General features: G+C 44.8%; 51 protein-coding genes and 1 riboswitch (2 of these 52 cut by a window edge). Of the genes, 30 read left to right on the forward strand and 21 right to left on the reverse strand.

Annotated features, from left to right (window positions below; translation table 11 throughout):
• Positions 1-180 carry the 5' portion of an NAD(P)/FAD-dependent oxidoreductase gene (locus ADF75_RS09715; protein ID WP_048690830.1) on the reverse strand. 993 nt of this gene lie to the left of the window's left edge, so the window shows 180 of its 1,173 coding nt (coding positions 1-180); it begins with the start codon at positions 178-180; the stop codon falls past the left edge of the window.
• A gap of 87 nt (positions 181-267) precedes the next feature.
• A complete protein-coding gene (locus tag ADF75_RS09720) occupies positions 268-798 on the reverse strand; it encodes a hypothetical protein (protein WP_006595548.1) in 531 nt (176 codons plus the stop codon).
• Between the two features lie 287 nt (positions 799-1,085).
• On the opposite strand from ADF75_RS09720, the gene ADF75_RS09725 reads away from it, so the two are divergent.
• Both ADF75_RS09725 and ADF75_RS09730 read left to right on the forward strand, forming a co-directional pair.
• The gene (locus ADF75_RS09725) at positions 1,086-2,432 is read left to right on the forward strand and encodes an Nramp family divalent metal transporter (protein WP_048789980.1); all 1,347 of its coding nucleotides are present in this window, start codon (positions 1,086-1,088) and stop codon (positions 2,430-2,432) included.
• A gap of 140 nt (positions 2,433-2,572) precedes the next feature.
• On the forward strand, positions 2,573-2,872 hold the full coding sequence (locus tag ADF75_RS09730) for a YbaB/EbfC family nucleoid-associated protein (protein WP_048690824.1): 300 nt from the start codon (positions 2,573-2,575) through the stop codon (positions 2,870-2,872).
• Positions 2,873-2,911: 39 nt separating this feature from the next.
• On the opposite strand, the gene ADF75_RS09735 is transcribed toward ADF75_RS09730, so the two are convergent.
• From ADF75_RS09735 to ADF75_RS09745, 3 genes are all read right to left on the reverse strand, one after another.
• Positions 2,912-3,505 carry a 3'-5' exonuclease gene (locus ADF75_RS09735; RefSeq protein WP_048789981.1) on the reverse strand — a complete coding sequence of 198 codons (594 nt, stop codon included), beginning with the start codon at positions 3,503-3,505 and terminating at the stop codon, positions 2,912-2,914.
• Between the two features lie 88 nt (positions 3,506-3,593).
• Entirely contained in the window at positions 3,594-4,109 is a 516-nt protein-coding gene (locus tag ADF75_RS09740; protein ID WP_048690819.1) for a DUF536 domain-containing protein, read from the reverse strand.
• Between the two features lie 112 nt (positions 4,110-4,221).
• Entirely contained in the window at positions 4,222-6,501 is a 2,280-nt protein-coding gene (locus tag ADF75_RS09745) for a Xaa-Pro dipeptidyl-peptidase (protein ID WP_048789982.1), read from the reverse strand.
• 101 nt (positions 6,502-6,602) lie between these two features.
• Here ADF75_RS09745 and ADF75_RS09750 point away from each other — a divergent pair, with 101 nt between their 5' ends.
• From ADF75_RS09750 to fni, 7 genes are all read left to right on the forward strand, one after another.
• On the forward strand, positions 6,603-7,883 hold the full coding sequence (locus ADF75_RS09750; protein WP_048789983.1) for a DUF308 domain-containing protein: 1,281 nt from the start codon (positions 6,603-6,605) through the stop codon (positions 7,881-7,883).
• A gap of 105 nt (positions 7,884-7,988) precedes the next feature.
• Positions 7,989-8,723: a CppA N-terminal domain-containing protein gene (locus ADF75_RS09755; RefSeq protein WP_048789984.1), complete on the forward strand. Its 735-nt coding sequence runs from the start codon at positions 7,989-7,991 to the stop codon at positions 8,721-8,723.
• A gap of 35 nt (positions 8,724-8,758) precedes the next feature.
• The gene (locus tag ADF75_RS09760; protein ID WP_048789985.1) at positions 8,759-9,712 is read left to right on the forward strand and encodes a serine hydrolase domain-containing protein; all 954 of its coding nucleotides are present in this window, start codon (positions 8,759-8,761) and stop codon (positions 9,710-9,712) included.
• 120 nt (positions 9,713-9,832) lie between these two features.
• Positions 9,833-10,711 carry a mevalonate kinase gene (mvk, locus tag ADF75_RS09765; protein WP_048789986.1) on the forward strand — a complete coding sequence of 293 codons (879 nt, stop codon included), beginning with the start codon at positions 9,833-9,835 and terminating at the stop codon, positions 10,709-10,711.
• Positions 10,693-11,643 carry a diphosphomevalonate decarboxylase gene (mvaD, locus tag ADF75_RS09770; RefSeq protein WP_048789987.1) on the forward strand — a complete coding sequence of 317 codons (951 nt, stop codon included), beginning with the start codon at positions 10,693-10,695 and terminating at the stop codon, positions 11,641-11,643. The genes mvk and mvaD overlap by 19 nt, the downstream gene beginning before the upstream one ends.
• Complete coding sequence (locus ADF75_RS09775) at positions 11,633-12,658, forward strand: phosphomevalonate kinase (RefSeq protein ID WP_048789988.1); 1,026 nt, start codon at positions 11,633-11,635, stop codon at positions 12,656-12,658. Before mvaD ends, ADF75_RS09775 begins: the two co-directional genes overlap by 11 nt.
• Entirely contained in the window at positions 12,636-13,652 is a 1,017-nt protein-coding gene (fni, locus tag ADF75_RS09780; protein ID WP_048789989.1) for a type 2 isopentenyl-diphosphate Delta-isomerase, read from the forward strand. The genes ADF75_RS09775 and fni overlap by 23 nt, the downstream gene beginning before the upstream one ends.
• Before the next feature lie 46 nt (positions 13,653-13,698).
• On the opposite strand, the gene ADF75_RS09785 is transcribed toward fni, so the two are convergent.
• The 6 genes from ADF75_RS09785 to pflB all read right to left on the reverse strand — a co-directional run bounded on the left by ADF75_RS09785 (position 13,699) and on the right by pflB (position 20,351).
• Positions 13,699-14,967: a hydroxymethylglutaryl-CoA reductase, degradative gene (locus ADF75_RS09785; protein WP_048789990.1), complete on the reverse strand. Its 1,269-nt coding sequence runs from the start codon at positions 14,965-14,967 to the stop codon at positions 13,699-13,701.
• Positions 14,960-16,138 (reverse strand): hydroxymethylglutaryl-CoA synthase, encoded by a 1,179-nt coding sequence (locus ADF75_RS09790; protein WP_048789991.1) that lies wholly within the window; start codon positions 16,136-16,138, stop codon positions 14,960-14,962. Before ADF75_RS09790 ends, ADF75_RS09785 begins: the two co-directional genes overlap by 8 nt.
• Before the next feature lie 189 nt (positions 16,139-16,327).
• A complete protein-coding gene (locus ADF75_RS09795) occupies positions 16,328-16,558 on the reverse strand; it encodes a hypothetical protein (RefSeq protein ID WP_042759938.1) in 231 nt (76 codons plus the stop codon).
• A gap of 106 nt (positions 16,559-16,664) precedes the next feature.
• A complete protein-coding gene (locus ADF75_RS09800; protein ID WP_048688397.1) occupies positions 16,665-17,132 on the reverse strand; it encodes a threonine/serine exporter family protein in 468 nt (155 codons plus the stop codon).
• 4 nt (positions 17,133-17,136) lie between these two features.
• Positions 17,137-17,895: a threonine/serine exporter family protein gene (locus ADF75_RS09805; RefSeq protein WP_048688400.1), complete on the reverse strand. Its 759-nt coding sequence runs from the start codon at positions 17,893-17,895 to the stop codon at positions 17,137-17,139.
• Between the two features lie 140 nt (positions 17,896-18,035).
• A complete protein-coding gene (pflB, locus tag ADF75_RS09810; RefSeq protein ID WP_048688403.1) occupies positions 18,036-20,351 on the reverse strand; it encodes a formate C-acetyltransferase in 2,316 nt (771 codons plus the stop codon).
• Between the two features lie 225 nt (positions 20,352-20,576).
• On the opposite strand from pflB, the gene dinB reads away from it, so the two are divergent.
• Entirely contained in the window at positions 20,577-21,689 is a 1,113-nt protein-coding gene (dinB, locus tag ADF75_RS09815; RefSeq protein ID WP_048789992.1) for a DNA polymerase IV, read from the forward strand.
• A 28-nt stretch (positions 21,690-21,717) separates the two neighbouring features.
• Here the strand turns inward: dinB and ADF75_RS09820 are convergent, their stop codons facing one another.
• From ADF75_RS09820 to ADF75_RS09835, 4 genes are all read right to left on the reverse strand, one after another.
• Positions 21,718-24,153: an ATP-dependent RecD-like DNA helicase gene (locus ADF75_RS09820; protein WP_048789993.1), complete on the reverse strand. Its 2,436-nt coding sequence runs from the start codon at positions 24,151-24,153 to the stop codon at positions 21,718-21,720.
• 93 nt (positions 24,154-24,246) lie between these two features.
• Positions 24,247-24,885, reverse strand: a complete 639-nt coding sequence (gene lepB, locus ADF75_RS09825) for a signal peptidase I (protein ID WP_048688413.1) — start codon at positions 24,883-24,885, stop codon at positions 24,247-24,249.
• 3 nt (positions 24,886-24,888) lie between these two features.
• Positions 24,889-25,779 (reverse strand): ribonuclease HIII, encoded by an 891-nt coding sequence (gene rnhC, locus ADF75_RS09830; protein ID WP_048789994.1) that lies wholly within the window; start codon positions 25,777-25,779, stop codon positions 24,889-24,891.
• Between the two features lie 55 nt (positions 25,780-25,834).
• Entirely contained in the window at positions 25,835-26,314 is a 480-nt protein-coding gene (locus ADF75_RS09835) for a glutathione peroxidase (RefSeq protein ID WP_048688419.1), read from the reverse strand.
• 152 nt (positions 26,315-26,466) lie between these two features.
• On the opposite strand from ADF75_RS09835, the gene zapA reads away from it, so the two are divergent.
• The 5 genes from zapA (at position 26,467) to ADF75_RS09860 (ending at position 32,979) form a co-directional block, all read left to right on the forward strand.
• On the forward strand, positions 26,467-26,757 hold the full coding sequence (gene zapA, locus ADF75_RS09840) for a cell division protein ZapA (RefSeq protein WP_023024429.1): 291 nt from the start codon (positions 26,467-26,469) through the stop codon (positions 26,755-26,757).
• 10 nt (positions 26,758-26,767) lie between these two features.
• Positions 26,768-27,322: a CvpA family protein gene (locus ADF75_RS09845; protein ID WP_048715181.1), complete on the forward strand. Its 555-nt coding sequence runs from the start codon at positions 26,768-26,770 to the stop codon at positions 27,320-27,322.
• Positions 27,323-27,418: 96 nt separating this feature from the next.
• The gene (locus ADF75_RS09850) at positions 27,419-29,755 is read left to right on the forward strand and encodes an endonuclease MutS2 (RefSeq protein ID WP_048789995.1); all 2,337 of its coding nucleotides are present in this window, start codon (positions 27,419-27,421) and stop codon (positions 29,753-29,755) included.
• Between the two features lie 80 nt (positions 29,756-29,835).
• Entirely contained in the window at positions 29,836-31,254 is a 1,419-nt protein-coding gene (locus ADF75_RS09855; protein WP_048789996.1) for a C69 family dipeptidase, read from the forward strand.
• A 137-nt stretch (positions 31,255-31,391) separates the two neighbouring features.
• Positions 31,392-31,482, forward strand: a riboswitch (glycine riboswitch).
• Positions 31,483-31,638: 156 nt separating this feature from the next.
• Positions 31,639-32,979, forward strand: a complete 1,341-nt coding sequence (locus tag ADF75_RS09860; protein ID WP_048789997.1) for an alanine/glycine:cation symporter family protein — start codon at positions 31,639-31,641, stop codon at positions 32,977-32,979.
• Between the two features lie 29 nt (positions 32,980-33,008).
• Here the strand turns inward: ADF75_RS09860 and sstT are convergent, their stop codons facing one another.
• The gene (sstT, locus tag ADF75_RS09865; protein WP_048789998.1) at positions 33,009-34,226 is read right to left on the reverse strand and encodes a serine/threonine transporter SstT; all 1,218 of its coding nucleotides are present in this window, start codon (positions 34,224-34,226) and stop codon (positions 33,009-33,011) included.
• Positions 34,227-34,374: 148 nt separating this feature from the next.
• Between sstT and ADF75_RS09870 the strand changes: the two genes are divergently transcribed.
• The gene (locus ADF75_RS09870) at positions 34,375-35,226 is read left to right on the forward strand and encodes a mechanosensitive ion channel family protein (protein WP_048789999.1); all 852 of its coding nucleotides are present in this window, start codon (positions 34,375-34,377) and stop codon (positions 35,224-35,226) included.
• 292 nt (positions 35,227-35,518) lie between these two features.
• Here the strand turns inward: ADF75_RS09870 and def are convergent, their stop codons facing one another.
• The gene (def, locus tag ADF75_RS09875) at positions 35,519-36,133 is read right to left on the reverse strand and encodes a peptide deformylase (RefSeq protein WP_048688441.1); all 615 of its coding nucleotides are present in this window, start codon (positions 36,131-36,133) and stop codon (positions 35,519-35,521) included.
• Positions 36,134-36,302: 169 nt separating this feature from the next.
• On the opposite strand from def, the gene ADF75_RS09880 reads away from it, so the two are divergent.
• The 4 genes from ADF75_RS09880 to trxA all read left to right on the forward strand — a co-directional run bounded on the left by ADF75_RS09880 (position 36,303) and on the right by trxA (position 38,271).
• Positions 36,303-37,034, forward strand: coding sequence for a pseudouridine synthase (locus tag ADF75_RS09880; protein ID WP_048790000.1), 732 nt, complete (start codon positions 36,303-36,305; stop codon positions 37,032-37,034).
• A gap of 172 nt (positions 37,035-37,206) precedes the next feature.
• Positions 37,207-37,476 carry a 30S ribosomal protein S15 gene (gene rpsO / locus ADF75_RS09885; RefSeq protein WP_004193424.1) on the forward strand — a complete coding sequence of 90 codons (270 nt, stop codon included), beginning with the start codon at positions 37,207-37,209 and terminating at the stop codon, positions 37,474-37,476.
• A 243-nt stretch (positions 37,477-37,719) separates the two neighbouring features.
• Positions 37,720-37,944 carry a DUF4649 family protein gene (locus tag ADF75_RS09890; protein WP_003010037.1) on the forward strand — a complete coding sequence of 75 codons (225 nt, stop codon included), beginning with the start codon at positions 37,720-37,722 and terminating at the stop codon, positions 37,942-37,944.
• Positions 37,945-37,956: 12 nt separating this feature from the next.
• Complete coding sequence (gene trxA, locus ADF75_RS09895) at positions 37,957-38,271, forward strand: thioredoxin (protein WP_048790001.1); 315 nt, start codon at positions 37,957-37,959, stop codon at positions 38,269-38,271.
• Positions 38,272-38,343: 72 nt separating this feature from the next.
• Here trxA and ADF75_RS09900 read toward each other — a convergent pair whose 3' ends face one another.
• Both ADF75_RS09900 and pepF read right to left on the reverse strand, forming a co-directional pair.
• A complete protein-coding gene (locus ADF75_RS09900; protein ID WP_048790002.1) occupies positions 38,344-39,135 on the reverse strand; it encodes a DUF2785 domain-containing protein in 792 nt (263 codons plus the stop codon).
• 54 nt (positions 39,136-39,189) lie between these two features.
• Positions 39,190-40,986, reverse strand: coding sequence for an oligoendopeptidase F (pepF, locus tag ADF75_RS09905; protein ID WP_048790003.1), 1,797 nt, complete (start codon positions 40,984-40,986; stop codon positions 39,190-39,192).
• 174 nt (positions 40,987-41,160) lie between these two features.
• On the opposite strand from pepF, the gene ADF75_RS09910 reads away from it, so the two are divergent.
• From ADF75_RS09910 to ADF75_RS09950, 9 genes are all read left to right on the forward strand, one after another.
• Positions 41,161-42,657, forward strand: a complete 1,497-nt coding sequence (locus ADF75_RS09910) for a hypothetical protein (protein WP_048790004.1) — start codon at positions 41,161-41,163, stop codon at positions 42,655-42,657.
• Positions 42,658-43,020: 363 nt separating this feature from the next.
• Positions 43,021-45,249 (forward strand): polyribonucleotide nucleotidyltransferase, encoded by a 2,229-nt coding sequence (gene pnp, locus ADF75_RS09915; protein ID WP_048790005.1) that lies wholly within the window; start codon positions 43,021-43,023, stop codon positions 45,247-45,249.
• A gap of 24 nt (positions 45,250-45,273) precedes the next feature.
• Positions 45,274-45,891: a serine O-acetyltransferase gene (gene cysE, locus ADF75_RS09920; protein WP_048790006.1), complete on the forward strand. Its 618-nt coding sequence runs from the start codon at positions 45,274-45,276 to the stop codon at positions 45,889-45,891.
• 274 nt (positions 45,892-46,165) lie between these two features.
• A complete protein-coding gene (locus ADF75_RS09925) occupies positions 46,166-46,687 on the forward strand; it encodes a dihydrofolate reductase family protein (RefSeq protein WP_000301981.1) in 522 nt (173 codons plus the stop codon).
• Positions 46,688-46,704: 17 nt separating this feature from the next.
• Positions 46,705-48,048: a cysteine--tRNA ligase gene (gene cysS, locus ADF75_RS09930; RefSeq protein ID WP_048790007.1), complete on the forward strand. Its 1,344-nt coding sequence runs from the start codon at positions 46,705-46,707 to the stop codon at positions 48,046-48,048.
• Entirely contained in the window at positions 48,041-48,436 is a 396-nt protein-coding gene (locus ADF75_RS09935; protein ID WP_048790008.1) for a Mini-ribonuclease 3, read from the forward strand. The genes cysS and ADF75_RS09935 overlap by 8 nt, the downstream gene beginning before the upstream one ends.
• The gene (locus ADF75_RS09940) at positions 48,436-49,296 is read left to right on the forward strand and encodes a helix-turn-helix domain-containing protein (RefSeq protein ID WP_048790009.1); all 861 of its coding nucleotides are present in this window, start codon (positions 48,436-48,438) and stop codon (positions 49,294-49,296) included. Before ADF75_RS09935 ends, ADF75_RS09940 begins: the two co-directional genes overlap by 1 nt.
• A 125-nt stretch (positions 49,297-49,421) precedes the next feature.
• Positions 49,422-50,552: an ABC transporter ATP-binding protein gene (locus ADF75_RS09945; RefSeq protein ID WP_048790010.1), complete on the forward strand. Its 1,131-nt coding sequence runs from the start codon at positions 49,422-49,424 to the stop codon at positions 50,550-50,552.
• A gap of 66 nt (positions 50,553-50,618) precedes the next feature.
• Entirely contained in the window at positions 50,619-52,286 is a 1,668-nt protein-coding gene (locus ADF75_RS09950) for an alpha-glucosidase (protein WP_048790011.1), read from the forward strand.
• A 327-nt stretch (positions 52,287-52,613) separates the two neighbouring features.
• On the opposite strand, the gene ADF75_RS09955 is transcribed toward ADF75_RS09950, so the two are convergent.
• Entirely contained in the window at positions 52,614-55,868 is a 3,255-nt protein-coding gene (locus ADF75_RS09955; protein WP_048790012.1) for an LPXTG-anchored zinc carboxypeptidase, read from the reverse strand.
• Between the two features lie 156 nt (positions 55,869-56,024).
• Positions 56,025-56,990, reverse strand: a complete 966-nt coding sequence (locus tag ADF75_RS09960; RefSeq protein WP_048790013.1) for an aromatic acid exporter family protein — start codon at positions 56,988-56,990, stop codon at positions 56,025-56,027.
• A gap of 104 nt (positions 56,991-57,094) precedes the next feature.
• On the opposite strand from ADF75_RS09960, the gene rlmB reads away from it, so the two are divergent.
• Positions 57,095-57,671: the 5' portion of a 23S rRNA (guanosine(2251)-2'-O)-methyltransferase RlmB gene (gene rlmB / locus ADF75_RS09965; protein WP_048688495.1), read on the forward strand. Its footprint extends 152 nt past the window's final position; only the first 577 of its 729 coding nucleotides appear in the window; the start codon lies at positions 57,095-57,097; its stop codon lies beyond the right edge, outside the window.

A 57,671-nucleotide genomic window follows, 5' to 3' on the forward strand; every position in this document is an offset into this window, starting at 1 on the left:
ATCGTCCAGGCTCCCATTGTTGGTCACATTGCACCGGCCTCCACCAGTCCCAGCTAGTTTTTTCCCTAGTTTGCGGTTTTTTTCCAAGAGGAGGGTTGCTTGCCCGTAGAAGGCACTAGAGATGGTGGCCATCATACCAGCAGGGCCTCCTCCGATGACAATGGTATCGTAGTGGTTCATAAGGTCTCCTTTTTCTCGTCTCGTTTTATTTCCAGTTCATTGTAACATAAAAAATGGACCCTGTCCCCAGGCTCCACTTTTTATGAGTTAATTGTCTTCGTCTGGATTTTGACGGAGGTGGATGGAATAACGCTTAGGAGGGTAAATGCCGATTTCAGGACCCCAGCGTGGGAAGAGCTGATTGGTTTTCTTCCCAGCGGCGTACTTGGCTTCTGCCGCCATTTCCCAGAGCTCTTCGTAGAGATCACCGAGCAAGAAGTCGAGCTCTTGATAATAGAGGTCTGGCTTTCCGTAGTCACTAAGGCTTAGTTCCATCAAACCATAGACTTGTAGCTTATGGTCCATAAGTCTACGTCCGTCTACCTTGTTAGAGTGAACGATAATGCGTCCGAAGGGATCATTTCTCCGGATGCGTTCGAGCTCTTTGTAGGCGTTGATTCCAGAATTTCCTTGACAGGAGAAGAAGTAAATGTTTTTCAAGTCATAGTCGATATAAGAGATATTTCCATTATAGACCAGCTTGACTGGTAGATTACGAACCCGTTTTTTCTCTAGATAGTTGTTAATATGTTCGACCAACATCTTAGAGGGATAATTGTATTCAATGACATAGATCATAGTTTCTTTCCTTTGCTATTGAGTAAATAACTGAGCTATCTTTCAGTTACGAATAGTATACAAGCTTTTGGAGTCAGATAGGGGGAAAAATCTATTTGGTTCATTTTTGAAGCTATTCGGTTCATTTTGGAGGAGCAAAGGAGAAAAAATCGCTAAAGGAATACGAAGAAAATGGGGAAGTGGGGGGCGAAGAAGGGCATATTTTTTGAAAATGCAAAGAAAATTTACCGAAGTCTTTCATTTGTGCTATAATCAAGGGGAAGTGACGTCATGGAAAGAAGGGTATCATGAGTTTAGAACAGTTAGAGCGGAAATCACTCCAAGAAATCAATCAATCCGTCAAGGTTCCCAAGGGAACTTCTTTTTGGAAGACCTTGTTATTGTTTTCAGGTCCGGGGAGCCTAGTAGCAGTGGGCTACATGGATCCTGGGAACTGGATCACCAGCGTTGTTGGAGGGGCTCACTATCGTTACTTGCTCTTGTCGGTGGTTCTCTTGTCTTCCTTGATTGCCATGCAATTGCAACAGATGGCTGGGAAACTAGGGATTGTCCATCGGAAAGATTTGGCCCAAACAACAGCGACGCATTTGCCCAAGTGGCTCCGCTATATTCTTTGGATAGTGATTGAATTAGCCTTGATGGCGACAGATTTAGCAGAAGTCATTGGTTCCGGGATTGCACTCCATTTGCTGTTCGGATGGCCCTTGCTCTTTTCTATTTTGGTCACCATCCTGGATGTCTTCCTCCTCCTCGGACTTATGCACTTAGGTTTTCGTAAGATTGAGGCTATTGTCTCCACCTTGATTTTGACCATTCTGGGGATTTTTATCTACCTTGTGGTCCTATCAAAACCAGATATAGGTGGCATTTTTGCTGGCTTTCTTCCTCAGAAGGAAATCGTAGGTATCGGTCTTCCTAAGGGATCACAAGCCTTGACACTGGCCTTGGGGATAATTGGTGCAACCGTCATGCCCCATAATCTCTATTTGCATTCCTCCATTTCACAGACACGCAAGGTCGATTATGAGGATCCTGCAGATGTTCGTCGGGCTGTGCGTTTCATGACCTGGGACTCCAATATTGAATTAACCCTGGCTTTTGTTGTCAACTCTCTCTTGCTGATTCTCGGAGCGGCCCTCTTTTTTGGACATGCAGAAGAAATTGGAGCCTTCTCTAGTATGTATGATGCCTTGCAAAACAATGCCATTGCAGGAGCTATTGCAAGTCCTTTTCTGTCCACTTTGTTTGCTGTTGCTTTGTTAGCAAGTGGTCAGAATTCAACAATTACAGGCACTCTGACGGGTCAAATTGCCATGGAAGGTTTCCTTAGATTCCGCCTTCCTCAATGGCTTGTCCGCCTCTTTACACGGATGTTGGCCCTCACTCCTGTCCTGATTGTCGCCTTTCTCTTTGGAGACCAGGAAAGTGTTCTAGATGATTTGTTGGTCTATTCTCAAGTCTTCTTGTCTCTGGCTCTACCATTTTCAATTTTTCCCTTGGTTTACTTTACCTCCAATAAAAAAATCATGGGAGAATTTGTCAATGCAAAATGGAATACCTACTTAGCTTACGGAGTAGCGACTCTTCTGACTCTTTTAAACGTCCAACTCATTGTGACGACGCTCTTTAAATAAAAAATCAGCTTTGTCGGACGGGGAAAACATGCTATAATAGGAGGGAAGTTCCCATCTAGCTAGAAAATGGGCAGAAGTGGGCAGTAAAAACTAAACAAGAGGGCCTAAACCCTTGATACGAAAGGAATCTAGAAAATCTTATGATGAATATGCAAAATATGATGAAGCAAGCACAAAAGCTTCAGAAACAAATGGAACAAAGTCAGGCAGAATTGGCGGCTTCTCAATTTGTTGGCAAATCCGCTCAGGACTTGGTCGTTGCTACCTTGACAGGTGATAAAAAGGTGGTATCCATCGAATTTAACCCGGCAGTCGTGGACCCAGAAGATACAGAAACTCTTTCTGATATGACTGTTCAAGCTATCAATGCGGCCATCGAAGAAATTGATGCAGCAACCAAGAAAAAATTGGGAGCTTTTGCTGGTAAATTACCATTCTAAGCATACAGAGAAAACCTCTATCAGATGATAGAGGTTTTTTTAGTCGTTAAAAAAATTGGAGAGGTCCAATCCACCAAAAGGAGAGGTAGAAAAGGATTCTTGTTCGGTTAGGAGTTGCCGGGCTCGGTCTGATTCGAGAAAGGATTCATAAACAAGGGCAGTCATTCGGGCATCTTCTAGACTATCATGCGATTTTCCAGCCACTCCTAAAAACTGAGCAACTGTATGGAGCTGCAAGTTTTTGATCCCATGGAGGTCAGAAGGCCGGCGTTTAGAAGCTTCCTCAAAGACATCAACAGCATATTGGTCTGTGAACTCTAGCCCATTTTCCGCTAGGATAGGGAGGTCACTCTTGATGGCATTGTATCCAATGAGGGGACTATCTGCAACAAAATCTCGAAACTCCTCTAGAACTTGCTCGAGTGGGGGAGCTTGGAGGATTTTATCAGATGTGATCCCGGTGAGGCCATTGATAAAGCTCTTTAGTGGTTTATCCGTATAGGCATAGGAATCATAGTGGGCAACTTCTTGGCCATCTGCAAAGCGGACAGCAGAAATTTGGATAATGTGGTACTTTCCTTCAAATTGATTAAATTCTAAATCAAAGGAGACATAGTGGCTTAATTCTTTCAAGGGAACTCCTTCATCTAATGGGTGTTTTTGGATTTTCTAATTGTTGAGGGGAGTCAAAGGCATAGAAAAAACTGACCGAAGTCAGTTTTTAGCGACCAAAGACGCGTCTCCAGAAGCCTTTACTCTCTTGTTCTTGAACCTTTTCATTGGCTTGATCTAATTCTAATTTCAATGTTTCACGGTCATTCATAGCCTGAAGGGTTAGCTGTTGTTGTTGGTCGAGCTGTTTGTCTTTTTCAGCAATCTGAACATCTTTGACACGCAACTGCTCATCCTTTTTAGCTAATTGCTCATCTTTGGATTTTAGCTGGTCGTCTTTTGCTTTTAGTTGTTCGTAGAGACGGACGATTTCGGCATTTTTTTCATCTACCAAAATTTCCATCAATTCACGCTGTTTCACATCATCGCTGACGGGCTCGTCTTCAAAGATGGTCTTTTTGTAGATTTCTTCTAGCTTAATCAAGCCACTACGGGTTACGACGGTAACTCCCTTATCATTTTTTTCTGTATCTTCAGGATCTAGGGCCTTGACACGGTTATTGACCGCTTGGCGACTAACTCCTAGAATTTCAGCAATTTCGCTGACTGTTTTTTCGATAGCCATAATATCCTCTAAACTCTTTTTCTATGAAATACTCTCTTAGATATTATCATAAGTAGGCAAGGCTGTCAAATCAAGCAAGGGAAGGGACGACAAGGAAAAAGCATGAAATTCCTTAATCCATCTCAGGAAGGGTTAAGCTGGAGTTGGCCAGATCAATAGTGAGTTGGTAGTCTGTTTGGTCGCGGACAGTGATCTCGAAGTCGGTTGTATAAAGGACGAGACGAAGAGTGGTCCCTTTCTCCAGTTTGTAGATGGTTGGTTGGAGTTCAAAGTCGAATTCCATCCATTCTCCAGGGGTTACAGGTTCGACTTGTAAGAGATCATGACGGTTTTGAAGGTTGAGATAGCCCTTTGTAATCACCCGTTGGCCGGCTTCCTTGAAGGGCAACTCAGTCAAGTTGTCTAACATATGGTAACGACCGTTATCAAGGGTGCGGACGGATAGGACAGCTGGATAGGGTTGGAGATATTTCTTGCTTCCTAGCTCCATGAGTTGGGCTGAGAGCAAGCCTTTGTTTGTGCTAGATTGGAGCCGCAGGTGAAGGCGAGCTTTTCCGTTGAGGTGTAGGTCTTCTGCGATCGGAAGGTCGATGGTCACTTGTTGCGCCTTATCTTGGTAGAGGTCGGTTAAGAAGGTCGGATAAGCTTTGCCATAGCGCTCATAGTCTTCCGTCTCATAACGGTTTTGGATGACTTTCTCACCATCTCCCAGTGGGAAGGTCCGCAGTGCAACTTGATTGCCAAAGTCTTCCAAGGAAGTCCAACTTTGCTCTCCTGTATTGTCCTGCCAGATGACGGTTGGCAATTCATAGCTTGAATCATAGCCCAGTAATTTTTTAGAGAGGAGGGCATTCATACTCTCACGGAAGTCAATGGACTGCCAGTTGTTGAGATAGACATGGGCTCCATTGTGGTAGAAGAGGTGTTTCTTGATGTTGGCTGGAAGGGCTTGGAACATTTGGTAAACATGGAGAGGCTTCACGTTCCAGTCTTGGGAACCATGGGTAAAGACAACCTCTGCCCTGACTTTGTCTGCCTGAAGGAGGTAGTTGCGGTCGTGCCAGAATTGGTTGTAGTCACCTGTTTTGCGATCTATTTGCTCTTTAAGCCGTTCCAAATCCGCTAGATGGGCTGCATGGTGGCGGAGATAGTCTCCAGCCCGAAGGGCGCGTGAATAGGTCAACTCAGCGAGTGAATCAAAATCCTCTCCAGGATAGCCACCAGGACTCGTCACGAGTCCGTTTTCGCGATAGTAGTTGTACCAAGAAGAGATACCGGCTTCTGCGATGATAACTTCTAGGCCATCGACACCTGTGGTAGCCAGTCCATTGGACATGGTCCCTAGGTAGGACAAGCCTGTCGTAGCAACTTTGCCGTTGGACCAATCGGCTTTGATTTGGCGTTGGCGACTGTGGTCTGTGAAGGCACGACAGCGTCCGTTGAGCCAGTCGATGACATTTTTATAGGCCTCGATTTGACGGTAATCCCCGTTGGTCATCAAGCCTTGGGAATCCTTGGTTCCAAGACCGGAGACGTAGATATTGGCAAAACCACGAGCGAGCAGGTAGTCATTGAGGGTATAACTGGAGTTGATATGAGTGAGGGTTTCTTCAGCCTCAGAGACCAGTTGAGCTGAACCGACAGGATCCACCAATTCTAATTGAGGTTCTTCTACTTGGATGGTATGAGGTTCTTTGACCTCGAGGTCCACATTCATATTATAGAGCGCCTTGTCGCTAGCCTTGTCATTGGTTCCTTGGTGATAAGGGCTGGCAGTCATGACGGCTGGAATTTTTCCTTCATAGCGAGGGCGAATAATATTGACCTTGACCAAATCCGGAAGACCATCCTGATCGCTATCAATCCGACTTTCCACATAGACCACCTCACGAATCACATCATGGCAGTTAAAGGTAGCTAGACTTTTTCCGTTGAAAAAGTGGTAACGATTGTCTTCAGGAATCAAGCCATCGCTGACCAACTGCTCAATTAGTAAATTCCCTTTGACTGTTCGAGTATTGAGGAGGTGATAGAGGTTTTCAACCAAGTTTCCATACTCAATCGGAATTTGGACTTCTTTTAAGAAGCTGTCCGTATTTTCAAAGTCAATAAAATAGCGGAAACCGAGCAATTGGAGGGCCACTGTGTAGAAAATATTTGGAGACCATTCGCGGTCAGATTGGAAATAGCTCAGGAGATCTGTTTCAGCATCCGCCACTAGGTTAGAGAGAGGATAATCTGTATTTTTGTAGGTGAAATAAACCTTGCGAACAAACCATTCAAACAGTTCTTTCTCTGTAAGATGAAGGGGAAGGTCAAACCCGATTTCTTTCAGTTCCTTTAGAATGTCTGCTTGGTCGACTGGTAGATAGCTATATTGATTGAATTTCATAGGATGCTCCTTTTATCAGCTTCACTGTTTCTTTACTTCTTATATTATACGTGATAAAATAGTATTTGTCTAAAGACCTTTGATCTCTGAAGGAGGGTGTCATGGTGAGAAAATTATCTGTTGAAGAAGTTGCAAGAAGACGGACTTTATTGTTTGGGGTTCTTGCCGTCATTTTTGGGATCCTCATTTTTCGAAACGGTGTTGGTTTCACAAAATTTTCCTTGGATCTATTAGCTGTTTACTTTTTAGTTGATGGACTAGGAAGCTTTCTTCTTCGCTTTTTGTTACGTAGCAAGTCTATTTCCTATAGCCACTCTATTTGGTTTATTTTTCTTTCACTTGCGTTGATCTGGTTGAATCGACTGAGTAGTCTGCCCGTAAACTTAGTTGTGATTTGTTTAGGGGCATATCAGTTGGGGAGTGCCATTGTCTATGGGATCACATTTTGGCTTTATAAGGCCAATCGGGTAAAAGGAGGCTGGCTCTATTTATGGGATGCGCTTTTAAACGGTGGGATTGGTCTAGCAACTGTCTTGGAACCTGGTTCAGATGGGCACTTCCAATTTATCCTCTTGGGGGCTTATCTGGTCTTGTTGGGGATTTCTAATATTCGAGATGGTATTTTATTTGACAAAGACCAACAAGGCCAAGAGTTAAAACGTCGCTTTCGTATTAGCCTACCGGTTATCTTTGCAGCCTTTATCCCTGCTAAGGAGTTAAAACGGTTTAACCAGTTTCTTCAAAAAGGGAGCTCGGCGGGACACACAGGCCCTTATCGATTGGTGAAAAAAGAAGAAGAGGCAAGGGAATTAGAAATTTTGGTTCATACTTCTGACAGCAACTTATTTGGAGCGATTGGGCATGTAGATATTTGTTATCAGGGGAAGGTCATTTCTTACGGAAGTTACGATCCCTTTTCAGAGCGTCTATTTGGGACGATTGGGGATGGCGTACTGTTTAAAGTGGATAAGGAACCATACATCGAACTATGTAAAAAAGAGAGTCAAAAGACGCTGTTTGGCTACAGCCTATCCCTTACCGAAGAAGAGAATCAGGCAGTAGAGAAGCGTCTAGCTGAAATTGATCAGTTGTTAGAACCTTGGGATCCACCTAGGAGGTTACAGGAAGACGGTCAGCCGCCCTACGCTTACAAATTGAAATATGATTTAGGGGCTGAGCTATATAAATTTACTTCTTCGCGTTTTAAATCTTACTTTGTTCTGTCTACTAATTGCTGCCTGTTAGCAGATTCCATTGTGGGACAGGCGGGAACGGCTGTATTAGATGTGCGTGGAGTGATTGCACCAGGGACCTATCAGGATTACTTAGAATACGAATTTGAAGCTCCAAACGGGCGAGTCCATACACGAACAGTATATTAAGTAAAGAAAGACAGATTCAAAATTTTGAGAAATCTGTCTTTTTTGCACAAGATTTCTTGTAAAAAAAAAGAAAATCTTTTAAAATATAAAAGACTTGGAGGAATTATGTGCATAAATAAGATTAGTAGTATTTCACCTGTATTAAAAACAAACAATCGAAATGTCAATCAAGAATTTTTTGAAAAGGTCTTAGGAATGAAAACCCTGTTGGAAGATGGGGCTTTATTATCCCTTGGAGATCAATCGAAGACAGACCGCCTCTATTTAGAGGAATCCCCTAGTATGAGAACCCGCAAGGTGGAGGGACCAAAACGCCTGGCTCGCTTAAAGATTCGCGTGACCAACCCTCAAGAAATTGAGTGGCTTCTGGCTCGTGGTCATCAAGTTGATCGCCTCTTCAAAGGAAAAAATGGCTATGCCTTTGAAGCCCTTTCGCCAGAAGGAGATCGTATCTTGCTCCATGCGGAAGAGCAAGTGGATAGTTTAACTGAAATTGAGGAAGTTCCAGATTTTCAAGCGAATGAAGAGTTTACAACCTTGACGGAGTTTTTCGTAGAAAAGATGGTGCTTCGAGTACCTAATGTAGAGACTTCTACACCTTTCTATCAACAACTACCTGGCTTAGTAGAGTATTTAGACTTAGAAGCATCAGATGGTCCGGACCTCACACTAGCAAATGGACAGACTTGGGACCTTTGTCAGGTCAAGGTCATTCTAGAGCCATTTGTAGCAAGTGAAGTAGCCTCCTGCTTTGGAGATCAGGTGACCTTTGTGCCAAAAAGGCAACAATTTGTCTTAGTTGAGGATCCAAGCAAGATTGAATGGTGGTTCGAAGCCTAAGCAAGTCTTTGGCTGATTGAAATGAGTGAAGAAAAATGGAAAAAATCATCCAAAAAATTCAAGAGCAAATAGGAGCAGGCATCTATCCAGGTGCCTCTCTTGCGCTCTATCAGAAGGGAAGCTGGCAGGAGTATTACTTGGGACTGGCTGATCCAGCCAAGCAAGAGCCAGTTGTTGCCGGCTTGACCTATGATTTGGCCAGTGTGAGTAAGGTCGTCGGAGTTGGAACGGTTCTTGCTTTTCTGGTCCAACAAGGGCAAATTGATATCGATCGTCCCTTAGCTTCTTACTATCCGGATATGGAGCAAGCAGAGGTGACCATCCGTCAGCTTTTGACCCATACTTCTGGGCTGGATCCTTTCATCTCTAGACGAGATGACTTGGATGCTGAGGGCTTAAAAGAAGCCCTGCACTGTTTGAAGCTCAAGGACAATCGCCAGTTCCACTATACAGATGTCAATTTTCTTTTGTTGGGCTTTCTTCTGGAGAAGTGGTTTGGTCAGGATTTAGACCAGATTTTTCAGGAGAAAGTCTTTGCACCTTGGCAAATGAAGGAGACTACTTTTGGCCCGGTTTCTCAAGCGGTGCCAACTCTTCGTGGCGTTCCAGCTGGCGTCGTCCATGATCCGAAAGCGCGTGTACTGGGAGTCCATGCCGGAAGTGCAGGTCTGTTTTCGACCATTAGAGATATGGAAATTTTCCTGGAGCATTATTTACAGGATCCTTTTGCAGAAATCCTTTCCCAGAACTATGCTTTAGAAGAAGGAAAGACGCGCTCTCTGGCCTGGAATCTGGAAGGAGACTGGTTGGACCATACAGGTTATACAGGGACCTTCCTTCTCTATAACCGCAAGCTCCAATGGGCAGCTGTTTTCCTATCCAATCGGACCTATGAAAAAGATGAGAGGGCCCAATGGATCCTGGATCGGAATCAACTCATGGAGCTCATCAAAAGAGAAATGGAAGGGACCGTCAAAAATCCTTCCTAAGACGGAGAAAGAAGCGTGGTTTAGCCATCGCTTTTTTTCTTTTTTTATATTAAAATGGAAAGAGAGAAGATTGTATCTAGCAATCTATAGCAGAAAAGAATGAAGATAACTGAGAGACGTATGACGAAATCGATAGGTGTCGGCAAGGCACATAGCAAGATTATTTTAATAGGAGAGCATGCGGTTGTTTATGGCTATCCAGCCATTGCCCTGCCCCTCCTTCACATTCAGGTCACTTGTCAGATTGTACCTGCGGAGCGTCCGTGGGTCCTTTTTGAGAATGACAGCTTATCGATGGCAGTCTACGCTTCCTTAGAGTATTTGGGGATCGAGAAGGCAGCCATCGCTTGCCGGATTGACTCCATGATTCCAGCTCAGCGGGGGATGGGATCCTCGGCTGCTGTCAGTATCGCAGCAATTCGAGCGGTCTTTGATTACTTCAAGCGAGATTTGAGCCAAGAAACCTTGGAAATCTTGGTTAATCGAGCAGAAATGATTGCCCATATGAATCCAAGTGGGCTAGATGCCAAGACTTGCCTAAGTGATCAGCCGATTAAATTCATTCGCAACGTCGGTTTTAGTGAGTTAGAAGTTGATTTGGGTGCCAAGCTGGTCATTGCAGATACAGGTATCCGTGGCCATACCAAAGAAGCCATTCAGAAAGTCAAAGATATGGGAACAGCGGCTCTTGCTAGTTTCCATGAAATCGGGCTCCTTACCGAGCAGGCGGAAAAAGCTCTTGCTCAAAAAGATGCTCTCACCTTGGGACGTATCTTAACAGACTGCCATCATCATTTGCAGGCAGTGGGAGTGAGTTGTCCAGAAGCGGATCAATTGGTGGAATTAGCCTTAGCGAGTGGAGCCTTGGGAGCCAAGATGAGCGGTGGTGGGCTCGGTGGTTGTATCATTGCCCTTGCTGCAGACCAAGAACAAGCAGAAATCATCGCAAAAGAACTAAGAAATAAAGGAGTGGAGGAGTTATGGATCGAAAGCCTGTAAGTGTAAAATCGTATGCCAATATCGCCATTATTAAGTATTGGGGCAAGGAAAACAGTGAATCCATGGTGCCATCAACTAGTTCCATTTCCTTGACCTTGGAAAATATGTATACGGAGACGCGACTCAGTCCTTTGGGTCCTGAGGCCAAGGCCCATGCTTTCTATATTGATGGGGTCTTCCAAAATGAAGCGGAGCAGGCCAAGATCGGAGCAGTCATCGACCGCTTTAAACCAGAAGGGGAAACAGGCTTTGTGAGGGTTGATACCAGCAACAACATGCCGACAGCTGCAGGGCTTTCTTCTAGTTCCAGTGGTCTATCTGCCTTGGTAAAAGCCTGCAATCGCTATTACCAACTGGGGATGACGCAGGCAGAACAAGCTCAAGCGGCTAAGTTTGCTTCCGGTTCGTCTTCCCGTTCTTTCTTTGGCCCTATAGCGGCTTGGGACAAGGATACTGGAGCAATCTACCAGGTGGAAACGGATCTCAAACTGGCGATGATTATGCTGGTGTTAAACGACCAACAAAAAATTCTTTCCAGTCGGGAAGGGATGAAGCGGTGCACGGAAACCTCTAGCAATTTCCAAGAATGGATCCGTCAGTCAGCTCAAGATTACCAAGATATGCTGGCTTACCTGAAGGACAATGACTTTGAAAAAGTAGGGGAATTGACCGAACGGAATGCTCTGCTCATGCATTCTACAACCAAGACTGCTAGTCCAGCCTTCTCCTATTTGACGGAGAAGAGCTATGAGGCCATGGATTTCGTGCGCTCTCTTCGTAATGAAGGGAAACGGTGCTACTTCACCATGGATGCAGGACCGAATGTAAAAGTCCTCTGTCTAGAGGAGGATCTGGACCAGTTGGTTCCACTTTTTGAACAAGATTATCGTATCATTGTTTCCAAGACCAAGGATCTATCCTATGAAGAATAAGAAAGCAGTTCGAGCAGGTGGGAAGCTGTATATCGCTGGGGAATATTCTATCTTAACCCCGGGACAAACAGCCATTATTCAGTTTATTCCCATTTACATGCAGGCAGAAATTCAACCGTCATCTACTTATCGGATTCAGTCGGACATGTTTTCCTTTGCGGTTGATTTGGCTCCGCAGGCAGACTATGCCCTGATCCAAGAAACCGTGCATTTAATGAACGCCTACCTCCAGTCACAAGGAGTGGCACTTGCTCCCTTTGATTTACGTATTGGGGGGAAATTTGAGCGAGAGGGTAAGAAATTCGGAATTGGCTCTAGTGGCAGTGTGGTCTTGTTGACCCTCAAAGCCATGGCAGCTCTTTATGATTTTCCCCTGTCAGCAGATTTGCTCTTTCGTTTGGCCTGTTTGGTCTTGATTCGACGTGGAGATAATGGGTCCATGGGAGACCTAGCTTGTATTGCCTATGAAGGCTTGGTTAGCTACCGCTCTTTTGACAGACGGGCACTGGCTGAGCAATTACAAGATCAGGATTTAAACCAGATCTTAGCCCTGGATTGGGGATATGAAATCCTGCCTCTTGCCCCTCAGTTGTCCTATACTTTTTTAGTAGGCTGGACCCAGGAACCTGCTATTTCAAGAGACTTGATTAACCAGGTTCGTTCAGCTATTGATCCTGTCTTCTTAGAGGGGACGGAGCAGGCTGTACAAGACCTCTTAGTGGCCTTTCAAGAGGCAGACCGAGACTTGGCCTGGTCTTCTATCAGTCGGGCTAGTGACTTACTTCGATCTCTCAATGAGGTGATTTATACCAAAAAACTGGCCCAATTAAAGAGGGCAGAAGAGGGACTAGCGGTCATTGCAAAATCCAGTGGCGCTGGAGGAGGAGATTGTGGGATCGCCCTCGCATTTGAGGAGGCTGCTGCCCAAACAATCGTCAGACGCTGGCAAGAAGCAGGGATTGATTTATTATATGCAGAAAGGATGGGAGAGTATGACGACCAACCGAAAGGATGAACATATTCGCTTGGCCTTGGAGCAAACTCCAGGTTACAATAGCTTTGATGAGGTTGAGTTGATTCATTCCTCTTTACCAACTATCGATTTAGATCAGGTGGATTTGACGACCCATTTTGCGGGTCGTGATTGGGACTACCCTTTTTATATTAATGCCATGACAGGTGGCAGTGCCAAGGGGGGAGACATCAATCGGAAGTTAGCCCAGGTGGCAGAAGCCTGTGGCATTCTCTTTGTGACGGGGTCCTATAGTGCAGCTTTAAAAGATCCCCAGGACAGCTCCTATCGAGTCAAGGACCTTTATCCGGACCTTCTCTTTGCGACCAATATCGGGATTGACAAACCGCTTGAACTGGGCTTACAGACGATTGAGGAGACCCAGCCTCTCTTTCTCCAACTCCATGTCAACCTCATGCAGGAACTTCTCATGCCTGAAGGGGAACGAAGCTTTAGAAACTGGCAAGACCATTTAGCAGACTATGCAAAGCAATTACCAGTACCGTTGGTGCTAAAAGAGGTCGGTTTTGGTATGGATGCCAGAACTATCCAAAGAGCCATCGAACTAGGTGTCAGGACCGTTGATATCTCTGGTAGAGGCGGGACCAGTTTTGCCTATATCGAAAACCGTCGGGGAGGCAATCGTTCCTATCTCAATGACTGGGGACAAACAACGGTTCAAGCCTTGCTTGGAGCTCAACCACTGATGGATCAGGTCGAGGTTCTCGCCTCTGGTGGCGTTCGTCATCCTTTGGATATGATTAAGGCACTGGTTCTAGGAGCCAAGGGGGTCGGTCTTTCTCGGACCATTTTAGAATTGGTAGAGACACAGCCGATTGAAGAGGCCATCGCCCAAGTCAATGCTTGGAAAGAGGATTTACGCCTGATCATGTGTGCTCTTTCTTGTCAGACACTTGCCGATTTGAGAAAGGTTCCTTATCTTCTTTATGGCCGTGTAAAAGAAGGATATGAACAAATCCCCTCCATCCATGATTAACTTGAAGAAACTAACAAAAATCCCTCCGTTTACACGGAGGGATTTTTTACTTGCTTTGACGAATGTTCTCTAAAATAGCTTGGGCTTTTTCCAGGTTAAAGGGCTTGTCCTCTAGCAGGGCTTGAACCACCGGAGCCACCTCCGACGGACTAGCGCCGGCAAGTAGGGCGAGTGACTTAGCCTGGAGTTTCATATGCCCATGCTGAATACCGGTGCTGACCAAGGCCTTAAGCGCTGCAAAGTTTTGAGCCAGGCCAACGGAAACAATAATCCGCGCAAGAGTTTGGGAATCGGGATTTCCAAGCAGGTCATGAGCCACTTGAACACTTGGATTGAGTCCGATGGAGCCTCCCTTGGTAGCAATAGGCAAAGGAAGGGTCAGCTGACCTTCTAGGACTTGCTGATCTGGATGAGCTATCCAACTAGATAGTCCTTGAGCTTGTCCAGATCGACTAGCATAGGTATGGCCGCCTGCTTCAATCGCCCGCCAGTCATTCCCAGTTGCCAAGACGACAGCATCGATACCATTGAAAATTCCCTTGTTGTGAGTCGCTGCTCGATAAGGATCAACAGCTGCCAATTGACTGGCCAGAGCTATTTTCTGAGCGATTTCGGCCGCTTCCTTGGGATCGCGACTGAGGAAGCGGTAGTCTATGTGACAACTTGCCGTGACAAGGGCATCTGTCGCTAGGTTGGACAGAATAGCCATTAAACCCTGTCCCTCGGATAAATCTTCTAAAGGGTTGACCAGGGCTTCTAGCATGGTGTTGAGCATATTAGCCCCCATTGCCTCTTTGGGATCGACAGATAGGTAACAAATGAGAAAGTCACTTTTCACCTCTGTCCAGAGATCTCGTGCCCCACCTCCTCGTTTAACGATGGAAGGATAGGCTTGATTGGCCAGTTGGAGCAATTCTTCTTTAGCTTCTGTAATCGCCTGACTGGCCTTTTCTTTATTGCTAACGTCATAGAGAGCCACTTGACCGATCATTTGACGCTTGTGAACCTGGGTCTGAAACCCACCTGAGCGCTTGATTAGTCCAGCAGCGTAAGAAGCAGCAGCGATGACAGAGGGTTCTTCCGTCACCATTGGGACTTGGATTTCCTGATCATCTATCTGGAAGCCAGGAGCTAGACCAAAGGGTAAAGCCAAGGTGCCAAGGACGTTTTCGACCATTTCATTGGCAAGAGAAAGGGGCAATGTTTCATTGTCCCTTACTGTCTGTAGACCTTCTTCTGAAAGGAGTCCGGCCTGAGCTAGTTTCTCGATGCGCTCTGCTGGACTTGCTTTTGAAAAACCAGTTAATTTAACCATGGTGTTCTACCTTTACATAGGTTCGTTGGTGATCGTTGATTTCTGATAAGGCATAGGTTTGATCTTGGTAACCTTGGAAGGTTTGATTGCCTTCAGCATCTAATTGTGCCTCTTCGAAGAAGATCTTCTCATATTCGTCAATCGTAAGAGCTTTTCGCTGATCCAATTCTGCCATACGGCTTGGATGGAGCATTTGCTCAAATCCTTCGACCAAGTGAGCACTAAAAATCTCAGCGACTGCGCCACTTCCATATCCATAGAGGGCGATCCGGTCGCCAGCCACTAGTTGAGGCTGATTCTCTAAGAGAGAAAGCAAACCTAGGAAGAGGGAACCCGTATAGATATTCCCAACCTTTTGGCTGTAGAGAATGGATTGTTCAAAATTGTATTGCAATTGGGCTTGTTTCTCAGGAGAAAGACTCTTGTCAAGAAGCTTTTTTAAGCCCTTGAGGGCGAGCTTAGGATAAGGCAGGTGGAAGCAGACCGCCGCAAAATCATCCAAGGTCAAACCAGTCCGTTTTTGATACTCTGTCCAAGTTGTTTTCAGGCAATCCAAGTACTGTTGGGTCGAATAAATCCCATTGACAAAGGGTGTACTGGAGTAGTTGGGACGCCAGAAATCCATGACGTCACGGGTCTGAGCTACATTATCATCATTAAAGGCTAGGATACGTGGGTTCTGCGTCACTAGCATAGCGACAGATCCAGCTCCTTGAGTCGGCTCTCCAGGGGTGTCGATCCCATATTTTGCAATATCGCTGGCAATGACCAAGACCTTGCTCTGTGGGAACTTTTCAACATGAAGCTTAGCATAGTCCAAAGCGGCCGTTGCAGCATAGCAGGCTTCCTTCATTTCAAAGCTCCGAGCAAAGGGTTGGATTCCTAGGAGACCGTGAACGAAAACAGCAGCAGCCTTACTCTGGTCAATTCCTGACTCGGTCGCCAGGATGACCATATCAATTTCTTCTTTTTCTTCTTCGGTTAAAATACTATGGCTGGCACTTGCTCCAAGTGTGACGATATCCTCTGTAATAGGGGCAATACTCAGTTCTTTCAATAAGAGCCCTTTACTGAGTTTTTCTGGATCTGTATTTCGAGCAGCCGCTAGCTCACTTAAGCGCAAGACATACTGGCTGGTCGCAAATCCAATCTTATCAATACCGATTGTCATAAATAACCTCTTTTAATTTGATATCTACTAGTATATTTCGTTACTATTTTACCATATTTGAGAGCAAAACTCCCTTGAAAAAGCCAGAACAGTTTGGAAATCATTCTTAGGACCGAGTTGGGCAAGGGGATTTTTTGAAAAAAAGAGGACGAAAAACAAAAAAGCCATCCCTAGATGGCTTTTCAACTCTTATGCTTGCTTATCTTTTTTAGGATTGCTCATGATTCGTATGAAGAGCTCTTTGCATTTGTCTCTTAGAACATTTTCGTAGAAGACGATTAAAGCGATGTATACAATCAGAAAGTTCAAGGTCAGATAGAACAAGTCAAATGAATTACGGGCATAGATAGTCGCTGATTGATAGGAGGGGAGGGCTCCTAGGATCATCCAAGGAAGATACTTGATATACTTGTTTAGCATCATACATCACCTCGCATACTTTAAAGGATTTGTTTTTTTCACTATCATTGTACTCCTTTTAAATAAAAATGCAAGCGATTACATATAAAAATTTAGAAAACCAATGCTAGTTGGCATTGGTCATTTTTCTTTTTTGATGGCGTTGGTAAGAATGGTAGAGTTTCAAGACGACAGACCCGCTAGCCATACCGATAGAGATAACCAAGGCCAGAATAACAACTAGGGTCACACTGGTCACGGCTTGCTGATATTGGCCACTAACAAAGAAGGAGGTGGTCCGATAGGAAATATATCCAGGAACCAAAGGAGCGAGAATAGCTAGCATAAAGACAACGACAGGCGTCTTGTAGATGATACTTAAAATTTGACTGATACAAGAACCGACAATGGCGGCGATAAAAGTCGCAATGATAACATTGGTAGGTCCTTTCAAGATATAGTAGAGCAACCAAATAGCCATCCCTAAAATTCCTCCAGGGAGTAGCATGGAACGTTGCACGTTGAGGACGATTAAAAAGGTAATGATGGCAATCAAACTCGCCACGGCTTGGATTAAAAATTCGATTAGATTCATGATTCTATTTCATAAGGACAAGAGCGACGGTCGTTCCGGCACCAAGGGCAAGAGTAATGAGCAGGGTCTCAAAGAGTTTACTCATCCCAGAGTTGAGGTGGTTGTTCATCAGATCCCTGACGGCATTGGTCATGGCAATCCCAGGAACGAAAGGCATGACACAACCAGCAATTATGAGATCGGTATTGGAAGGAAAACCACTATAGCGGGCCCAAATATGGGCCAAAAAGCCAAAGACAAAGGCTGCCGCAAAAGCAGTGGCAAAAGGGATGCGCACGTATTTCTCAACTACTAGAGAGAAAGCATAGGCAAAGACAGTCGCAATACCTGCTCCTATCGCATCATAAAAATTCCCGCCAAACATAATGGAGAAAAAAGGAGCACTTAGAGTAGCCGCAATGGTTAACTGTAGATTGGTATAAGGCACTGCCTTCTGCTTCAATTGGATCAAGGCTTGGTAGGCTTCTTCGAGATTGATGTGCCCAGAGACTAATTGGCGAGAAATCTGATTGACATCACAGACCTTCTCGATATTGTAATTGGTCCGCAGGATCCGCTTCATCCGCGTGATATTGGCATTTTCGATTGAAAAGAAAATAGCGACTGGCATCGCTAAGGCATTGCAATCATCGATTCCTTGAGAATGAGCAATCCGGATCATGGTATCCTCCACCCGATGGATTTCAGAACCACTCTCTAAAAGGAGGGTTCCTGCCAACATGAGGACATCAATCACGCGGTCCATATCTTTAGACGCTTCCATTGTTCTTCCTGTTCTGTTAATAGATTGCTTCCATTATATCAAAATTTCACTGATTTGTACTAGTGTTACCACGGATTTAGTCAAGACAGGACAAGAAAAAACCAGCCGTTTCCGACTGGTTTGAAAAATCTATTTGAATCTTAGCTCAATGCATCATCCATAGAAAGAACTTCGTGGAAGACACGTTGTGTCAATTCAGTTTTTTGTTCTGGAGTGAGGTATTTAGTGTTTACACAGTATCCAGAGATACGAACGATAACGTCTTCACCGCTCATGATCTTTTCATAAACGTCTGACAAGTCCATAACGTTCAAGTTAACGTGTTGTCCACCGTTTTCGAAGTATCCATCAAGGATAGTTACCAAGTTGTCTACTTGTTCGTCACGAGTTTTACCAAGAGCACGAGGTGACACTTGAGTAGTGAGTGAGATACCGTCAGCTGCGTAACCAAAGTCAAGGCTAGCAAGTGAGTTCAAGTTTTGCAACCATCCACCTTTAGCTTTGTTAGATGGGTTGGCACCTGGTGAGAAGAATTCCAATTTGCTTGTGTTCACAGAACCATCTTCGTTGAGGTATACCCCTTTGTGGACTGGTGAGTTACCAGTTTGTTTAGAGTAAGCAACGTTAGAAGTGATAGTCAAAAGTGAAACTGTAGCTTCTGCATTCTTGTAAAGTTTGTGGCTGCGAAGACGAGTAGTGTAAGCTTCGATCAACCATTCTGCCAATTCGTTAGAACGTGGGTCATCTTCACCCCAACGTGGGTATTCACCGATTGTTTCGTAATCGTAGATGTAGCCATCTTCGTCACGGATTGGTTTAACAGTAGCGTATTTGATTGCTGACAAAGTATCAACAGTGTTAGCGAATCCACAGATACCGAATCCCATGTTAGCGCGTTGGTGAGTTGGCAAGAAGGCCATTTGAACAGCTTCGTAGTTGTACTTATCAGTCATGTAGTGGATGATGTTCAAAGCATCTACGTAAGTGTCAGTCAACCAGTCAAGTGATTTTTCGAAGTTTGCTTTAACAGATTCGAATTCAAGAACTTCGTCACGGATAGGATCGATGTCAAATACTTTGTAGTCTTTATGAACGTCGTCGTAACCACCGTTCAAACCAGTAAGAAGAGCTTTAAGCACGTTTACACGAGCACCGAAGTACTGGATGTTGTGGCGTTGTTCTTCGTTTTCTGGGTCAAGTGGAGATACGCAACATGAGATACAGCTCATTTCACCGTATCCGTCTTTCGCCATTGTTGTTACACCTTCGTATTGGATAGAAGAGTGTTTGTGGCTCATGTGCATACAGTAGCGACGGAAGCTGTATGGCAATTTGTCAGTCCAAAGAACTGTCAAGTTTGGTTCTGGAGAGTTACCGATGTTGTCCAAAGTGTTCAAGAAACGGAAGTCCATCTTAGTAACACGGTGACGTCCGTCGTTACCCATACCAGCCATAGAAGTTGTGATGAAGGTTGGGTCACCTGAGTACAATTGGTCGTAAGCTTTTGTACGAGCAAATTTAACAGTACGCAATTTCATAACGAAATCATCAACGAATTCTTGGATTTCAGACTCAGTGTAAGTACCACGAGCCAAGTCACGTTCAGCGTAGATATCCAAAACGATTGGCACACGTCCAAGAGAAGTAGCAGCACCGTTGATCACACGGCAGACAGCCATGAAGGCGATGTTTGTCCATTGGATTGCTTCTTTTGTATCGAAGGCAGGACGACGTACGTCTACACCATAAAGGTCACCCAATTTAACAACTTCTTGAAGTGCTTGGTATTGAAGGTTTACTTCTTCACGAAGACGGATTGATTCTTCATCGATTTCAGTAATCGCGTTCCAGTCGTTTGCTTTTTCAGCCATCAAGTAGTCAGCTCCGTAAAGGGCCAAACGAGCATAAACCCCGATGATACGTCCACGTGAGTATGCATCTGGAAGACCAGTTACTGTGTGAGCGTGACGTGCACGACGGATGTTTGTAGTATAAGCACGGAAGATACCGTCGTTAACTGTCGTTACATATTTAGTGAAGATTTCATGCACAGCTGGATCTGGCTCATATCCATTTTCTTTCAAAGTAGTTTCCGCCATACGGATACCACCACGAGGCATGAAGTTCAATTTGAACAATTCATCGTTTTGGATACCGAAGATCACTTCGTTTTCTTTGTCGATGTATCCAGCTGCGATATCAGCGATAGAAGTTGGACGAGTATCGTATGGGAAACGAGTTTCTTCGTAGTGTGCTTTTGTTTCTTCAACAATCTTCTTGATGTGAAGTGAACGTTCTGTTGGGCCAGCTAGGAAGCTTTCGTCTCCATCATATGGAGTGTAGTTAGCTTGTACAAAGCGTGAGACACTGGCTCTTTCTTTCCAGTCTTCACCTTGGAAGCCTTCCCAGGCTTTGTCAAAAATGTCTTGTGCTTCAACAACTGTTTTAACAACCATGTTTAAATCCTCTTTTGTCTTTCTAGCAACAAATCTGTTGCACTTACAATAGTAGTATACCATATGGAAATCGGTTTCACAAAGGGAATAGCAAAAAGATTTTGGATTCTTTTATAATACAGAAGGGCATATGTTAATAAACTGTATTATATCTTTGCCTTTGGAGTGGTGGAAATTAGTGGGAAAAAATCGGTGATAGGGATATAATGAAAGAGGAGGTTACCCATGCTCATATTTCCTTTAGTAAATGATACGAGCCGTAAGATCATTCATATTGATATGGATGCCTTTTTTGCGTCCGTTGAAGAGCGAGACCATCCTGAATTGAAGGGAAAGCCTGTCATCATTGGTCATGATCCCCGTTTGTCTGGTGGAAGAGGAGTGGTATCGACTTGCAATTACGAAGCCAGAAAATATGGGGTCCATTCGGCTATGAGTTCCAAAGAGGCCTATGAACGGTGTCCTCAGGCAGTTTTCATCCCTGGCAACTACGAGAAGTACCAGGCTGTCGGTCTCCAAGTCAGAGAAATATTTAAACGCTATACCGATTTGATTGAGCCCATGAGCATTGATGAAGCCTATCTGGATGTGACCAACAATAAGCTTGGTCTTCAGTCTGCTGTCAAGGTAGCCCGCTTGATTCAGCATGATATTTGGAATGAATTGCACCTAACTGCTTCTGCCGGAGTTTCCTACAATAAATTTCTAGCAAAAATTGCCAGTGATTACCAGAAGCCTCAGGGACTGACCGTCATTTTACCCGAGCAAGCTCAAGACTTTTTAAGTCAGCTGGATGTAGCTAAGTTTCATGGTGTGGGAAAACGGACAGTGGAGCGACTTCATGATTTGGGAATTTATACTGGTTCAGATCTCTTAGAAGTACCGGAAATGACTCTCATCGATCACTTCGGTCGCTTTGGTTTTGATCTCTATCGAAAGGCTCGGGGAATCCATAACAGTCCGGTCAAGAGCAATCGCATTCGTAAGTCCATTGGGAAGGAACGCACCTACCGAAAATTGCTGGTGGCCGAGGATGATGTGCTAAAAGAATTAGCCAACCTATCTGAAAAGGTAGCGAACAGTTTGGCCAATCATCAGAAAATTGGTAAGACCTTGGTGCTCAAGATTCGTTATGCCGATTTTACGACCTTGACCAAGAGACGAAGTTTAGAGGAAGCAACCAGAGACCCTGAAGTCATTCAGAGACTGGCCCAGGAGCTCTACCAGAGCCTAGAAAGTAACTCCTCAGGTATTCGCCTTTTAGGGGTGACCCTCACTAATTTTTCTTCCGAGTCTCGGGAAACCCATGAAGGATCTCTAATAGAAGAAACCCCGTAGGTATACTTGACCTACGGGGAATTTTTAGCTAGTTTTTGAAGAACTGTTGAATCTCTTCCTCGGTGAGGCCAATCATGGGATCAATGCTTAAGTAATTGTCCTCTGTTAATCGATAGCCTTGTTGAGAAGCTTGGGAAGCAGGTGAGTCAGAGCGGTTTTCAACTGAGAAGAGCTCCCTTTGGGGCTCAGTTTTTTTAATAGGCTCTTCCAGATGGACAGGACTATGTGAGGAAGAGTCTCTACCTTGAGGAAGCCCATCCGAAAAACGCTCAATCAGATAGGTTTTTCGAGCGGTTCCGGTATTTTTTGTCGCAAAGTCAAATGCAGTGTATTCTCCCAGGAGGATGAGTTTGCTTTTGGAGCGGGTGATGGCCGTGTAGATCAGATTGCGTTGGAGCATGCGCCGACTCTGATTGGTCAAGGGCAGAATGACCACAGGAAATTCGCTTCCCTGTGACTTGTGGATGCTCATGGCATAAGCTAGGCGAATCTTGTACCATTCATTGCGGGGGTAGACCAATTCATTGCCATCAAATTGGATGGTGAGCTCATCTTGCTTGGATTCGGTATACTTAGCTGGCAAGAGGTCGGTGATGTAGCCAATATCACCGTTAAAGACATTGCTTTCGGCATCATTGACCAGGTGGATGACCTTGTCACCATTTCGATACTGGCAATCCAGTGTTTGAAAGAATAGAGCACCCGTTTCTAATGGATTGAGAAGCTCTTGCATGAGACTGTTAATCTGGTCAATGCCTGCAGAACCTCGATACATCGGAGCGAGGACCTGGATGTCTCGGGCCGGAATGCCGTTGCGAAGGGCAGCGCTGGTGATTTTTTCAATCATGGGAGCGATGAGCTCACTCGGCGCTTCAAAGTAGGAACGATCAGGTTTTTTCTCTGTGAAATCTGAAGGCAGGTGGCCTTTACGAATCTGACTGGCCAAAGTGACGATGGTCGAATCTTCACTTTGACGGAAGATGTGTTCCAGTTTGACTTTAGGGATGCTGGGGATCTGTAGGAGATCGGACAAGACTTGTCCAGGACTCACAGAAGGAAGCTGATCGGCATCACCAACGATTAAGAGTTTGGTATTGGAGGAGATATTGCTGAGAAGCTGATTAGCCAGCCAAGTATCCACCATAGAGAATTCATCGACAATGATAAAATCCGCATCGAGATAATCGTCCAAGTGACTCGTGTCGTCGTCTCCCGTCATTCCTAAGTGACGATGAATGGTGGCGCTCGGAAGACCCGTCAGTTCACTCATTCGACGGGCTGCTCGACCGGTTGGAGCAGCTAAGAGGATCGGTAATTGAGATTTCTTGCGAAGGTCTAATTGGTGCAGGCGGGCATAGGTCCCGATGATCCCATTGATAACAGTTGTTTTCCCCGTTCCTGGTCCACCTGTAAGGACAAAGACCTTTTGCTGGATGGCTTCTTGGATAGCCTTCCGTTGGATGGGGTCGTAGTGTATGTGGAGATCTTCTTCAATGTCATCAATCGTTTGTTCGATTTTTTCTGGGTCGAAAGATTCTTGCTTTCCTTTTTCTAACAGGCGACCGATATGGCTTCGGATCCCTTCTTCTGCAAAGAAGAGGCTGTTGTTGAAAATCTTAGTGTCAATGTTTTGCACCTTGTCTTCTTCGATGAGACTGGCCAATTCTTGGGCGACGCTGGCTGGATCGAGCTCGACTGGACGAGATGCTTCTAAGAGTTGGATGGTGGCTTGGAGCAATTCTTTGGCTTCAACGTAGGTGTCCCCTGTTTCTAAGGAGAGGGTTAAAAGACTATGAACCAGTCCAGCTCGAAAGCGTTCAGGTGCATCACTGGCAATCCCTAATTCTTCTGCTAATTGGTCGGCAATTTTAAAGCCCATTCCTTGAATGTCTTCGACCAGTTGATAAGGAGCTGATTCGACGATTTGCAAGGTTTCTTCCTTGTAGAAATCCTGGATTTGGAAGGCTAGTTTATTAGGGATGCCATAGTTAGCAAGTTGGGCGAGGACCCGTTCCGTACCATAGTTGAGCTGTAGTTTTTCGACAAAGGCCTCGCGATTCTTTTTAGAAAGTCCGGAGATAGAGGCCAGTTTTTCAGGTGCTTGCAGAATTTTATCAATGGTATCCTCGCCATAGAGATCCACGATTTTTTGGGCCGTTTTGAGTCCGATACCTTTAAAATGGTCGCTAGAAAAGTATTTCACCAAGCCTTTGCTAGTGGGTTTGGCTCGTTCATAGCGATTCATTTGCAACTGTTGGCCATATTTCGGATGATGGACCAGTTCTCCCCAGAAGGTATAATCTTCTCCTTCGACGATATCTGCCATCGTTCCAGTAACGATAATGTCAAAGTCATCATAGTCCTCTGCATCTGTATCATTGATATCCAACAATAAGATACGGAAAAAACTACTTTGATTTTCAAAAATGACCCGCTCAATGGTTCCTGAGAAATAGTATTCCATGCAGAGTTTCCTTTTAAGTAATGGTCTGAGAGAGCTTATCTCTCATGAAGATATTGAAAGAGATTGGAACAAGAGTCCCAACCTCATCATGGGTTAATAAGTCTGGAATGGAAGGAGTGGCCAGAGGCGAAGGACGGCTTCTCCTTTGATTTGTTCCTTCTTGAAAGCCCCCACCTGGCGGCTATCTTTTGAAACGATTCGATCATCACCAAGGAGTAGATACTCATCATCCAAGAGCTTTTTCGTGAAGGTCGCACTTCCATCTCTATCAACGGTGAAAGCTTCGGCAATCTGTGCCATTTGGCGGAAGAGTTCTCCATTTTCTTCGAACCCTTTTCCAGAATAGGTTGATTGCAATTTATCTTCTTTAAATTTTTGAATGTAGTCTTTCAAGTAAGGCTCGTCAGTTTCTTTGCCGTTGATATAGAGGACATCGTTTTTGTACTCGATGGTCTCACCAGGGAGTCCAATGACCCGTTTAACGATTTCTTTGGTTTTTCCATTTTCTGTTTCACTAGCGACCACGATATCAAAACGGTCGATAGGCAGTTTATTGATAACGAGAAGGTATTCACTATCTGCCAAGGTCGGATCCATAGAATGGCCATCGACACGGACAGGCGTCCACAGATAAATACGAGAGAGAATAATGCCTCCAATAATGAGGCCGAAGAGCGCCCATTCTTTCAGGAAAGAACGGACTGGATTATTTGATTTTTTTGAACGTTTCATGCTTTATCTTTCTATCAATTTTTTTGCTTTTTCTGTATTTTTAAAATGAAGTTTGGCACTGTAGTCAAGGGCTTGAATGCCATAGGCCTTTAATAGTTGAGCAGCTACCTTGTCTGAGGGCGCACCAGCCCCACTAGGAAGGGTGTAGCCGAGTTCTTGACTCAAATCTTCCAGATTTTGGAGGAAGAGGTCACGGGCAATAATGGAACTCACAGCTACTGACAAGTATTTTCCTTCGGCCTTCTCTTCTAGGGTGACGACTTGTGGGACCTGATTCGCTTCTGCTTGAACATAGCGATCATAGTTTTTCTTGGTCGTAAAGGCATCGACTACAATCTTTTGAGCTTTTGCCCCTTGTTGCAAGAGCAAAAAAATGGCTTGATTGTGAAGAGCAACCTTGACAGATACCGCATTGTAGCCAGAGGCGATGACCTGATTGTATTTTTTAGGTGTCAGCAGTAAGGCCTGATGCGGGATTTCTTGTTTGAGGATTGGTGCGAGAGCTCGAATTTTTCGATCATCTAAGGTTTTAGAATCCCCAACTCCTAGACTTTTTAAGCGGGCATGTTGCTCCGGGCTGACTAGTGAAGCCACGACGGCAAGCCCTCCAAAGTAAGAACCGTTTCCAACTTCATCCGTTCCGATTAAGGGGAAGTCTTGTCTGGCAAGTGCTTGGTCTATCGGATCTTGTTGGTAACCGAAGAAGGCAGCATAGCGCGTGGCCTGATTACCTTGTAGGACAACCTTTCCTGATGTGTAAATCGAAATGGTTGCACCAGGAGCCTTAAAAAAATATCGGATATATGGATTTTTTGAAGGTAGCAGGTGGTCTTGGTGCTGACGAACAAATGCTTGGATGTCCTCGTTTTGAGGGGACAATGTAATTGTTTCCATAACCCTTATTGTATCATAAAAGCTAGATGAAAGGCCAGAAAAAGACCAGTCAAATTTAGTCTGAAAGAACTTCTTTTAGGCTAGCTTCAATTGCTTGAGGATCAGTTTTTGAAGAGAAGCGGTGGATGACTTGGCCTTGGCGATTGATCAAGAATTTGGCGAAATTCCATTCAATGCGGGAGCCCAAGGGACCACTAGCTTGTTCTTTTAACCATTGGTAGAGGGGGCTGGCTTCTTTCCCATTGACTTTTATTTTTGCGAAACGTGGGAAGCTGGTTCGGTAATGGAGGCTACAAAATTGATTAATCTCCTCCGCACTTCCCGGTGCTTGGCCCATAAATTGATTGCATGGAAAGTCAAGGATTTCAAATCCTTGATCATGGTAGCGCTCATAGAGCTCTTGCAATCCCTGGTATTGAGGAGTCAGACCGCAACCTGTTGCAGTATTGACGATGAGGAGTACTTGGCCTCGGTATGCTTCGAGGGAGAAGGGGCTCCCATCTTGGGCCATTACAGTGAAATCATAGATAGTCATTTTACACGTCCTTTCCTACTTTCTCTATTGTATCACGCTTGAGTCGAAAAAAGTTAAACCGTGGCCCTAGTGTCCGGTATTTCCTATGGGAAGGGGATTTTCCTACTGACAAGCGGGCTAGATTTTGATATAATATCGTGAGGTGATTTTTTATGTCCAGCTTAAATAGATACAAATTTACTTTCGGTAATAAATCGCTGACTCTTACAACTAATCATGATAATCTCTTTATGGAAGAGGTTGAACGGGTCGCGAAAGAAAAATATGAAGCGATTAAAGAACAAATGCCAGCTGCTGATGATGAGACCCTGGCCATTTTACTAGCAATCAATAGTTTGTCAACACAATTGAGTCGTGAGATTGAGTTTGACGATAAGGAAAAAGAATTGGAAGATTTTCGTCGCAAGGCCCTAGATGGCCTAGTCGGTAGATCATCTAATTAAGGGGAGTTGCATGTTTTCAATCCTGATTTTATTCATCCTAGCTTGGAGTTTTTATATTGGGTATTCACGAGGGATTTTGCTTCAAGGATATTATTTTTTAACCATGATTGTGGCCATGTTGGTCGCAGGATCAGGCTATCAGTCCTTGGCAAAAACCATTAGTCTATGGATTCCATTTTCGAGTGCAACACAAGCTTCAAAAAGCTATTTTTATGGTGCAGACCAACTCTTTCACTTAGACAAAGTTTTTTACGCTGGTTTGGCTTACTTCATCTTGTTTGTTTTAGTCTATGCGATAGGTCGAGTGATTGGACTCTTTATTCCCTTGATTCCAACGCCTGAAAAATGGGAGGAGTATCCGTTTCAGATTGCCAGTGGTGTGCTAGCTGTTCTAGTAACCTACTTTGTTCTGCAAATGGGATTCACGATTTTGTCAACCATCCCCATGGCAACCATTCAAGATCGACTCCATGGAAGTTTCCTCATTCGATTTATGGTGCAGCATAGCCCCCTTACAGCAGGCCTCTTGAAACAACTTTGGGTTGTAAAAATCTTAGGTGCGTAATCACTTCTCATCATGTCTAACAGTTCATGAGAGATATTATAGAAAGGAAGGGGAGGCTCAGACCAAAATCAGCCTCCTTTTCTGTTGTGGAGAAACATGAATCAAAAAATTCTCGAAACCTTAGAGTTTCAAAAAGTCAAAAACTTAGTAGAGCCCTATTTGCAAACGGAGCAGGGCGAAGTGGAGTTGCAGGAATTAGCCCCACTTACAAAAAAAGAAGCAATTGAAACCGCCTTTCTTGAAATGGCGGATATGGCTCAGATATTTGTGGAGCATCCGCACTTTAGCGTGCCCACCATCCAAGAAATTCGTCCAGTGACCAAGCGTTTAGAACTAGAAACATCGCTCAATATCGATGAATTGTTAGCGGTCAAGAAAGTCCTGCGCGTGACCCATGAATTGCGAAATTTTTATGATGAATTAGAAAATGTCCGCTTGGAAAAACTGGATCGGATATTTGAAAATCTAGTCGACCTTCCACAGTTGCAGGGAAGTCTCCATGCCATTAATGAGGCAGGATTTATTGAAAACTTTGCCAGTGAAACCTTGGCAAAAATTCGTCGACGGATTCAAGAGAATGAACACCAAGTGCGAGACATTTTACAAGAATTGTTGAAGACCAAGTCCGAAATGCTGGCTGATCAGGTCGTAGCGAGTCGGAATGGACGAAATGTCTTGCCAGTCAAAAACACCTACCGCAATCGGATTGCCGGTGTGGTGCACGATATTTCAGCCAGTGGAAATACCGTCTATATCGAACCTCGAGCGGTCGTCAATCTTAATGAAGATATTGCCAACCATCGTGCAGATGAACGCTTCGAGATGCTCCGGATCTTGGAAGAAATTTCAAACCTCCTTCGTCCTCATGCGGGGGAAATCCGAAACAATGCTTGGCTGATCGGTCATATTGACCTCGTTCGGGCCAAACATCGCTTTTTACAGGACCGAAAAGGAACTATTCCAACCTTGTCAGATCAAGGGGAGATTCAGCTCTTGCAGGTTCGCCATCCCTTGATTGAGAAGGCTGTTCCTAATGATATCCACTTTGGCAAAGACCTCACAGAGATTGTGATTACCGGACCGAATACGGGTGGGAAGACCATCATGCTCAAGACCCTGGGACTAGCCCAATTAATGGCCCAGTCGGGCTTGCCAATCCTAGCAGATGCTGGGAGTAAGGTAGCTGTCTTCACGCAAATCTTCTCTGATATCGGGGATGAGCAGTCGATCGAGCAGAGCCTGTCTACCTTCTCCAGTCACATGACCAATATTGTCTCTATTTTGGAGCAGGTCGATGAGGAATCCTTTGTCTTGCTGGATGAGTTGGGAGCTGGAACGGATCCTCAGGAAGGGGCTTCACTGGCGATCGCCATCCTAGAAGATCTCCGCTTACGAGGGATCAAGACCATGGCGACCACCCACTATCCAGAACTTAAGGCCTATGGGATTGAGACACTTGGTGTTCAAAATGCCAGCATGGAATTTGATACGGACAGCCTGCGTCCGACCTATCGGTTTATGCAGGGGGTACCAGGACGTTCCAATGCCTTTGAAATCGCGCGTCGTCTAGGCTTGTCAGAAGTGATTGTTCGTCAAGCGCAGGGGTTGACCAATCAGGATCGGGATGTCAACCGCATCATTGAAAAGTTGGAAGCTCAGACCCTAGAAAGTCGCAAACGACTCGAGTCCATCCGAGATGTTGAACAGGAAAATCTGAAATTCAACCGCGTCCTCAAGAAATTGTACAATGAGTTGACCCGAGAGCGGGAAACAGAGCTCAACAAGGCGCGTAAAGAAGCGCAAGAAATTGTGGATCTTGCTCTAGCAGAAAGCGATCAGATTTTGCAAGGTCTTCATGCCAAATCGCAACTCAAGCCCCATGAAATTATTGAAGCCAAGTCTCAGTTGAAAAAATTGGCCCCAGAAACAGTCGATCTATCGAAAAACAAGGTCTTGAAACAGGCTAAGAAAGCCCGTGCTCCAAAAGTCGGAGACGAGATCTTGGTCATCAGCTATGGACAAAGAGGAAGTCTTACCAAGCAGCTCAAGGATGGTCGTTGGGAAGCCCAAGTGGGACTGATCAAGATGACCTTGGAAGAAAAAGAATTTAATCTGTTGAAAGCTGAAAAAGATGCTTCTCAACCGAAAAAACACCAGGTCCACGTAGTCAAACGTTCCAATGCCAATGGACCTCGGGCTCGCTTGGACCTTCGTGGCAAACGGTATGAGGAAGCCATGGAAGAATTGGACAGCTTTATCGACCAAGCCCTTCTCAATAATATGGCCCAAGTCGATATCATCCACGGTATCGGAACTGGGGTCATCCGGGAAGGAGTTACCAAGTACCTCCGTCGCAATAAGCATGTCAAAAGCTTCGAGTACGCTCCTCAAAATGCAGGAGGAAGCGGAGCGACAATTGTGACCTTTAAATAAGCAAAGAGTCAGTCGTGCCTTTTAATCAGGCACGCTTTTTGCTATAATACAGTCAGTTTAAACGGAAAGAAGGAAAGCATATGACCCCTAATCGTTCGTCCGATTCTTGTACTACCATACTTGTCGGAAAAGATGCCAGTTATGATGGTTCAACCATTGTAGCTCGCACGGAAGACTCTCAAAACGGAGTGTTTACTCCTAAGAAATTTATCGTTGTTCAGCCAGAGGATCAACCCCGTCATTATCGGTCGGTCCTATCTCCTTTTGAGTTAGACCTGCCAGATAACCCTGTTCGTTACACAGCTGTTCCAGATGCCATTCCAAAAGATGGTATCTGGGGAGAAGCGGGGATCAATCGTTACAATGTGGCCATGAGTGAGACAGAGACCATTACGACCAATAGCCGGGTCTTGGGAGCGGATCCTCTGGTGGAAAGTGGAATCGGGGAGGAAGACATGCTGACCTTGGTTCTTCCTTATGTCCAGACTGCCCGAGAAGGAGTCCTTCGCTTGGGGAAACTCCTAGAAGAATACGGAACCTATGAGTCTAATGGAGTGGCTATCAGCGATGTCCATGAAATCTGGTGGTTGGAAACTATCGGAGGTCATCACTGGATGGCCCGCCGTGTTCCAGACGATGCCTATGTGACCAATCCCAATCAATTGGGAAGTGATCGCTTTGAGTTTGATCGCCCAGAAGAGTTCTTGTGTAATCCAGATTTGAAAGATTTTGTGGAACGCCATCACCTGGCCTTGGATTTTGACGGTTCGTCTTTTAACCCTCGTTATGCTTTTGGGAGCCAACGAGACAAGGATCGTCATTACAATACACCACGGGCTTGGGATATTCAACGGTTCCTCAACCCAGAAGTGGAGCAAGATCCTCGTTCCTTCTTCCTTCCTTGGTGTCAAAAACCTTACCGCAAGATTACGATTGAAGATGTCAAATATGTCCTCAGCAGTCACTACCAGGATTCAGCCTATGATCCTTACGGTTTAGAAGGGGATAGTCATAGTCGTCGGACCTTCCGTACCATTGGCATTAACCGGACCAGCCAGACGGCCATTCTCCAATTGCGGCCAAATCGTCCTCAAGAGACAACCGGGATTCAATGGCTTTGCTATGGGTCTATGCCTTTTAATACGGCGGTTCCATTCTTTACCCAGGTCGATACGACACCGGATTATTTTGCCAATACGACAGAAAAAGTGACGACAGATTCCTTCTATTGGACCAATCGGATCATTGCTGGTCTGGCAGATGCCCACTATAGTCATCATGTTGGAGATTTAGAAGATTACCAAGAAAGTACTATGGCACTTGGGCATGCCCGGATTGGACGAGTGGATCAAGCCTTGGCAGCAGGACAAACCGTTGATTTCGAAAGAGAAAATCAGGAAATGAGTGATCAGATTCAAGAAGCGACGGATCGCTTATTGGATAAGGTCTTGTTGGATGCTAGCAACCTGATGACCAACCATTTCTCTTTGAGTGACTAGTTGGGTTAAGTTGTACTATTTTCAGGGTAGTTTCTGAAAACATTGACCTTCTTTTCAAATTATGCTAAAATAGAACAAATTGAACATCATACCGGATGAAGTTTTTCAGAAGTAGGGCCTTCCTATGACTGTGAAATGGACGGAACTCTGGAGAGACCGTAAAGGCACCGAAGGGGCAAGGTAGAGCATTCTACTCAAACTCTCAGGTAAAAGGACAGAGCAAAAGATAGAAGCCTTTTTGGTTTTTATTTGGAGCACCAGAGTACATGTTTTGACATGTGCTCTTTCTTTTTCTCCTTGGATGATTGGATAGATGATGTGGAGGAAGTGGATGGCTATCCCTTTCTAAAGCTAGACAAATGATAAAAGGAGAAATAGATAAGGATGACAAATTGGCTGGCATTTTTTAAACAAGTAGATAATGTGGTCTGGGGGGCTCCCCTTTTGATCCTCTTGGTGGGGACTGGGATTTATCTGAGCTTCCGCTTGGGCTTGCTTCAAGTTTTTCGTTTACCCCAAGCCTTTCGGCTCATTTTTACAGAAGATCAAGGAGAAGGGGATATCTCTAGCTTCGGAGCCTTGGCAACAGCCTTGGCGGCGACAGTTGGGACAGGAAATATTGTCGGAGTAGCGACAGCTATTCAGACAGGAGGTCCAGGTGCCCTCTTTTGGATGTGGATGGCGGCCTTCTTTGGGATGGCGACCAAGTATGCAGAAGGTTTGTTGGCCATTCGCTACCGGACCAAGGATGACAATGGTCATATTTCAGGAGGGCCCATGTACTATATTCTCCATGGGATGGGAGAGAAATGGCGTCCCCTTGCCATCTTCTTTGCCCTGGCAGGTGTCTTGGTGGCTCTCTTTGGGATTGGAACCATGACCCAGGTGAATGCCATTACGGGCGCTTTGAAGACTAGTTTTCAACTTTCCCCTCAAGTCGCTAGTCTGGTCATTGCAGGAATCGTTTCGGCTGTTATATTTGGGGGAATTCATTGGATTTCCAAGGTTTCCGAAAAGGTGGTTCCTTTTATGGCTGCAGCTTATATCTTCGCGACAGTTTACATTATTGTCTTGAATCTGGACCAAGTGCCGACCGTTCTATCTCAAGTTTTCCAAGGTGCTTTTACAGGAACCGCGGCTATAGGTGGTTTTTCTGGAGCCTTGGTGAAAGAGGCGATTCAAAAAGGGGTGGCGCGTGGAGTGTTCTCCAATGAGTCAGGACTGGGATCGGCACCGATTGCAGCAGCTGCGGCGAAGACGGAAGAGCCAGTAGAGCAAGGTTTGATTTCTATGACCGGGACCTTCATCGATACCATAATTATTTGTAGCCTAACTGGTCTAGCTATTTTAGTATCTGGCCAGTGGACAACAGTGGGGCAAGTTGGGAGTGATTTGACCCAACAGGTCTTTATCTCGACCTTTGGCCACATCGGTGGGATCATTCTGACTCTTTGTTTGGTCTTGTTTGCGACGACGACCATTTTGGGTTGGTCTTATTATGGTGAACGCTGTGTCGAATTTTTGGCGGGTGTCAAACTCATTCCCTATTACCGTCTTCTGTTTATCCTGATGGTGGGAGTAGGAGGCTTTCTTCAGTTGGAGTTGGTCTGGATCATTGCTGATATTGTGAATGGACTGATGGCCTTGCCGAATCTCATCGCCTTGTTAGCCTTATCGCCTATTGTTCTAAAGGAAAGCAAACGATATTTTAAGAAAAAGAAATAGACCAGATCGTGTGATCTGGTCTTTCTGTCTTAATAGCGTTTTTCTTTGGGCCAATCTTTCATTTCAGAAATGGCTGTAAAGAGGACGTCTGTTGATGAGTTGAGGGCTGTTTCACAAGAATCTTGGATAACACCGATAATGAAGCCTACACTAACCACTTGCATAGCGATATCATTGTCGATACCAAAGAGGCTGCAAGCGACAGGAATCAAGAGGAGGGAGCCACCGGCTACTCCAGAAGCCCCACCGGCTGAAACAGCTGCTACGACACTGAGGACCAGGGCAGTCCCAAAATCGACCTGAATGCCTAAGGTGTTGACAGCAGCAAGGGTCAAGGTATTAATGGTAACGGCAGCTCCGGCCATATTAATAGTAGATCCTAGAGGGATAGAGACCGAGTAAGTATCAGGATTGAGACCCAGTTCCTTACATAGCTTCATATTGACAGGGATGTTAGCAGCAGAGCTTCTAGTAAAGAAGGCGGTCAGTCCACTGACTCGTAGACATTTGAAGACGAGCGGATAAGGATTTTTGCGAATCATGATGTAGACAAAAATCGGGTTGATGACTAGAGCGACGAAGAACATGGTGCCAACCAAGAGAAGTAAGAGGAGGCCATAGCTTTTAAGTCCATCAAATCCTTGTCCTGCAATCGTTGTATAGACCAAGCCAAGAATCCCAAATGGCGCAAGGTTAATGATCCATTCGACAATCTTGGAAGTTATATCTGCCAGGGTTTGAAGGAGGTCCTTGCTGTGCTCACTCGCTTCTCTCATAGCAACACCAAAGACGACGGCCCAGGATAGAATCCCGATATAATTAGCCTGAATAAGGGCATTGAGCGGGTTGTCCACGATTTTTAAGAGAAGGTTGCTGATGACTTCCCCTAGTCCATCGGGAGAAGTTCCTTCAGCACTAGTTCCTGTTAAAGAAATGGTAATAGGAAAGAGATAGTTCACCAGGACCGCTACCAAGGCTGCCGCAAAAGTTCCCAGGAGGTAGAGGACAATGACTGATTTCATATTGGTTTGAGTTCCCTTTTGGTGCTGGGAGAGGGCGTTAGCGACAAGGGCGAAGACTAGAAGAGGAGCAATAGCTCGCAAGCCTCCTACAAAGATTTCCCCTAATAGACCAATTGCAGATGCTTTAGGAAGTAGCAGAGCTAAAAGGGCTCCAACGAAGATTCCGATTGCAATCCGCTTCATCAGGTTGGTTTTATTCCAAGTTTGAATGAGTCGTTTAACCATGAGGACCTCCTTTATTGAAAGTTTACCGTCCATTATACGATAGATAAGTTTGATAATCAAGGTGAGTATAGGATGAGGTTGCTGGTTCTAAAGGCTAAAATCTGATATAATCAAACAAGGAAAAGAGAGAAGGAGAGTGATAGAAGGTATGAAAAACATTTTTTCTCGCTATGTCAGTCAGTTTGATTGGGCCAAGATCATGGATGAATTGGTTTCGAAATTGATTTCGTTAGCTATTTTATTCGTTTTATTTTTTCTTGCAAAAAAACTAATCCATAGTTTGGTGAAACGCATCTTGAAGCCGTCTCTGAATTATGTAGGCCAAGACGAAGCGCGTAGGAATACTATTTTAAGGCTGGTAGAGAGTTTGTTAAATTACTGCCTCTATTTTATCCTGATCTACTGGATTCTTTCTATCTTGGGCTTGCCAGTCTCTAGTCTCTTAGCAGGTGCTGGAATTGCAGGGGTTGCCATTGGGTTAGGAGCACAGGGCTTCCTATCAGACTTGGTCAATGGGTTCTTTATTCTTCTGGAACGTCAGATAGACGTCGGAGATACCGTTCGTTTGACCAATGGTCCGATTACCATCGCTGGAACCGTCTCTAGTGTGGGCATTCGGACGACTCAGGTGCGAGACGCAGATGGGACCTTGCATTATGTACCCAATCGCAATATTATGGTTGTCAGCAATCTCTCTCGGGGTAACCAGCGCGTCCTCATTGATATGCCGATTTCTGCTCAAACTGACTTAGACAAGATCTATCAAATCTTCCAGCAGGTCAATGATGAACAAGCTCAAAAGCACCCAGAAATCTTAGATGGTCCGACGATTTTAGGGCCTCAAATCGAAAAGGGAACGGGTCGCTATTCCTTCCGCGTCGCCATGATGGTCCAGTCGGGAAGCCAAGTGGCCATTTACCATCTTTATTACAAACTCTATCATGATGCCCTCTTACAAAATGGCATCGAGATTCCAACCACTTTCTCTGTCACACCCTAACAAAAAAAGACCTATTGGTCTTTCAGATTGAAGATAAAGTCTTCTGAAAAACTTTCCTTAGGTGAGTACGGACGTCAGCGAACTTYKWHRAAGTTCCATGACTAATTATTGAGCCTAAGGTCTCAATAATTCTGAATGCCTGAAACAATTATGTTTCAGGCATTTTCTCACAGCGGAAAGTTTTTGATCTTCTTAAATAACTAAAAAATAAAAGTCATTTTTTGGTAATCATCTAACTGTTTTTATGTAAAACAATAGTTTGTCTCCATTGTAAAAGATCTATGTTTTTTTCTTATTCTAAAATAAGCATGCCATCTTTGACAGCGAAAGGATCTTTCGGATTGATCCGATCGTAGAACATAACGCCATTGATGTGGTCGATTTCGTGTTGGACCACAATGGAGTTGTAGCCTTTGAGTTTGATACGGTGCTTTTCTCCGGTCTTGTCATAGTAGTCTACCGTTACGCGCGCGTGGCGGACTACATAACCAGGAACATTGCGGTCTACAGAGAGACACCCTTCGCCATCTCCTAGAGCCGCATCTTGGACTGAGTGGGAGACAATTTTAGGATTGTACATGACTTCTTGGATGGAGTAGGCTTCTTTTGGAGGATTTCCTTCTTCGTCCTCTGGATTTGGGACGAGAACGGCAATGATGCGCTTAGAAATATCTAACTGAGGGGCCGCTAGTCCAACTCCACCTCGAAGACCCAATTTTTCTGCCATGACAGGATCCTGCGAATGGTGCAAGAACTGCATCATTTTTTCCCCTAGGATAATGTCTTGATCTGACAGTGGGAAAGTGACCTCTTCAGCGATAGCACGTAAAGTTGGGTGGCCCTCGCGGATAATATCATTCATATCAATTAGATGGGCAGCTTTTGTAATAGTTTCGATTGCAGACATGTTCTCATTCACTCCTTTTTTCTAGAAACCATCATATCATAATTCCTTCTAGAATGAAAGTTTCCCAATTGCTTGAGGGGCTAACAAACTAGACGGACTGTAAAGTAGAAAAGGAAAGAAACCTAGTCCGGTTCATGGTATAATGATAAGAAGAATGAAGGAGGCAAGCATGCGTCTAGATAAATATTTAGTGGACTGTGGAGTGGGAAGTCGGACAGAAGTCAAGCAAGTCCTCAAGCAAAAAAAGATACAGGTCAATGGAAAGATAGAAACCTCTGCCAAGGTCCATATTGATCCAGATAAGGATCAAGTTACCTATCTGGGAGAAAGTTTATTCCATGAAGAGTTTGTCTACTATCTGCTCAATAAACCCAAAGGGGTCATTTCAGCAACGGAAGATGACCGCCATCAAACAGTCTTAGATTTGCTAGATGACACGGCCAGACACAAGGAAGTCTTTCCTGTCGGACGGCTAGATATCGATACCCATGGCTTACTCCTCTTGACCAATAATGGTAAGTTGGCTCATGCCATGCTATCGCCTAAGAAACATGTGGACAAGGTCTACCGTGCCCAAGTAGCTGGCATCATGACCCAGGAAGATGTCGTCCGCTTCAAAGAAGGAATAGAATTGAAGGATTTCACCACCCTGCCAGCGGAGTTGGAAATGTTGGAAGTTGATCGAGAAGCTAATAGTTGCTTGGTTCAGATCCGCATCGCTGAAGGAAAATTCCACCAGGTCAAGCGCATGGTCGCAGCTTGTGGCAAGGAAGTCACCGATCTCGAGCGGATTTCCATGGGGCCATTGAGCTTGGATCCTAGTCTCGAATTAGGGGAGTGGCGTAGATTGACAGCAGAAGAAATAAAGCTCTTAACTGACTTTCGGGTCAACCTATATTGAGAAGTCATTGTAGTCTTGGGTTTGAAGAACTCTGTTGGAAAAAGCAGAAGTGTTTGACAGAAAGATGAAATCTTGGTAGAATGAATAGGTCGAATAGACAACTAACTCTTTCTTGGTAGCGGGCTATGCCAAACCTGCCACTCGGATAGAGCATAAAGAAAAGGAGCTTATCATGGCAATCTCAAAAGAGAAAAAAAATGAAATCATTGCACAATACGCACGTCACGAAGGTGACACTGGTTCAGTAGAAGTACAAGTTGCTGTCCTTACTTGGGAAATCAACCACTTGAACGACCACATCAAACAACACAAAAAAGACCACGCTACTTACCGTGGTTTGATGAAGAAAATCGGTCGCCGTCGTAACTTGTTGGCTTACCTTCGTAAGAACGACGTTAACCGTTACCGTGAGTTGATCAACTCTCTTGGACTTCGTCGTTAATCTTGCGTCTAAAACGTTTCTATACTTCGTTGACTTCGCCTCGATGTACCGTCAGTACAATCTTCGGTTCGTCGCCTTGTCTAGAAACGTTTTATACAGCAAGAATGGAGCCCTCTGAATTCAGAGGGCTTTTTTGTTATCTTTTTTCGGACAAGATTCATGATTCTGAGTAAGTCGTTTTGTTTGACAGATGTAATTAACAGAGTTACAATAGACACATCTTAAGAAATAGAGGTTATCGATATGATTGATATTACATATCTAGATGGTGCAAAACAAGAAAGAGTCATGCATTTTGATTCCTATGAAGAATTTGAACGCTCCCAACAGACCTGCTTGATCGGTGTAGCGGATTACTATCCTGTACAAAAATTGACCTATAATGGGCACGAACTCGATTACCATGGAACTTACGGAGATGTCTTCTTCTATTTGATGAAGCAAGACCTCGATCAATACAAAAACTAAAGGAGAAAAACAATGGCAAAAGCAATTACAGACGCAACATTTGAAGCAGAAACGAAAGAAGGATTGATCTTGGTAGACTTCTGGGCGACCTGGTGTGGTCCATGTCGTATGCAAGGACCAATCTTGGATAAATTGTCTGAAGAACTTTCAGAAGATGTCTTAAAAATCGTTAAAATGGACGTTGACGAAAATCCAAATACAGCGCGTGCTTTCGGCATTATGTCTATCCCTACTCTTCTTTTCAAAAAAGATGGACAAGTGGTTAAACAAGTTGCTGGTGTTCACACTGCAGAACAAATCAAGGCTATTGTGGCTGAGTTGGGTTAAAAGCATAAGCACTCCCATTAATAAAATGGGAGTGCTTTTTTATATGATAAATTGCAAGAATAAGTGCAACAGTTAGTATTGAAAAGACTGAATGGCCTCTTTCAACTCATCTTGTAAAAAGTCTCTCTGATCAAGTTGAATATAGACTTCTAACAGACAGGATTTAAGGTTGGAAAATTTATAAAAATCTTCCCTTTCTTCTATTGGAAAGTCAAGCGTTTTTATCCAAGAAGCTACTTGTTCTTGCTCGATTTTCCCTTGCAAAATAGGTTCATAGAGCACTCTAGCTAAACGCCAATCCTCATCATCGGTAAAACGAATTGAAATTCTTTTAAAGATTTGTCCAAGTATGTTCAATCCTTCGTGAACTTTGTTATTAGGAAGGTCTGGATGACAAACTACTTCTGTCAAAAGATCAGCTCCATGCGCAAAAGCGTGAACCCAACCATACTGGCTAGAAAAACCTGTTGTATCCTTTTCTTTTAAAAGATAGTGCAAGCCCTGATTTAAAATTACATTGCGGATTTCAGCTTTTAATCCCTGATAAAAAATCGATTGTTGGTTGGCATCTGCAGACAAGAGATTGGCATAAATCAGTGCTCTAAAAGAACGATCAAGTGTCGATAGTCCAATCTTGTCAATCTCTTTTTCTACTCCTTCATCGGATATAATCGTCTCAGAAATGAAATGAAACTGTTCTTGTGTGAAGAGTTCTTCTTGAATCCCTCTAGCCAAGCTTGTAAAAACAAGATTATCGCGAATTTCTGGTGAAGGGTCTCCTAAATGTTCCAACAACCACTGGATTTCTTCTAGACGATAGCTTGGTTTTTCTTCTGTCACTTTACTTTGTAATTCTTGATACATCACTAGCACCTCTGCATTATTACTAGCTTATTTTAGAGTTAGCTGTAGAGGAGTTTATTCTCCCAATTCTGCACTGTAAGCAATAATCTGATCAACCGTATCAGACAAGAACTGAATGGTATCGCGAAGTGGTTTGTCAGTCGAGATATCTGCTCCGATAATCATAGCTGACTCCAGTGGTGTCTTGCTACCACCTGATTTGAGAAGGTCCAGCCAATCTTTGGCTCCGTTTTCGGAGTTCTTCAAATGCAAGTATCCCGCTGTTGAGATAACTAAGCCAGCTGAGTAGGTGTAGCTGTAAAGCCCCATGTAGTAGTGGCTTTGGCGCATCCAGGTCAACGCTGCGTCATCATCGATTTCAACGGCATCTCCCCAGAATTCGGTTAGGACTTCCTTCATGATGCTGTTGAGCTTGCTAGCGCCGAAGGTACCACCTTCTTCAATCAGGGTGTAGACCTTGCGTTGGAAAGCCGCTTCCAACAAGTGGGTGATGAAGTTGTGGAAGTATGTATCTGTCAAACGGTGAGCCAAGGCAAAGCGTTTTTGACGAGGGTCGTCAAACTGGTGTTCCAAATAGTCGCTGAGGAGGAGCTCGTTAAAGGTAGAAGGAGCTTCCACATAGTAGGTCGACATGTGGGCGTTGAAGTAGCTTTGGTTGTTGTCTGAGAAGATGAATTGACCAGAGTGTCCGATCTCGTGGATCAGGGTGTAGACATCGCTCATGCGTCCTGTCCAGCTCATGAGGACATAAGGGTGGACACGGTATGGGTCAGCGGCATAACCACCGGAATCCTTGCCTTCATTGGCCGCAAAGTCGACCCAGCGTTCGGTTTGGTAGCGAGCAATTTCACGGGAATATTCTTCTCCAAGGGGTGCCACAGATTTCATGACCAAGTCATAGGCATCATCAATAGTAACATCTGGGTTGAGCGCACTGTCCAAATCCAACTTCCAATCGGCAAAGGTCATTTTCTCAAGACCATTGACCTTGGCTACGTGTTTGAGGAATTTTTGAGCGACTGGAGCGAAATCCTTCATGATCAGGTCAATCTGACGGTCAAACATAGAACGATCCACTTCCTGCTCAGCCAAGAGATAGTCAAAGACAGAGTCGTAGCCTCGCATATCTGCGATCAGTTTTTCGGACTTAACTTGAGCTAGATAGGTAGCAGCAGCCGTGTTTTGGTGCTTGCGGAGACCTTCTGAGAAGGAACGAAAGGCTTTTTCACGGACTTCCGCATTCTCATGGTTTTGGTAGAAGTTTTCATAGGTGACAAAGCTATTCTTGTAGACTTTTCCATCCACTTCAAAATCAGCCATTTCAAAGTCGCCAGCCCGCATCTTGGTATAGATGTCTTGTGGTCCGTAGAAGACTTCACCCAGGTTGGTCAAAGTTTTTTCCACATCAGCTCCCAAGTAGTGGGCTTTTTTAATTTTAGCCTGACGAATGGCATAAGTGAGGTGAGGGAGTTGCCCGAGGCGTTCGAGGACTTCTTCATCCGCTTCTACCAAAGCATCATCAAAGAAGGAAAGTTCGACGCTCGCCCAAGTTTCGAAATCCATCCCCGCTTGGGCAATTTCCGCAAAAGCTTCATCGCCAAAGTCAGTCGTTTGTGGCATAAAGCTGTAGTTGCCAATGTGACTGAGTTGGATCTGAATTTGTTCAAAGACCGCAAAGGCAGCTTCAAAGTCTTCAAAAGTGTGGAGCTTGCCCTTGTAGTTGCGGACAAATTCATTGATTTCTTCGCGTGTTTTTTCAATGGCGCGCAAGAAGTCTTCCTGATCTTGGTAGAGGGCTGTGAGGTCCCAGAGTTCGTTCTCAGGAAATTCAGAACGTTTTTTTAATTCCATAGTGTTCTCCTTTTGATCAAATAACTATACTCAGTATAGCAGAAAATAGGGGAGAATGATAGGTGAAAGGAGAACTTATCAAAGCTAGCTGGATCCAATAAGAAGCCAAGGATTTTCTAGCTTTTTTACCTTCTTTTGGTATAATAAAGTGGAGAAAGTTTTAGGGAGTATACGATGAAGAAATTCTATAAAGTTAGCTTGGTAGCGATGACCTTGCTAACCTTGGTGGCATGTGGGCCTAAGCGACGTCCTCGGACGCAACCCTCTACAGCTCAAAGTGAAGTAACAGATGGAAAAAATTCCAAAAAAGCATCGTCTGGGCATGAGTACTATCAAACAGTGCTTGAGCGTTACCAGGCCTACTCTAGGGCGATCGAAGCAGGTGATAGTGCAGGTCTAGAGACCAAACTAAAAGAAATAGATCCTCAATCGGATGAGTATGTCTATGCCATATATCTTCAAACTCTGGGTAGTAAACCTAACCTTTCCTATTTTTATACAGATTTGGATAAGGATGGGCGGGACGAACTCTTGATTGGGAATGGCCAAACAGTCTCAGCAATCTACTATCTGAAAGGCCAGCAACCAGAATTGTTGCATACAGCTTTTGTGGCTTCCTCTGGTGGCTCTCGTTCAAGTTTTCAAATTTTTGAGGATGGCTCGGTCATTTATGCTAGCTTTTCGTCTCTTCAACCAGAAGTAGATTTGATCCATTACAAGTTCCAAAAAGGAAAGCTGGAGACTGTCAATAAGATCCAAATTAAAAATGGGGACGGTCAGAAGCCAGAAAAAGCCTTAGGGATTACAGCAAAAGAATTGGATCAAGCAAAATTTGGATGGAAAGAACTAGAGACTGGGAAGAAGGCGATCAGCCAAGCAAGTACCTCAGAGCAGCAAACAAATAGTTACCAAGTCCGTGTAGCAGTTTCAGATCTTCGAATTCGTAAAGAAGCATCGATCAAGGGGGAAGAAGTCGGGATGATCCCGCAAGGTGTTTACACGATAACTGAGACGGTTACAGCTGATGGATATACCTGGGGCAAGCTCCAATCTGGCCAAGGCTGGATCGCGCTTGAGTTTACGACGAGAGTGGAAGGGGGAAATGCATCTACTGTTAAAGGATTGAGTGCGGAAGATCAAGAGGATATCCACTCGGTAGTAGAGAATGGCTATTCTTTAATGTATTCTAGATTGGTCAAACCAACCTTTATATTAGATTTATCAAATGATCATAGCGGTATCTATTCTTATACAGAAGGCATGTTTTTAGATTATTTCAATACTTATACTCCAGGTACCTATCAACTTGCAGATGTCATTAAAAAATTGGAAGCTCAAGAAACATCAGAATCCATTCAATCTATGACTACAGATCAATTAATTCAACTTGCGAAAGAAAGAAAACAAGGATGGATATACTCTTCGAAAGATAAGAAGTTTTTTGAATTCGTTCCAGGTGGACGTGGAGGTGCTGGCCCAGAGGTTGTTATTCCTTCAGCAGATGAGTGGGTCGTTGAGAATGATACAGTTACAGTAACAACTAGAGTTAAGACCTCTTCTCAACCTTTTGAGCGCTATGTGTTGAAGCGGAGCAAGAAAGACTATTCAGGTGGAGAACACAAAACGCGATTCTATGTCGTTAGTAAAGAAAATGTGTGGAATGGAAAATAGACGGTAGCTATATCTAGCTCTAGAATTTTAAAATAAGTGGAAATCAAATATTCCTCGAAAAAGGCTTTTAAAGCCTTTTTCTTTTGGGCTTGAATATGGTAAAATAAAGGTTATACGTGCTTGGATACAAAGATGAGGATATAACATACAGAAAGGCTGTTGAAATCCCGATCTCGTTGAGTTGGGTGGCCTTAGTATCTTGATAGTTGAACACGGGCTAAATCCCTAGTGAAAAAGATAGATTTCCTGGTGTGCGTGGCACACTGCGTCAATCTCCTATTTTCATACGGGATTCTTCACGCCCTTTGTATCCTGATTTTTGTAGGCAAGTCGTATAATTTTATCAATCCAAAGGGGATTACAATGACAAAACAAGTGTTTCAAACGACTTTTGCGGGTCGTGAGTTGATCGTAGAGACTGGTCAGGTTGCTAAGCAAGCCAATGGCTCTGTTGTCGTGCGTTATGGTGAGTCAACTGTCTTGACTGCTGCCGTTATGTCTAAGAAGATGGCAACTGGGGATTTCTTCCCACTTCAAGTCAACTACGAAGAAAAAATGTATGCGGCTGGGAAATTTCCTGGTGGATTTATGAAACGTGAAGGACGTCCTTCAACAGATGCGACCTTGACAGCACGTTTGATTGACCGTCCAATCCGTCCAATGTTTGCGGAAGGTTTCCGTAATGAAGTGCAAGTCATCAACACAGTCCTTTCTTACGATGAAAATGCATCTGCCCCAATGGCAGCGATGTTTGGTTCATCCTTGGCACTTTCTATCTCAGATATTCCATTTGACGGACCAATCGCTGGGGTACAAGTAGGTTATGTTGATGGCCAAATCATCATCAACCCTACTCAAGAGCAAGCAGAGCAATCGCTTCTTGAATTGACAGTAGCTGGTACTAAGCACGCTATCAACATGGTAGAGTCTGGTGCCAAAGAATTGTCAGAAGAAATCATGTTGGAAGCCCTTCTTAAAGGACACGAAGCTGTCAAAGAATTGATTACCTTCCAAGAAGAAATCGTTGCGGCAGTTGGGAAGGAAAAAGCAGAAGTTGAATTGCTTCATGTGGATGCTGAATTGCAAACTGAAATCATTGCAGCCTACAACAGCGACCTTCAAAAAGCTGTTCAAGTTGAAGAAAAATTGGCGCGTGAAGCTGCAACTCAAGCAGTCAAAGACCAAGTCACAGCAGTTTACGAAGAAAAATATGCAGACCACGAAGAATTTGACCGTATCATGCGGGACGTGGCTGAAATCTTGGAACAAATGGAACACGCAGAAGTGCGCCGTTTGATTACAGAAGACAAGGTTCGTCCAGATGGTCGTAAGGTCGATGAAATTCGTCCGTTGGATGCACAAGTGGACTACCTTCCTCGCGTTCACGGTTCAGGTCTCTTTACGCGTGGACAAACGCAAGCCCTTTCTGTTTTGACCTTGGCACCAATGGGTGAAACGCAAATCATCGATGGTTTAGACCCTGAGTACAAGAAACGCTTCATGCACCACTACAACTTCCCACAATATTCTGTAGGGGAAACTGGACGTTACGGTGCACCTGGTCGTCGTGAAATTGGTCACGGTGCTCTCGGTGAGCGTGCTCTTGCTCAAGTATTGCCAAGCTTGGAAGAATTCCCATATGCGATCCGTTTGGTAGCAGAAGTATTGGAATCAAATGGTTCTTCATCTCAAGCGTCTATCTGTGCGGGAACACTTGCCCTTATGGCTGGTGGTGTGCCAATCAAGGCGCCAGTAGCAGGGATTGCCATGGGTCTCATCTCAGATGGAAACAACTACACCGTATTGACAGATATCCAAGGTTTGGAAGACCACTTTGGAGATATGGACTTCAAGGTTGCAGGTACTCGTGACGGGATTACAGCCCTTCAAATGGATATCAAGATCCAAGGGATCACTGCAGAAATCTTGACTGAAGCTCTTGCCCAAGCCAAGAAAGCTCGTTTTGAAATCCTTGATGTCATCGAAGCTACTATTCCAGAAGTTCGTCCAGAATTGGCTCCAACTGCTCCGAAAATTGATACTATCAAGATTGATGTGGACAAGATCAAGATTGTCATCGGTAAGGGTGGAGAAACAATCGACAAGATTATCGCTGAAACAGGCGTTAAGATTGATATCGACGAAGAAGGAAACGTGTCTATCTACTCTAGCGACCAAGCTGCCATTAACCGCGCTAAAGAAATCATTGCTGGTTTGGTTCGTGAAGCAAAAGTGGACGAAGTTTACCATGCCAAAGTTGTGCGTATCGAGAAATTCGGTGCCTTTGTCAACCTCTTTGACAAGACGGATGCCCTCGTTCACATCTCTGAAATGGCTTGGACTCGTACCAACCGTGTCGAAGACTTGGTAGCCATCGGTGATGAAGTCGATGTGAAGATTATCAAGATTGACGAAAAAGGTCGTGTCGATGCTTCTATGAAGGCCCTCTTGCCTCGTCCTCCAAAACCAGAACATGCAGAAGACAAAGGGGATAAGGGTCATCGTCATGGCGATCGTCCTCGTCACCACAACAAAGATTATAAACCTAGAAAAGACTTTACCAAAGATCCAGGTGAAGCAACGAATGAATAAGCATTTAAAAGAAAGGAGCACGGTATGGGATGGTGGCGTGAAACCATTGATATTGTAAAAGAAAATGACCCAGCAGCACGTACCTCGCTGGAGGTCCTCTTGACCTATCCAGGCGTCAAAGCGTTAGCTGCTCACCGTGTTTCTCACTTTTTGTGGAATCATGGCTTTAAGCTTCTAGCTCGGATGCACAGTCAGTTCTGGCGGTTTTGGACCCAGATCGAAATCCATCCAGGTGCGACCATTGCTTCGGGTGTCTTTATCGACCATGGAGCGGGCCTTGTTATTGGGGAAACAGCTATTGTTGAAAAAGGCGTTATGCTCTACCACGGGGTGACGCTCGGTGGAACTGGAAAGGATACAGGGAAGCGCCATCCAACGGTTCGTGAGGGAGCGTTGGTCTCCGCTCATGCTCAGGTCATCGGTCCGATTGAGATTGGGGCCAAGGCCAAAGTCGGAGCAGGGGCGGTCGTTGTCTCGGATGTACCGAGTGATGTGACTGTTGTCGGAGTCCCTGCAAAAATTGTTCGTGTTCACGGTAAGAAGGATGAGCCGATCATTCACCAGGAAGAGGAAAAACGCGAATACTACGTGAATAAGATGGAGCACGCCAAGGAAGCTAGTCACCATTCATCAAGTCTTTAGAAAAGGTTGGAAAAGTTATCGAAGTGAAATATGATAGGAGGAACCAACCTGTCATATTTACCAGATGCTATTTTGAACCAGGTAGTCCTTGAACTGAAAGAAGGCTTGGAGTCAATTTCGCAAGAGTAAAGTCTATCAGTTCTTCTACACAGCTGACTATGTAGATCATCATAACCGAACCTGGGATACCCGCCATGAAGAGCGGACAGCTGATGCCATGATTTTTTTCACTATCACTTTGAATAGCAAAGGAACTAGAAAGGTAACTACAAGAATGGCAGTTTATTTTTACGGCTGTATCACCATGGATGGCTACTTGGCAGACAGCCAGCACAGGATAGACTGGCTGCATCAGCTTGGTTCTGTAGAGGATACAGGCTATGATGACTTTTACAGGCAAATGGATATCACCATCATGGGCAAGCGGACCTTTGAGGAAATCCAAGATTTGCAAGATGTAGAAAGTTTTTATCAAGCTACGGAAAACTATGTCTTTACGCATGATAGGCACCTGCCTGTCAGCAATTACCAGCCAGTAGCTGGGGATGTGGTGGACTTTGTTCGCCAGATTGACAAAGGCAAAAATGTCTTTGTGATAGGTGGTAATTCCTTGGTAGGACCGCTCTTGGATGCGGATCTTTTCGACCACCTCATTATTCAGATAGCGCCCCTTATCCTAGGAAAGGGGGTTCCCCTCTTTACCCAAGAGGAAGGGCAGCGCTTTTACCAACTGGATAGCCTCAGACAATTTGGCCCTTTTGCAGAGCTGGTTTTCAGCCGAAAAAGTCAGAAATAGAGAAGGGAGTGGACCGCATGATTAAAATTTATGACACCATGTCTCGTGATTTGCGAGAATTTGTCCCAATCGAAGAAGGAAAGGTCCGCATGTATGTTTGTGGGCCAACAGTTTACAACTATATCCACGTTGGGAATGCCCGTTCAACGGTAGCCTTTGACACGATTCGTCGCTATTTTGAGTATCGTGGCTACGAGGTTAACTACATTTCCAACTTTACAGATGTGGATGATAAGATTATCAACCGTGCTAAAGAAGAAGGCATTAGTCCTCAGGAAGTGGCAGACAAGTACATTGCGGCTTTTCGTGAAGACGTGACGGCTCTCGGGGTCAAACCTGCAACCCGCCACCCTCGTGTGGTCGAGTTTATGGACGACATCATTCGCTTTGTCGCTGATTTGATCGAAAAAGGCTATGCCTACGAGAGCCAAGGGGATGTTTATTTCCGTGTGGAAAAATCCCACAACTATGCTAAGTTAGCCAACAAAACTCTAGAAGACTTGGAGCTAGGCGCTTCTGGTCGGACAGATGAGGAAACTGCTCGCAAGGAAAATCCAGTCGACTTTGCCCTTTGGAAAGCTGCGAAGCCGGGTGAAGTTTCTTGGGACAGCCCTTGGGGACCTGGTCGTCCTGGCTGGCACATCGAGTGTTCAGTCATGTCAACGGGGATTTTAGGCGATACCATTGATATCCATGGTGGTGGAGCTGACCTTGAGTTTCCACACCATACCAATGAAATTGCCCAGTCTGAAGCCAAAACAGGCAAAACTTTTGCCAACTACTGGATGCACAATGGCTTTGTCAATATCGACAATGTCAAGATGTCCAAGTCCTTAGGTAACTTCATTACTGTGCATGATGCATTGAAGACCATCGACGGCCAAGTCCTTCGCTTCTTCTTTGCGACCCAGCACTACCGCAAGCCCATTAACTTCACAGAAAAAGCGGTACGCGATGCGGAGACCAACCTCAAGTATTTGAAAAATACCTATGAGCAACCGTTCACAGGAGAAGTGGATCCAGCAGACTTGCAAGGCTTTGTGGACAAGTTTATCGCGGCGATGGATGAAGATATCAATGCAGCGAACGGAATTACTGTCGTCTTTGAATTGACCAAATGGATCAATTCAGGTCACTACAACCAAGACGTTAAGGATGCCTTGACCAAGATGCTAGAAGTCTTTGGAGTGGTCTTTGTCGAGGAAGTCTTGGATGCAGATATTGAAGCCTTGATCGCGGAACGTCAAGAAGCGCGGGCTAATAAAGATTTTGCGCGAGCAGATGCGATTCGCGATGAATTGGCTGCGCAAGGAATCAAGCTCTTGGATACAAAAGAAGGTGTAAGGTGGACACGTGATTGATGTCAATCTAATCAATGGAATCGCCCTGGCCTTTGAGGGAGATGCGGTCTATTCCATGTATATTCGTAAGCACCTGATTTTTCAAGGGATGACCAAGCCTAATAAACTTCACCAAGCTGCAACCCGCTACGTCTCTGCCAAGGCCCAGGCTAGTCTGATTGCGATGATGTTGGAAGAAGAGCTTTTGACAGAGAAAGAAGTCGAGATCTATAAGCGCGGTCGCAATACCAATAGCCATACCAAGGCAAAAAATGCAGATGTCGTGACCTATCGCATGTCGACGGGTTTTGAAGCGGTCATGGGTTACCTGCATCTGATGGATGAAATCAACCGCTTAGAGGAATTGGTAGCTTGGTGTATCCAAAAAGTGGAAGAAGGAACAAAATAGTGAAAAATATCAGAGAGTGGTTCCCTCAGGCAGAGGTGACGGAACACCCCAATCCACCAGCTGGTTATGTAGCCATTCCTCTGCAGGCCCAGCAATGGTTGCTACTGAAGGAAGAAGAGCTAACCGAACGAGAGAAACAATTGATTGCCTGGTTGGGCAGTGAGGAAGATTTTGCCCCCAACCCTTGGTACCAATACTTGATTGATGGAAAGGGAGAAGCCCCTCAAGTCATTAAAAAAATGCAACTTGTCTATTGCCACCTCTCGCACTCGACAGCGGAAGGGACGGCTTCCTGGTTAGAGATGATGCAGACGCTTTTGCCCAACTTTCGGGCAGTCTTGCAACTGAGTGGACAGGACTATGTACTCATTCTAGATCAAGAGCAGTCGCTGACTGTGGCTGATATCTTAAAAGATACCGTCTCTGCCATGGAGTATGATTTTAATATTCGCTTATCCATCATGGTCGGGCAGGTATGGACCGAGTCAAAAGCTGGGAAAGTATCCCCGGTCATCCGAGCAGAACGGGCAGCCTTTCGAGCCTGGATCCGAGAAGGGCATCAAGGTGTTTACCGCTTTTCTCAACTCTACCTATGGGGAATTGAGCAGGCAGATTTGGATCTCCATCCTATCAAAGAACGCTTGCATCAGTTGATTGGGAGTCAAGACCAGTTGCAGGATATCATTGTTGCCCTCTGGGACAACGGGGCAGTTGTAACCAAGGCGGCCCAGCAACTTTATCTCCATCGCAATTCCCTTCAATACAAGATTGACAAGTGGGAGGAGTTGACGGGTCTCCAGTTGAAAAATCTGACCGATCTAGCCCTGTGCTATCATTTGGTCTTACAAGATGTGATTTAAACGGAATCAAATCCAGAGTTTTGTGCAACTTGCACAAAACTCTTTTTCTTTTTTGTGAGATCTGCCATAGCATTGTAAAGCGTTTTCATTTACAATAGAACTATAAAAATCAAAGGAGTACCATCATGGTAGAATTAAATCTTAAAAATATTTACAAAAAATATCCCAACAGCGAACACTATTCAGTTGAAGACTTTAACTTGGACATCAAAGACAAAGAGTTTATCGTTTTCGTAGGTCCTTCAGGATGTGGTAAATCAACAACTCTTCGTATGATCGCTGGTCTTGAAGATATCACAGAAGGTGAATGTTCCATCGATGGTACTGTTGTAAATAACGTAGCACCTAAAGACCGTGACATCGCCATGGTATTCCAAAACTACGCTCTTTACCCACACATGACTGTGTACGATAACATGGCATTTGGTTTGAAATTGCGTAAATACAGCAAGGAAGATATCGACAAACGTGTACAAGAAGCAGCTGAAATCCTTGGCTTGAAAGAATTCTTGGATCGTAAACCAGCTGACCTTTCTGGTGGTCAACGTCAACGTGTGGCTATGGGACGTGCCATTGTCCGTGATGCAAAAGTGTTCTTGATGGACGAACCTTTGTCAAACTTGGATGCGAAACTTCGTGTATCCATGCGTGCTGAAATCGCGAAAATCCACCGCCGTATCGGAGCTACAACCATCTACGTAACTCACGACCAAACAGAAGCGATGACACTTGCTGACCGTATCGTTATCATGTCTGCGACTAAAAACCCAGCTGGTACTGGTACAATTGGACGTGTGGAACAAATTGGTTCTCCGCAAGAAGTGTACAAGAACCCTGTTAACAAATTCGTAGCTGGATTCATCGGAAGCCCTGCCATGAACTTCATTAACGTCAAGTTGGAAGGTGGCTACATCGTTACTAACGGCTTGAATTTGAAAGTTCCAGAAGGTGCTTTGAAAGTCTTGAAAGAAAAAGGCTATGATGGTAAAGAATTGATCTTTGGTATCCGTCCAGAAGACGTGAATACAGAAGCTGCTTTCCTTGAAACTTTCCCAGAATCAGTCGTGAAAGCAACCATCTCTGTATCTGAGTTGCTTGGTTCTGAATCACACTTGTACTGCCAAGTTGGTGACAACGAATTCATCGCGAAAGTGGATGCGCGTGACTATCTTGGAACTGGTGAAACCATCGAACTTGGATTTGACTTGAACAAAGCTCACTTCTTCGACAAAGAAACTGAAAAGACAGTATACTAATCAGTACTGACACTATAGAGACTGAGACAATGTGTCTCGGTCTCTTTCATTTTAAGGAGACAAAACATGGAAAAAGACTGGTGGAAGGGGAAGGTCGCTTATCAGATCTACCCAAAAAGCTTTAAGGATAGCAATGGAGATGGTGTTGGAGACTTGAAAGGCATCACAGAGAAACTCGATTACCTTCAAGACTTAGGGATTGATATTCTCTGGCTATCTCCTGTTTACAAGAGTCCGTTTATTGACCAGGGTTATGATATTTCTGACTATTATGCCATTGATCCTCTCTTTGGGACCATGGAAGATATGGAAGAGCTGATCGCGGAAGGAAAGAAGCGAGGCATTTCCATCATTATGGACTTGGTGGTCAACCATTGCTCCAGTCATCACGAATGGTTCCAAAAGGCTCTAGCGGATCCAGATGGCCCTTATGCAGACTACTTTTACTTCATCGAAAGCGACAAGGAACCCAACAACTGGGAAAGTTACTTTGGAGGCAGTGTCTGGGAACCGGTTCCTGGCACCAACAAATACTATCTCCATTCTTTCCACAAGGATCAGCCAGACCTCAATTGGCAAAATCCTGTCTTGCGCGAAGAAATTTATAAGATGATCAACTGGTGGTTGGACAAGGGAATCGCGGGATTCCGGATTGACGCTATTATCAATATCAAAAAGGATTTAGAATGGCGTTCGCTTCCGTCCGATCGTGACAATGGCCTGGTCCCAGTGCCGGAATCGCTGGTCAATGCCCAACCGATTGAACCTTTCTTGCAAGAATTAAAAGAGCGTACTTTTGCCAAGTACAATGCCTTCACGGTAGGGGAAGTGTTCAATGAAACCGATGAAGAACTGCATTTCTTCATTGGAAAAGATGGCGTCTTCTCTTCCATCTTTGACTTCAAACAAACCATGCTGGGGCAAGAAGGAAAAGGCTGGTTTGACCATAGTCTTCCAACAGCAGATGAACTCAAGGAAAGTATTTTTCAAGCGCATGAGCGCGCGGATAGCATTGGGGTGCTCTCGACCATTATCGAGAATCACGACGAGCCTCGTGGGGTGTCCCACTATATTGCAGAAGGTCCAGTAAACGATACCAGTAAAAAAGCCCTGGGAACCATTCAGGTTTTGCGCAAGGGAATTCCGTTTATCTATCAAGGTCAAGAAATTGGAATGGAGAACCAAGTCTTTGAATCAGTGGAGGACTTTGATGATATCGCGACCATCAATGGCTACCATGTGGCTAAAGAAGCTGGTTTGAGTGAGGAAGAAGCCTTAGCAGTGATTGCCAACTATAGCCGAGACAATGCGCGGACACCGATGCAGTGGTCAGCGGAGCCAGGTTTGGGATTTAGTGATGGGCCAGCCTGGTTGATCAGTCCCAAACCAAATGTTGCCATCAATGTGGAAGACCAGGAAAAGGATCCAAATTCCATCTTGAATTATTACCGCCAGTTGACGGCCTTGTATCGCCATCCCCTCTATGGAAATACCATCCGGTTTGGAGATATGATCCCAGCTTATCGAGACCGTGAGAACATCATCGCCTTTGAACGCCGTGGGGACAAGCGTCTCTTGGTGATCAGCAATTTCCAAAATCGCCAGGCCACCTTGGAGTTGCCAACTCCGATTAAAACGGTCGTTTTAAATAATACTGCAGGACTATTCCAAGAAGGAGACCAAGTATTAGAATTGACCCCTTACCAAACGGTTGTGTTGGAATTGGTGGAATAAGGAGAAACTTTGTATCAGTGTTAGAATTTAATGTAGAATAGTATTTTCACTAAATATTCTGGAGAACATTATAAAAGTTTTCTATACTTTAGAATCAGTCAAGTATAAACTGAAACTTTCCGCCGTGAGAAAAGTGCTTGAAACATTTTTGTTTCAAGCACTCGGGAGTTTTGGAACATTAGGTCCAAAACTAAGTCATGGAACTTCGAAGAAGTTCGCTGACGTCCGTACTCACCTAAGGAAAGTTTTGAAAGATATTTTATCTCCAAAAAGAACCTTCGCGTCTGCGAAGGTTCTTTTCATGTCATCCAAGTCTACACCTGGAACTTATTCAACTTCTTTCTTTTTCAAGAGGAGGAAGCCTCCGCTTACGGCTAGCAAGAAGCCTGAAAGAACGAAGTGTGCAGTAGTATCTTCTCCAGTTTGTGGCAATTGCGCCTTGGCTGGATTTTCTTGGAATCTTTGTCCCACTTGGTAGGTCAAGGCTTGCATGCTTTCTCCAGTTTCAGCTGCGGCTTCTTTTTGTGGAAGGAGAACTTTAGGAGTGTCCTTCTTAGCCAATACTGGCTGTGGAGTGGTTGTTTGGTTATGAATTGGAACCACCACCCGATCTGGTTCTTTGGCTGGTACGTAATCCATCAAGCTTGCCAACTTGCTGCCAAAGATCGCGTTGGTTACCCAGCGGAAGAAGTGGACTGGGTGTTGGCGATTGGTTGGATTTCCGGCATAGACAAAGAGTGGTTGGCCAAGAAGTTCTCCAGAGATGGCCATGACCTTATTGGCTAGGACTTCATTTTTTGGCCACCAGCCTGCAATGTAGTAGTCACTTGAAGCGATACTCATCAAGGTCTTAAAGTTGCTTGGAACCTTTTCAATCCAGTTTCCTGAGTTGGAGTAGAAGAGAGCGTTCTTCTTGTAGCCACTGGTCAGTGGGTCTTGGTCATCGATGATGGCTTTCATCAAGCCCTCGTAGTCACTGCCACCTTTAAGTTTTTCAGCGTCAAAACCTGAAAGAACTCCCAATTTTTCCAGTTTCTGCATGGCTTCCCCGCCGATGACGAGAGTTGGTTTCTTGCCGAAGATGGAGGCATCAAAGCGATTATTTTCAAGCACAATGACATCTGCTTCGTCAGGAGTATCGACGATTTGGAAACCTAATTTTTCAAGGACCAAACTAGTATGAGCAGGCGCATCTACGCCGGTCCAATCGTAGTGATAGTTTGGAGAATAGATCTTCAATGGTTTCAAGGTTGGACCGTTTGGAACCTTGTAGAGGGCTTCGCCGTAGATGGCATAGTTTGGTAGGAGCGATGCAAAAGTATCGCGGTCAACGATGTAGCCATCATCTGTTAGGTAGACAGATTTACCTTGGGAAATCGCCTTGTTTACGGCTTGAACGGCACTGGCTGAGGTATTGGCAATGACGTAGTAAGGCGCTTTAGGATCGATCTCAGAGGTTCTAGTCGCGCGAGTGGTGGTGACTTCTCCAAGTTTTCCAGCAAAGAGACCGTCTTTGAACACAGGTTCTGCCTTGAAGCCTTTCATATCAGGGAAGTTAACGAGAAGTTCCGCATACATGGCTGCCCAGGCGGATTCGTTAGACCCTTTATAGAGGATATGGTTGGCATAGCCCCGTTTAGCTTGAGCCATGTCAATGACTAGGTCTCCTTTTTTGTAGGTACCTGTATCTTCTTTGAGTTCTTTGACGAGGACACCATTGCGTTTGAAGTAGTCAATCATATTGAAGGCTTCTTGGGCGTCATTGTCCTTGTCGAGGCCCATTGGGATAACATAGTAGTCAGGGAAGAATTTCGGACGACCATTCTTCACACGACCGACAACTTCACCAGTTGGTCCAACTAGTTCGTTCTCTGCTTTTGGATCTTCAATCTTGTTGAGACCACGTAGGTAGAAGTTGAGGCGCATCTCAAGAAGCTTGTCGGGATCTTGGCTGAGGAAGTCAATTCCGCCGAGGACAGCATTACGACCAGCATAATAGGATTCTTGGTTGGATTCTGGAATTTCGATGGTATGGCCCAAGATGCCGTGGTAAACGGCATAGACACCTGTATAACCAGAGAAGGAATCATCCCAGCCATCTCCCCAATCCAGTTTTGGAATGATGTAGCTGTCGTATTTGGAATTGGCAACCCCTGCGCGCCCCATATGACGGGCATTTTCCAGCATGAGATTGGACATGAGGTCGTATTCAAAGTTCGGATCATGTGGAGGTGTTGCAGGCTCGATCAAGAATTCTTTGACAAATCCATGGATATCATAGAGAGCGATCGGATTCCATTTGTTGATCATTTGGATGACGGTGCGCACTTCTGGGTTGGTTTGGTAACTAGCATCCCGGTTTGGATCTAGTCCGTTGGCCAAGGCACGCAGGTTGAGAGCGTCCCCGTCAGGGTTTTCCGTGAAGTCAAACAAGAAGATAAATTTGTTTAAAAGAGTTGGGATGTCCAGAGTCACATTCTTGACGTTACCAGCTTCGTCTGTCGTTTTAAAAGTGACTTGATTTTCTGTAGCGAAGGTACGGAAGAGACCGGTGATGATGTCAATCCCAGGTTGTTCATCCGCATGCGTATTATGAACCAGGACAGGTAGTTTGTAATCCAAGGTCTTGTCCTTCAGAGCTGCCAACATCTCGCTTGGTTTGGTGAGGGCTTTTGGATTGGTAGATGAGAGGTAGTGGTCAATACTTGCTTGGTCCTTACTTATAATTCCCATCTTCATATCCCGTCCCTGGGCGCTCTTACCAAGAGTTTCAAGCTGAACTAGACGGTCCGTTTTGGCTTCTGCCTTTGTCTGCTCAATGGAAGCTAGCATTTCCTCGTGGGTATGGAAATCTTTATATGGACGGAAGGTTAGATTCTTGCGAATAGTCAGCCCAAGATCTGAACTAGTTCCGACTAAAGTATGCTCGCCAATATAGTTCCGATAGGTCCGACGGATATTATTAGGGCTCCGAAGGCTTAAATCTTCGCCAAAGAGTTCCTTGACCGTAAAGGTCAGATCCAAATCGTTTCCGTTTTTGTTCTCTTCAACTGTGATGAAGGGATCTTTGGACAGAGTTCCTGTCTCCATGTCCCAAGTTTTCCACTCTTCCAGTGGTTTGTCGTCCAAAGTCCAGCTAATCTTGCCAGCAGCCTGAGCTTGATCCTTAACGGTATCCGTCAGCGTTCCTTTTTCAGACATGTAAACAGGACTGTCACTAAGGCTGATAGCTGGCTCTGCGTTTGCTGCTCGCTCTGTTCCTGTGTTTTCTGGCTTAGCACTAGGGCTAGTAGTGTCTGAAGCGGTAGGAGAGGCTTCAACTGGGCTAGAAGGATTAGTTGGAGCAGTCTCTGCAGGACTTGCAGTCGCTTCTGTTGCAGGAGCCGGACTGTTAGCCTCTGTGCTGGTTGCCGGGCTAGCGTTTGTTCCCTGTGGCTTGAGGACGTTTTCGACAGGTGCGGCAGGACTAGCTGTCTCAACAGTGTCCGCAGCAACTTGGCCTTGTGCGAGGAAGGCTAAAAGGACAGCGGTAGAGAGACTGAGTGCGTTTGTGTACAAACGCTTCTTATAAGAAGAATGCATAAAGAGACCTCCTTTGTTCTTTGCATGTATGCACCTCTATCATAACACTTTATGACAGCGCTTTCAATATATATGGAAGTTTTTCTCTTGAAATTCGTTACAGATTGATGGCAAAGAAAAGAGCTGGGAAAATCTTCCCAGTCTCTAAAGAAGGGTTTATGCTTGAAGTTCCTTCTGGTAGGTTTGATAGAATTCCACCTTAATGGAGATGAAGGTTTCAAGATCACGGAGGAGTTGCAGAAGGGTCGCTCGGGTTTCAAATTCTTGACGTGATCGAGGAAGAGGTCGCTCACGAAAGACTGCTAGATAGCGGTTGATTTCGTCAAGTAGGAATTGGGCTGGATTTTCTTGACTGAGCTGGCTGGCTGTTTTAGCAAAGAGTTGGGCCAAAATAAGACTCTCGCTCGCAGCTAATTGGCAGTTGTTTACATTATTGGCCATGTCCCGCAGGATATTATTTTGGCGCTTGCGCATCTCAAAATAGTGGATATGGTAGTTGGTCTGATGGAAGAGGTGGTTGGAATGGTCTAAATAGACTAGATCGAGAGCTTCTTTTAAGATGGTATCTAGCTCACGAATCAAGCTAGCATCGTTGCTCCCGTCTCCTTTTCCTAGAAACTCTGCAAAACGATAGAGAATCTTTTTGAGTTGCTCTTCGACAATTTCATGATAGCGATCAATTTCTTCCTGTCGAGAAGGCATATAGAGATTGGCTAGGAGGGCAAAGCTGGTTCCGATTAGAAAAATAGCCACTTCATTTCCCAATAAAGAAAGGGAAGTGGATTTTTCTAGCAGGAGATGGGTAACCAGGACAGAGCTGGGCGTGATACCAATTTCCCAGCCTTGTAGGAAAGCAAGGGGGACATAGGTGGCCAGATAAAAACCAAGGGCCCAGAGATTGAAGCCGAGAATCTGAAAGGCTAAGCTTCCAAGGAGGAGAGCAAGAAGCATGGACATGAAGCGATTATAGGCTAGTTTGGCGGTGCTTCGACGGGTATCGCTAATGCTGAGAATGGCAATAATCCCCGCAGAGGTGGCGTAGGACAGACCCAAAAACTCTGCAAGCAAGATGGCCAAACAGGTGGCGAGAATCATCTTGATGGTTCGGTGAATAAGTGGCATAATGCTGATTCTTTCCTTTTTCTAAACTAGTTTCATTATACCACAAGCAAAGTGCCCTACTTCAAATGTTTCACCAGATATGGCAATTGTGTTATACTAGTTTCATGGAAAAAAACGATATTGTTTATGGCGTTCATGCCGTTACAGAAGCACTAGTCGCAAATACAGGAAATAAATTGTATATCCAGGATGATTTGCGTGGAAAAAATGTAGAAAAAATCAAGGATCTGGCAGCGGAAAAAAAGGTCTCCATTTCTTGGACCCCTAAGAAGACCTTGCAAGAAATGACAGAAGGAGCTGTCCACCAAGGTTTTGTCTTGCGGGTTTCGGAATTTGCCTATACGGACTTGACTGAGATCTTGACCCAGGTAGCTAATCAAGACAATCCCTTGCTCTTGATTTTGGATGGCTTGACCGATCCGCATAACTTGGGATCCATCCTGCGAACAGCCGATGCTACTCAGGTAGCGGGAGTCATCATTCCCAAGCACCGTGCTGTTGGAGTGACCCCTGTTGTTGCCAAGACCTCAACTGGAGCAGTGGAGCATGTTCCCATTGCCCGAGTGACCAACCTTAGCCAAACCTTGGACAAGCTCAAAGAAGCAGGTTTTTGGATCTTTGGAACCGATATGAACGGGACGCCTTCTCACAAATGGAATACCAGTGGGAAGCTCGCCCTCA

Source organism: Streptococcus sp. 1171_SSPC, assembly GCF_001069335.1.
In the GTDB taxonomy this organism is placed as follows: domain Bacteria; phylum Bacillota; class Bacilli; order Lactobacillales; family Streptococcaceae; genus Streptococcus; species Streptococcus xiaochunlingii.

Coding starts and splice junctions, on each gene's coding strand:
- ADF75_RS09820 (WP_048789993.1), bottom strand. CDS start 24,153: ATGGAATACTATTTCTCAGGAACCATTGAGCGGGTCATTTTTGAAAAT.
- pepF (WP_048790003.1), bottom strand. CDS start 40,986: ATGGAATTAAAAAAACGTTCTGAATTTCCTGAGAACGAACTCTGGGAC.
- ADF75_RS09850 (WP_048789995.1), top strand. CDS start 27,419: ATGAATCAAAAAATTCTCGAAACCTTAGAGTTTCAAAAAGTCAAAAAC.
- ADF75_RS09760 (WP_048789985.1), top strand. CDS start 8,759: ATGGAAAAAATCATCCAAAAAATTCAAGAGCAAATAGGAGCAGGCATC.
- ADF75_RS09720 (WP_006595548.1), bottom strand. CDS start 798: ATGATCTATGTCATTGAATACAATTATCCCTCTAAGATGTTGGTCGAA.
- pflB (WP_048688403.1), bottom strand. CDS start 20,351: ATGGTTGTTAAAACAGTTGTTGAAGCACAAGACATTTTTGACAAAGCC.
- ADF75_RS09725 (WP_048789980.1), top strand. CDS start 1,086: ATGAGTTTAGAACAGTTAGAGCGGAAATCACTCCAAGAAATCAATCAA.
- cysE (WP_048790006.1), top strand. CDS start 45,274: ATGGGATGGTGGCGTGAAACCATTGATATTGTAAAAGAAAATGACCCA.
- trxA (WP_048790001.1), top strand. CDS start 37,957: ATGGCAAAAGCAATTACAGACGCAACATTTGAAGCAGAAACGAAAGAA.
- ADF75_RS09835 (WP_048688419.1), bottom strand. CDS start 26,314: ATGACTATCTATGATTTCACTGTAATGGCCCAAGATGGGAGCCCCTTC.
- mvk (WP_048789986.1), top strand. CDS start 9,833: ATGACGAAATCGATAGGTGTCGGCAAGGCACATAGCAAGATTATTTTA.
- ADF75_RS09925 (WP_000301981.1), top strand. CDS start 46,166: ATGGCAGTTTATTTTTACGGCTGTATCACCATGGATGGCTACTTGGCA.
- ADF75_RS09910 (WP_048790004.1), top strand. CDS start 41,161: ATGAAGAAATTCTATAAAGTTAGCTTGGTAGCGATGACCTTGCTAACC.
- mvaD (WP_048789987.1), top strand. CDS start 10,693: ATGGATCGAAAGCCTGTAAGTGTAAAATCGTATGCCAATATCGCCATT.
- ADF75_RS09790 (WP_048789991.1), bottom strand. CDS start 16,138: ATGACAATCGGTATTGATAAGATTGGATTTGCGACCAGCCAGTATGTC.
- ADF75_RS09870 (WP_048789999.1), top strand. CDS start 34,375: ATGAAAAACATTTTTTCTCGCTATGTCAGTCAGTTTGATTGGGCCAAG.
- ADF75_RS09900 (WP_048790002.1), bottom strand. CDS start 39,135: ATGTATCAAGAATTACAAAGTAAAGTGACAGAAGAAAAACCAAGCTAT.
- pnp (WP_048790005.1), top strand. CDS start 43,021: ATGACAAAACAAGTGTTTCAAACGACTTTTGCGGGTCGTGAGTTGATC.
- ADF75_RS09955 (WP_048790012.1), bottom strand. CDS start 55,868: ATGCATTCTTCTTATAAGAAGCGTTTGTACACAAACGCACTCAGTCTC.
- ADF75_RS09860 (WP_048789997.1), top strand. CDS start 31,639: ATGACAAATTGGCTGGCATTTTTTAAACAAGTAGATAATGTGGTCTGG.
- rpsO (WP_004193424.1), top strand. CDS start 37,207: ATGGCAATCTCAAAAGAGAAAAAAAATGAAATCATTGCACAATACGCA.
- ADF75_RS09745 (WP_048789982.1), bottom strand. CDS start 6,501: ATGAAATTCAATCAATATAGCTATCTACCAGTCGACCAAGCAGACATT.
- ADF75_RS09855 (WP_048789996.1), top strand. CDS start 29,836: ATGACCCCTAATCGTTCGTCCGATTCTTGTACTACCATACTTGTCGGA.
- ADF75_RS09795 (WP_042759938.1), bottom strand. CDS start 16,558: ATGCTAAACAAGTATATCAAGTATCTTCCTTGGATGATCCTAGGAGCC.
- ADF75_RS09805 (WP_048688400.1), bottom strand. CDS start 17,895: ATGGAAGCGTCTAAAGATATGGACCGCGTGATTGATGTCCTCATGTTG.
- ADF75_RS09880 (WP_048790000.1), top strand. CDS start 36,303: ATGCGTCTAGATAAATATTTAGTGGACTGTGGAGTGGGAAGTCGGACA.
- ADF75_RS09800 (WP_048688397.1), bottom strand. CDS start 17,132: ATGAATCTAATCGAATTTTTAATCCAAGCCGTGGCGAGTTTGATTGCC.
- ADF75_RS09775 (WP_048789988.1), top strand. CDS start 11,633: ATGAAGAATAAGAAAGCAGTTCGAGCAGGTGGGAAGCTGTATATCGCT.
- ADF75_RS09960 (WP_048790013.1), bottom strand. CDS start 56,990: ATGCCACTTATTCACCGAACCATCAAGATGATTCTCGCCACCTGTTTG.
- ADF75_RS09755 (WP_048789984.1), top strand. CDS start 7,989: ATGTGCATAAATAAGATTAGTAGTATTTCACCTGTATTAAAAACAAAC.
- ADF75_RS09750 (WP_048789983.1), top strand. CDS start 6,603: ATGGTGAGAAAATTATCTGTTGAAGAAGTTGCAAGAAGACGGACTTTA.
- ADF75_RS09845 (WP_048715181.1), top strand. CDS start 26,768: ATGTTTTCAATCCTGATTTTATTCATCCTAGCTTGGAGTTTTTATATT.
- ADF75_RS09740 (WP_048690819.1), bottom strand. CDS start 4,109: ATGGCTATCGAAAAAACAGTCAGCGAAATTGCTGAAATTCTAGGAGTT.
- zapA (WP_023024429.1), top strand. CDS start 26,467: ATGTCCAGCTTAAATAGATACAAATTTACTTTCGGTAATAAATCGCTG.
- dinB (WP_048789992.1), top strand. CDS start 20,577: ATGCTCATATTTCCTTTAGTAAATGATACGAGCCGTAAGATCATTCAT.
- ADF75_RS09785 (WP_048789990.1), bottom strand. CDS start 14,967: ATGGTTAAATTAACTGGTTTTTCAAAAGCAAGTCCAGCAGAGCGCATC.
- def (WP_048688441.1), bottom strand. CDS start 36,133: ATGTCTGCAATCGAAACTATTACAAAAGCTGCCCATCTAATTGATATG.
- cysS (WP_048790007.1), top strand. CDS start 46,705: ATGATTAAAATTTATGACACCATGTCTCGTGATTTGCGAGAATTTGTC.
- sstT (WP_048789998.1), bottom strand. CDS start 34,226: ATGGTTAAACGACTCATTCAAACTTGGAATAAAACCAACCTGATGAAG.
- ADF75_RS09950 (WP_048790011.1), top strand. CDS start 50,619: ATGGAAAAAGACTGGTGGAAGGGGAAGGTCGCTTATCAGATCTACCCA.
- lepB (WP_048688413.1), bottom strand. CDS start 24,885: ATGAAACGTTCAAAAAAATCAAATAATCCAGTCCGTTCTTTCCTGAAA.
- ADF75_RS09890 (WP_003010037.1), top strand. CDS start 37,720: ATGATTGATATTACATATCTAGATGGTGCAAAACAAGAAAGAGTCATG.
- rnhC (WP_048789994.1), bottom strand. CDS start 25,779: ATGGAAACAATTACATTGTCCCCTCAAAACGAGGACATCCAAGCATTT.
- ADF75_RS09730 (WP_048690824.1), top strand. CDS start 2,573: ATGATGAATATGCAAAATATGATGAAGCAAGCACAAAAGCTTCAGAAA.
- fni (WP_048789989.1), top strand. CDS start 12,636: ATGACGACCAACCGAAAGGATGAACATATTCGCTTGGCCTTGGAGCAA.
- ADF75_RS09945 (WP_048790010.1), top strand. CDS start 49,422: ATGGTAGAATTAAATCTTAAAAATATTTACAAAAAATATCCCAACAGC.